The organism is Caballeronia arvi (assembly GCF_001544695.2).
Lineage (GTDB): Bacteria > Pseudomonadota > Gammaproteobacteria > Burkholderiales > Burkholderiaceae > Caballeronia > Caballeronia arvi.
In genome coordinates this window covers 1-55,611 of sequence record NZ_FCOM02000027.1, presented here as the reverse complement: position 1 = coordinate 55,611, position 55,611 = coordinate 1, and the positions used below count along the sequence as shown (strand labels likewise).

61 protein-coding genes and 4 tRNA genes (1 of these 65 only partly in view) are annotated in these 55,611 nt (G+C 61.2%); 5 read left to right on the top strand and 60 right to left on the bottom strand.

Annotated elements, in window-relative coordinates; translation table 11 throughout:
* From AWB74_RS25590 to pilM, 5 genes are all read right to left on the bottom strand, one after another.
* A protein-coding gene (locus AWB74_RS25590; RefSeq protein WP_061149472.1) for a shikimate kinase crosses the window boundary here: on the bottom strand, window positions 1-481 show its 5' portion. 65 nt of this gene lie to the left of the window's left edge; 481 of the gene's 546 nt are visible here — the first part of the coding sequence; the start codon lies at window positions 479-481; its stop codon lies off the left edge, out of view.
* Window positions 482-574: 93 nt separating this feature from the next.
* Window positions 575-2,083, bottom strand: a complete 1,509-nt coding sequence (locus AWB74_RS25585) for a type IV pilus secretin PilQ (RefSeq protein WP_061149471.1) — start codon at window positions 2,081-2,083, stop codon at window positions 575-577.
* On the bottom strand, window positions 2,080-2,949 hold the full coding sequence (gene pilO / locus AWB74_RS25580; RefSeq protein WP_061149470.1) for a type 4a pilus biogenesis protein PilO: 870 nt from the start codon (window positions 2,947-2,949) through the stop codon (window positions 2,080-2,082). The genes AWB74_RS25585 and pilO overlap by 4 nt, the downstream gene beginning before the upstream one ends.
* A gap of 2 nt (window positions 2,950-2,951) precedes the next feature.
* Window positions 2,952-3,617, bottom strand: coding sequence for a PilN domain-containing protein (locus AWB74_RS25575; RefSeq protein WP_061149469.1), 666 nt, complete (start codon window positions 3,615-3,617; stop codon window positions 2,952-2,954).
* Entirely contained in the window at window positions 3,614-4,615 is a 1,002-nt protein-coding gene (gene pilM / locus AWB74_RS25570) for a type IV pilus biogenesis protein PilM (RefSeq protein WP_061149468.1), read from the bottom strand. Before pilM ends, AWB74_RS25575 begins: the two co-directional genes overlap by 4 nt.
* Window positions 4,616-4,865: 250 nt before the next feature.
* Here pilM and AWB74_RS25565 point away from each other — a divergent pair, with 250 nt between their 5' ends.
* A complete protein-coding gene (locus AWB74_RS25565; protein WP_061149467.1) occupies window positions 4,866-7,274 on the top strand; it encodes a penicillin-binding protein 1A in 2,409 nt (802 codons plus the stop codon).
* 66 nt (window positions 7,275-7,340) lie between these two features.
* On the opposite strand, the gene cyaY is transcribed toward AWB74_RS25565, so the two are convergent.
* A complete protein-coding gene (gene cyaY, locus AWB74_RS25560; RefSeq protein WP_061149466.1) occupies window positions 7,341-7,658 on the bottom strand; it encodes an iron donor protein CyaY in 318 nt (105 codons plus the stop codon).
* 35 nt (window positions 7,659-7,693) lie between these two features.
* Here cyaY and AWB74_RS25555 point away from each other — a divergent pair, with 35 nt between their 5' ends.
* Together AWB74_RS25555 and lysA are read left to right on the top strand one after the other, a co-directional pair.
* Entirely contained in the window at window positions 7,694-8,002 is a 309-nt protein-coding gene (locus AWB74_RS25555) for an LPS-assembly lipoprotein LptM domain-containing protein (protein ID WP_061149465.1), read from the top strand.
* 44 nt (window positions 8,003-8,046) lie between these two features.
* Window positions 8,047-9,309 carry a diaminopimelate decarboxylase gene (lysA, locus tag AWB74_RS25550; protein ID WP_061149464.1) on the top strand — a complete coding sequence of 421 codons (1,263 nt, stop codon included), beginning with the start codon at window positions 8,047-8,049 and terminating at the stop codon, window positions 9,307-9,309.
* A 50-nt stretch (window positions 9,310-9,359) separates the two neighbouring features.
* Here lysA and msrQ read toward each other — a convergent pair whose 3' ends face one another.
* From msrQ to AWB74_RS25525, 5 genes are all read right to left on the bottom strand, one after another.
* Window positions 9,360-10,004 (bottom strand): protein-methionine-sulfoxide reductase heme-binding subunit MsrQ, encoded by a 645-nt coding sequence (gene msrQ, locus AWB74_RS25545; protein ID WP_061149463.1) that lies wholly within the window; start codon window positions 10,002-10,004, stop codon window positions 9,360-9,362.
* Between the two features lie 3 nt (window positions 10,005-10,007).
* Window positions 10,008-10,988 carry a protein-methionine-sulfoxide reductase catalytic subunit MsrP gene (gene msrP, locus AWB74_RS25540; protein WP_061149462.1) on the bottom strand — a complete coding sequence of 327 codons (981 nt, stop codon included), beginning with the start codon at window positions 10,986-10,988 and terminating at the stop codon, window positions 10,008-10,010.
* Between the two features lie 122 nt (window positions 10,989-11,110).
* Window positions 11,111-12,316: a c-type cytochrome biogenesis protein CcsB gene (gene ccsB, locus AWB74_RS25535; protein ID WP_061149461.1), complete on the bottom strand. Its 1,206-nt coding sequence runs from the start codon at window positions 12,314-12,316 to the stop codon at window positions 11,111-11,113.
* A 4-nt stretch (window positions 12,317-12,320) separates the two neighbouring features.
* The gene (locus AWB74_RS25530) at window positions 12,321-14,555 is read right to left on the bottom strand and encodes a cytochrome c biogenesis protein ResB (RefSeq protein ID WP_061149460.1); all 2,235 of its coding nucleotides are present in this window, start codon (window positions 14,553-14,555) and stop codon (window positions 12,321-12,323) included.
* A 178-nt stretch (window positions 14,556-14,733) separates the two neighbouring features.
* Complete coding sequence (locus AWB74_RS25525) at window positions 14,734-15,396, bottom strand: c-type cytochrome (protein ID WP_061149514.1); 663 nt, start codon at window positions 15,394-15,396, stop codon at window positions 14,734-14,736.
* 302 nt (window positions 15,397-15,698) lie between these two features.
* Here AWB74_RS25525 and yihA point away from each other — a divergent pair, with 302 nt between their 5' ends.
* Together yihA and hemB are read left to right on the top strand one after the other, a co-directional pair.
* Window positions 15,699-16,361, top strand: a complete 663-nt coding sequence (gene yihA, locus AWB74_RS25520; protein ID WP_061149459.1) for a ribosome biogenesis GTP-binding protein YihA/YsxC — start codon at window positions 15,699-15,701, stop codon at window positions 16,359-16,361.
* A gap of 257 nt (window positions 16,362-16,618) precedes the next feature.
* On the top strand, window positions 16,619-17,614 hold the full coding sequence (hemB, locus tag AWB74_RS25515; protein ID WP_061149458.1) for a porphobilinogen synthase: 996 nt from the start codon (window positions 16,619-16,621) through the stop codon (window positions 17,612-17,614).
* 37 nt (window positions 17,615-17,651) lie between these two features.
* Here hemB and dsbD read toward each other — a convergent pair whose 3' ends face one another.
* From dsbD to AWB74_RS25270, 49 genes are all read right to left on the bottom strand, one after another.
* The gene (gene dsbD, locus AWB74_RS25510; protein WP_061149457.1) at window positions 17,652-19,460 is read right to left on the bottom strand and encodes a protein-disulfide reductase DsbD; all 1,809 of its coding nucleotides are present in this window, start codon (window positions 19,458-19,460) and stop codon (window positions 17,652-17,654) included.
* Entirely contained in the window at window positions 19,453-19,785 is a 333-nt protein-coding gene (cutA, locus tag AWB74_RS25505; protein WP_061149456.1) for a divalent-cation tolerance protein CutA, read from the bottom strand. The genes dsbD and cutA overlap by 8 nt, the downstream gene beginning before the upstream one ends.
* 155 nt (window positions 19,786-19,940) lie before the next feature.
* Window positions 19,941-20,336, bottom strand: a complete 396-nt coding sequence (gene rplQ, locus AWB74_RS25500; RefSeq protein WP_008344047.1) for a 50S ribosomal protein L17 — start codon at window positions 20,334-20,336, stop codon at window positions 19,941-19,943.
* 141 nt (window positions 20,337-20,477) lie between these two features.
* On the bottom strand, window positions 20,478-21,455 hold the full coding sequence (locus tag AWB74_RS25495) for a DNA-directed RNA polymerase subunit alpha (protein WP_061126150.1): 978 nt from the start codon (window positions 21,453-21,455) through the stop codon (window positions 20,478-20,480).
* Window positions 21,456-21,589: 134 nt separating this feature from the next.
* Window positions 21,590-22,213, bottom strand: coding sequence for a 30S ribosomal protein S4 (rpsD, locus tag AWB74_RS25490; protein WP_061126151.1), 624 nt, complete (start codon window positions 22,211-22,213; stop codon window positions 21,590-21,592).
* Window positions 22,214-22,362: 149 nt separating this feature from the next.
* Window positions 22,363-22,767 carry a 30S ribosomal protein S11 gene (gene rpsK / locus AWB74_RS25485; RefSeq protein ID WP_035506748.1) on the bottom strand — a complete coding sequence of 135 codons (405 nt, stop codon included), beginning with the start codon at window positions 22,765-22,767 and terminating at the stop codon, window positions 22,363-22,365.
* A gap of 28 nt (window positions 22,768-22,795) precedes the next feature.
* Window positions 22,796-23,161, bottom strand: coding sequence for a 30S ribosomal protein S13 (rpsM, locus tag AWB74_RS25480; RefSeq protein ID WP_008344037.1), 366 nt, complete (start codon window positions 23,159-23,161; stop codon window positions 22,796-22,798).
* Window positions 23,162-23,202: 41 nt separating this feature from the next.
* Entirely contained in the window at window positions 23,203-23,319 is a 117-nt protein-coding gene (gene rpmJ / locus AWB74_RS25475) for a 50S ribosomal protein L36 (RefSeq protein ID WP_004199844.1), read from the bottom strand.
* A 20-nt stretch (window positions 23,320-23,339) separates the two neighbouring features.
* Window positions 23,340-23,558, bottom strand: a complete 219-nt coding sequence (gene infA, locus AWB74_RS25470) for a translation initiation factor IF-1 (protein ID WP_004521905.1) — start codon at window positions 23,556-23,558, stop codon at window positions 23,340-23,342.
* Window positions 23,559-23,563: 5 nt separating this feature from the next.
* Window positions 23,564-24,910: a preprotein translocase subunit SecY gene (secY, locus tag AWB74_RS25465; protein ID WP_008343935.1), complete on the bottom strand. Its 1,347-nt coding sequence runs from the start codon at window positions 24,908-24,910 to the stop codon at window positions 23,564-23,566.
* A gap of 42 nt (window positions 24,911-24,952) precedes the next feature.
* Window positions 24,953-25,387, bottom strand: coding sequence for a 50S ribosomal protein L15 (gene rplO, locus AWB74_RS25460; protein WP_008343934.1), 435 nt, complete (start codon window positions 25,385-25,387; stop codon window positions 24,953-24,955).
* A gap of 30 nt (window positions 25,388-25,417) precedes the next feature.
* Window positions 25,418-25,600 (bottom strand): 50S ribosomal protein L30, encoded by a 183-nt coding sequence (gene rpmD / locus AWB74_RS25455; RefSeq protein WP_006400644.1) that lies wholly within the window; start codon window positions 25,598-25,600, stop codon window positions 25,418-25,420.
* Window positions 25,601-25,610: 10 nt separating this feature from the next.
* Window positions 25,611-26,129, bottom strand: coding sequence for a 30S ribosomal protein S5 (rpsE, locus tag AWB74_RS25450; RefSeq protein WP_008343875.1), 519 nt, complete (start codon window positions 26,127-26,129; stop codon window positions 25,611-25,613).
* A gap of 14 nt (window positions 26,130-26,143) precedes the next feature.
* Window positions 26,144-26,509: a 50S ribosomal protein L18 gene (gene rplR / locus AWB74_RS25445; RefSeq protein ID WP_008343872.1), complete on the bottom strand. Its 366-nt coding sequence runs from the start codon at window positions 26,507-26,509 to the stop codon at window positions 26,144-26,146.
* A gap of 12 nt (window positions 26,510-26,521) precedes the next feature.
* Entirely contained in the window at window positions 26,522-27,055 is a 534-nt protein-coding gene (rplF, locus tag AWB74_RS25440; protein ID WP_061126154.1) for a 50S ribosomal protein L6, read from the bottom strand.
* A gap of 18 nt (window positions 27,056-27,073) precedes the next feature.
* On the bottom strand, window positions 27,074-27,469 hold the full coding sequence (gene rpsH / locus AWB74_RS25435; protein ID WP_061126155.1) for a 30S ribosomal protein S8: 396 nt from the start codon (window positions 27,467-27,469) through the stop codon (window positions 27,074-27,076).
* Between the two features lie 14 nt (window positions 27,470-27,483).
* A complete protein-coding gene (rpsN, locus tag AWB74_RS25430; RefSeq protein WP_061126156.1) occupies window positions 27,484-27,789 on the bottom strand; it encodes a 30S ribosomal protein S14 in 306 nt (101 codons plus the stop codon).
* Window positions 27,790-27,796: 7 nt separating this feature from the next.
* Window positions 27,797-28,336 carry a 50S ribosomal protein L5 gene (gene rplE, locus AWB74_RS25425; protein ID WP_014192474.1) on the bottom strand — a complete coding sequence of 180 codons (540 nt, stop codon included), beginning with the start codon at window positions 28,334-28,336 and terminating at the stop codon, window positions 27,797-27,799.
* A gap of 14 nt (window positions 28,337-28,350) precedes the next feature.
* On the bottom strand, window positions 28,351-28,659 hold the full coding sequence (gene rplX / locus AWB74_RS25420; protein WP_061149455.1) for a 50S ribosomal protein L24: 309 nt from the start codon (window positions 28,657-28,659) through the stop codon (window positions 28,351-28,353).
* 9 nt (window positions 28,660-28,668) lie between these two features.
* Window positions 28,669-29,037 (bottom strand): 50S ribosomal protein L14, encoded by a 369-nt coding sequence (rplN, locus tag AWB74_RS25415; RefSeq protein WP_006998478.1) that lies wholly within the window; start codon window positions 29,035-29,037, stop codon window positions 28,669-28,671.
* Between the two features lie 302 nt (window positions 29,038-29,339).
* Window positions 29,340-29,612, bottom strand: coding sequence for a 30S ribosomal protein S17 (gene rpsQ / locus AWB74_RS25410; RefSeq protein WP_008343854.1), 273 nt, complete (start codon window positions 29,610-29,612; stop codon window positions 29,340-29,342).
* Window positions 29,609-29,803 (bottom strand): 50S ribosomal protein L29, encoded by a 195-nt coding sequence (gene rpmC, locus AWB74_RS25405; protein WP_061126173.1) that lies wholly within the window; start codon window positions 29,801-29,803, stop codon window positions 29,609-29,611. Before rpmC ends, rpsQ begins: the two co-directional genes overlap by 4 nt.
* Before the next feature lie 10 nt (window positions 29,804-29,813).
* Window positions 29,814-30,230, bottom strand: coding sequence for a 50S ribosomal protein L16 (rplP, locus tag AWB74_RS25400; RefSeq protein ID WP_035967605.1), 417 nt, complete (start codon window positions 30,228-30,230; stop codon window positions 29,814-29,816).
* Between the two features lie 2 nt (window positions 30,231-30,232).
* Window positions 30,233-31,027 (bottom strand): 30S ribosomal protein S3, encoded by a 795-nt coding sequence (rpsC, locus tag AWB74_RS25395; RefSeq protein ID WP_014192478.1) that lies wholly within the window; start codon window positions 31,025-31,027, stop codon window positions 30,233-30,235.
* An 11-nt stretch (window positions 31,028-31,038) separates the two neighbouring features.
* A complete protein-coding gene (gene rplV / locus AWB74_RS25390) occupies window positions 31,039-31,368 on the bottom strand; it encodes a 50S ribosomal protein L22 (RefSeq protein WP_061149454.1) in 330 nt (109 codons plus the stop codon).
* Between the two features lie 12 nt (window positions 31,369-31,380).
* A complete protein-coding gene (rpsS, locus tag AWB74_RS25385; RefSeq protein WP_008343850.1) occupies window positions 31,381-31,656 on the bottom strand; it encodes a 30S ribosomal protein S19 in 276 nt (91 codons plus the stop codon).
* 10 nt (window positions 31,657-31,666) lie between these two features.
* Window positions 31,667-32,494 carry a 50S ribosomal protein L2 gene (gene rplB, locus AWB74_RS25380; protein WP_061126158.1) on the bottom strand — a complete coding sequence of 276 codons (828 nt, stop codon included), beginning with the start codon at window positions 32,492-32,494 and terminating at the stop codon, window positions 31,667-31,669.
* 2 nt (window positions 32,495-32,496) lie between these two features.
* Entirely contained in the window at window positions 32,497-32,811 is a 315-nt protein-coding gene (gene rplW, locus AWB74_RS25375; protein ID WP_035967599.1) for a 50S ribosomal protein L23, read from the bottom strand.
* Window positions 32,808-33,428, bottom strand: a complete 621-nt coding sequence (rplD, locus tag AWB74_RS25370) for a 50S ribosomal protein L4 (RefSeq protein ID WP_061126159.1) — start codon at window positions 33,426-33,428, stop codon at window positions 32,808-32,810. Before rplD ends, rplW begins: the two co-directional genes overlap by 4 nt.
* Window positions 33,428-34,087 (bottom strand): 50S ribosomal protein L3, encoded by a 660-nt coding sequence (gene rplC, locus AWB74_RS25365; RefSeq protein ID WP_061149513.1) that lies wholly within the window; start codon window positions 34,085-34,087, stop codon window positions 33,428-33,430. Before rplC ends, rplD begins: the two co-directional genes overlap by 1 nt.
* Before the next feature lie 208 nt (window positions 34,088-34,295).
* Window positions 34,296-34,607 (bottom strand): 30S ribosomal protein S10, encoded by a 312-nt coding sequence (gene rpsJ / locus AWB74_RS25360; protein WP_006998489.1) that lies wholly within the window; start codon window positions 34,605-34,607, stop codon window positions 34,296-34,298.
* A 141-nt stretch (window positions 34,608-34,748) separates the two neighbouring features.
* Window positions 34,749-35,939 (bottom strand): elongation factor Tu, encoded by a 1,191-nt coding sequence (tuf, locus tag AWB74_RS25355; RefSeq protein ID WP_061149453.1) that lies wholly within the window; start codon window positions 35,937-35,939, stop codon window positions 34,749-34,751.
* A 55-nt stretch (window positions 35,940-35,994) separates the two neighbouring features.
* Window positions 35,995-38,097 carry an elongation factor G gene (gene fusA, locus AWB74_RS25350; protein ID WP_061149512.1) on the bottom strand — a complete coding sequence of 701 codons (2,103 nt, stop codon included), beginning with the start codon at window positions 38,095-38,097 and terminating at the stop codon, window positions 35,995-35,997.
* 119 nt (window positions 38,098-38,216) lie between these two features.
* Window positions 38,217-38,687, bottom strand: a complete 471-nt coding sequence (rpsG, locus tag AWB74_RS25345) for a 30S ribosomal protein S7 (RefSeq protein ID WP_006053291.1) — start codon at window positions 38,685-38,687, stop codon at window positions 38,217-38,219.
* A 185-nt stretch (window positions 38,688-38,872) separates the two neighbouring features.
* On the bottom strand, window positions 38,873-39,253 hold the full coding sequence (gene rpsL / locus AWB74_RS25340; protein WP_006053290.1) for a 30S ribosomal protein S12: 381 nt from the start codon (window positions 39,251-39,253) through the stop codon (window positions 38,873-38,875).
* 217 nt (window positions 39,254-39,470) lie between these two features.
* Complete coding sequence (gene recQ, locus AWB74_RS25335) at window positions 39,471-41,318, bottom strand: DNA helicase RecQ (protein ID WP_061149452.1); 1,848 nt, start codon at window positions 41,316-41,318, stop codon at window positions 39,471-39,473.
* A 166-nt stretch (window positions 41,319-41,484) separates the two neighbouring features.
* The gene (rpoC, locus tag AWB74_RS25330; protein WP_061149451.1) at window positions 41,485-45,732 is read right to left on the bottom strand and encodes a DNA-directed RNA polymerase subunit beta'; all 4,248 of its coding nucleotides are present in this window, start codon (window positions 45,730-45,732) and stop codon (window positions 41,485-41,487) included.
* 21 nt (window positions 45,733-45,753) lie between these two features.
* Window positions 45,754-49,860 (bottom strand): DNA-directed RNA polymerase subunit beta, encoded by a 4,107-nt coding sequence (gene rpoB / locus AWB74_RS25325; protein ID WP_061149450.1) that lies wholly within the window; start codon window positions 49,858-49,860, stop codon window positions 45,754-45,756.
* A gap of 368 nt (window positions 49,861-50,228) precedes the next feature.
* Complete coding sequence (gene rplL / locus AWB74_RS25320) at window positions 50,229-50,603, bottom strand: 50S ribosomal protein L7/L12 (RefSeq protein WP_035511392.1); 375 nt, start codon at window positions 50,601-50,603, stop codon at window positions 50,229-50,231.
* 83 nt (window positions 50,604-50,686) lie between these two features.
* On the bottom strand, window positions 50,687-51,184 hold the full coding sequence (gene rplJ, locus AWB74_RS25315; RefSeq protein WP_061149449.1) for a 50S ribosomal protein L10: 498 nt from the start codon (window positions 51,182-51,184) through the stop codon (window positions 50,687-50,689).
* Window positions 51,185-51,487: 303 nt separating this feature from the next.
* A complete protein-coding gene (gene rplA, locus AWB74_RS25310) occupies window positions 51,488-52,186 on the bottom strand; it encodes a 50S ribosomal protein L1 (protein WP_061126166.1) in 699 nt (232 codons plus the stop codon).
* Window positions 52,187-52,618 (bottom strand): 50S ribosomal protein L11, encoded by a 432-nt coding sequence (gene rplK / locus AWB74_RS25305; RefSeq protein ID WP_008343796.1) that lies wholly within the window; start codon window positions 52,616-52,618, stop codon window positions 52,187-52,189.
* A gap of 147 nt (window positions 52,619-52,765) precedes the next feature.
* Window positions 52,766-53,323, bottom strand: coding sequence for a transcription termination/antitermination protein NusG (gene nusG, locus AWB74_RS25300; RefSeq protein WP_035970531.1), 558 nt, complete (start codon window positions 53,321-53,323; stop codon window positions 52,766-52,768).
* Between the two features lies 1 nt (window position 53,324).
* A complete protein-coding gene (secE, locus tag AWB74_RS25295) occupies window positions 53,325-53,705 on the bottom strand; it encodes a preprotein translocase subunit SecE (RefSeq protein WP_008343790.1) in 381 nt (126 codons plus the stop codon).
* 36 nt (window positions 53,706-53,741) lie between these two features.
* Window positions 53,742-53,817 (bottom strand) — tRNA-Trp (locus AWB74_RS25290).
* A 67-nt stretch (window positions 53,818-53,884) separates the two neighbouring features.
* Window positions 53,885-55,075: an elongation factor Tu gene (tuf, locus tag AWB74_RS25285; protein ID WP_061126160.1), complete on the bottom strand. Its 1,191-nt coding sequence runs from the start codon at window positions 55,073-55,075 to the stop codon at window positions 53,885-53,887.
* 62 nt (window positions 55,076-55,137) lie between these two features.
* Window positions 55,138-55,212 (bottom strand) — tRNA-Thr (locus AWB74_RS25280).
* A 16-nt stretch (window positions 55,213-55,228) separates the two neighbouring features.
* Window positions 55,229-55,302, bottom strand: a tRNA-Gly gene (locus AWB74_RS25275).
* A 30-nt stretch (window positions 55,303-55,332) separates the two neighbouring features.
* A tRNA-Tyr gene (locus AWB74_RS25270) sits at window positions 55,333-55,418 on the bottom strand.
* Window positions 55,419-55,611: the final 193 nt, after the last annotated feature.

The window sequence follows — 55,611 nt, the reverse complement described above, 5'->3', positions numbered from 1 at the left end:
CGGTCGGCCGCCCCGTTTCCACAACGAAGTGCGCGCATTCGTGATACAGCGGATCGCGCGTGTGGAAAAGCGCTTCGAGCTTGCCGCGCGGGTCTTCGGTCTGCAACAGCGGGCGATTCTTGTCGCGCCGCGTGCGCTGCCACAGATCGTGCGGATTCGCGCGCAGATAAATGACGATGCCGCGATTCTTCAGATGTTCGCGGTTCTCGGGACGCAGCACCGCGCCGCCGCCCGTTGCGAGCACGATGCCGTTGCGCTGCGACAGCTCATCGATGATATGTGCCTCACGCTGACGAAACCCGTCCTCGCCCTCGAGTTCCCAGATCACCGGAATCCGGGCGCCCGTGCGCGCTTCGATCTCCAGATCCGAATCGATGAACGAGCGCTGCAGACGGCGCGCAACCGCACGGCCCACGGTGGTCTTACCCGCCCCCATGAGTCCGACGAAAAAAATGTTCGCGTTCGCGTGCCCTTCCTGCAACTCGGTTCCCTTCCAGTTCGATGCAATTCGTTCGTGCGGCAGCTTAAGGGCAAACCGCCCGCTTTGTCGAGTCGCGCCCCTTTGTGGCTGCGCTCAGCCGCCGCTCGCTATCACATGTGGCGTAATCAATATGACCAGTTCGCTTTTCGAGCTGCGCCGCGCGTCGTGACGAAACAGCCAGCCGATCAGCGGCAGCTTCGACAAACCCGGCACGCCAGTCACGTCGTCGCGCTCGTCGTTGGAATAAATACCGCCGATCGCGACCGTTCCGCCGTTTTCCACTTCCACGCGCGTCTGGACGTGCTTGGTGTGGATGGCCGGGCCGTTCGCCGTCTGCTCGCCGAGACTGTCCTTCGTGATGTCGAGATCCAGAATGACGTGGCCATGCGGCGTGATCTGCGGCTCGACCTCCAGTTTGAGCGTTGCGCGCCGAAACTGCACGCCCGACATACCGTTGCCGACCTTCGCCTGATACGGCACTTCCATGCCCTGCTCGACGACCGACTTCACCCGGTCCGCCGTCACGACGCGCGGACGCGATACGATCTGTCCGCGCCCTTCCGCTTCCAGCGCGCTCACTTCGACGTTGAGCAGCCGCGTGGCCTGCGCGACGAACAGCGTCAGCCCGGCGGTCGCCGCGTCGAAACCGTTGATCGGCCCCGCCGACAGATCGTATACCACACCGTCCTTCCCGCCCGCGAGCCCGGTCGCCGGATCGCTTTGCGGCGCGACGCCCAGCTTGACGCCGAGATTGCGCGACAGCCCCGCCTCGCCCTCGACGATCTTCGCCTCGATCATCACCTGCGGCGTCGGCTTATCGATGAGCGCGATCAGTTCGCCGATCTGCTGGATGCGCGCGTCGAGATCGGTGACGAAGAGCAGGTTCGTGCGCGCATCCGCGATGACGGAGCCGCGCTTGGATAGCACGCGCTGATTGCCCGAACCCGTCAGCATCTTGCGCAGCTCTTCCGCACGCGAATAGCGCAGCACGAACGTACGACTCGCGAGCGGCTCGAGATCCGCGGCGCGCGCGTGGGCCTCGAAGCGCAGCTTCTCGCGCGCGGCGAGTTCCGCGATCGGCGCGACCCAGATCAGGTTGCCATGCTGTTCCATCGCGAGGCCGTTGACTTCCAGCAGCGTGTCGAATGCGCGCCGCCACGGCACGGCGACGAGATTCATCGACACCTGTCCGCGCACTTTCTCGCTCGCGACGATGTTCAGGCCCGTGAAGCGCGCAAACGCATGCAGCGCGGCGCTCAGATCCGCGTTTTTCAGGTCGAGCGTGATCGGCTTGCCGTCGTTGCCGCCGGATTGGGCGCTGCTCAGGCGTTCGGGCGCCGGCAGCGGGACCGGCGGTCCTTCGAGCGCTTCCACGGCTTCGGCTGCCGGCTTGGCGGCGTCCGCGCCTTGAACCGCTGGTTGCGGGGGAGCCGCGTCGATCGCGATCTGATCCGCAGGCTGCTCGTCGAGCGATGCGGGGAGCGGCGGCAGCGGCGCGATGACCGCATCCGCGCTTTCGGCGGCCAGCGACGCGTGTGCGAGCAACAGCGCCGCCACGCCCGGCGCGATATATCGGCGTGAAAGCTGCGCGAACCGGTTCACTTGCGATCCTCCGCGAACGTCAGCTTGCGCGCGACGCCGTCGTTGCCAGCGAGCTCGATCGCACGCGGCACGACGCGCCCGAGCCATTCGTCGCCAATCTTCTGCCCCGGCGCGAAGGCATCGATGTCGCGGCCGCTTTGCAGCAGCGCCATCGCGCGCCTGCGTCCGACGAACGTGCCGACGAGCAGGATGTCGCCGCCCTGCACGGCCGCATCCGCGTTGCCGAACGGATCGACGACGAACGCGTCCGCGCGCGCTGCCGCGACGGGCGACACCGACGGCAGCGTTTCGAAGATGCGCAGCGTCGCTTCGACGGCGAGCCCGCCCGCCTGCCGTCGAATCTGCACGTTTTCGGGCACGACGAGCCGCGGCAGGCCGGCGAGCGCATCGAGGAAACGTCGAACTTCCGCGAACGTGCCGTCGGCGCGCAGTTTGAGCGCGCGTTCCGGGATCGGCTCGCGCGCCTTCGGATCGCCGCCCTTGATCGCGACAGGTTCGATGCCCGAAACGCGCAGCCCGTTTTGCGCCGCGAGATCGGCAACGGCGCGCAACGCGTCGGCGGCGCTCCAGTGTTCCGGCTCCAGCCGGCCCGACGCTACCCGCGCACGCAGCGCCGGCAGCTCTGCCGCGATGCGCCCCGTGTCCTGCGCCTTCGCCTGCGCCGCCGCCCATGCGGCCCGGCTCGCTTCGAGCTGGCTCGCGTCGGACATCCGCAACGCTCGCAGCCCTGCGCCGAACACGAGCGCGCCCAACGCAAACGCGACACACGCGGTTCGAAGCCCCGACCATTCATCGACCGGCTGCATGATGGACTGCGCACCGCGAGATTGCTTCCTCAGCCGGAAGTTCATCGGAATCGTGCTCATGGTCAGTTCCCCCGCACGGCCGTCAATACAGGCCGCGCCTGACGCGACGCGGCCTGATCGCGCGAATGATCCGGCGCATAGCGCACTAGCGCGACGAATTCGAAATGCGCCGGACGGTTTTCGATCGCCGTCGATGCAGCGCGCTTGCCCGGCGCAGCCGAGTCCGCGCGCCGCTTCATCTCGATCACTTCCACCGACTGCACGCCGCGCAGCCGCTCCAGCCGCTTGAGCCAAAGCGCTGCCGCCTGCGAATCGGGCGCGAGCGCGGCAAGCTCGACCTCGTCCGTTCGCTGCGACACGCGTTGCAGCGCAATGCCACGCTGCGGCGGCGCCTCCGCCAGCGCTTCGAGCAGCGCCAGGAAGCGCTCGCGCGGCAAAGCCAGCGGCTGCGCGGCCTCGCGCGCGCGACGCCGTTCAGCTTCCGCGCGAAGGAGCCGCGCGTGTTCGTCGATCTGGGCGCCCGATGCGCGCAACGACGTCTCCAGCGCCACGCGCCGCTCATCCAGGCGGGCGCGCTCGAACGCGTCCCAGCCAGCCACGGCGCCGACGGCCGCGCAACCGGCCAGCGTCACGGCGCCAAGCAGCGCGAGCCGCTGACGCCGCATCTCACGGCGCCTGCGCGCGCGATACGGCAGCAAGTTGAATCCATCGAGCATGACTGCGTTCATTGCATCACCTCGCGCAGTGCGAGTCCGAACGCGACGGCGAAACGCGGCGAATGCTTATACGCGGACGAAACGCCCGATGCGCCGTTGCAATACGGCGCGGCCTCGAAGGGCAGCGCCGGACAGCCGAAGGTCTTGCCCAGCGCGGGAACCGGAACGCACGCATGCGCCAGCAATTCGATCTGCCCGCCGACGTATATGCAATCGAGCGGCGCGTCCTGCCCGACGAGATCGTGAAGCGCCTCGGCGATGCTCCGATGCTCCGGCGAGGGATAGCGCAGCTCGCTCTCGACGCCGCGCGAGCCGACGAGCCAGCCGTGCAAGCCGGTGCTTTCCAGCCAGCAGACGAGATAGCGCGCGTCGGCGTCCAGTTCGGTCGAGCCGGCATGGCGCATCGCGCGCAACGCGGCTGCCGGCTCTCCGTCGATGGCCGACAGCGCGATGCCCGCCTCCGCCGCCGTCTCGACGCGCGCCTCGACATGCCGCCGCGCCGTGGCCGCGATCGCGACCTGCGCCTCGCCGTCCTCGCGCGCCTGCACGGACCAGTCCACAGCCAGCGCGCCGCGCTCGATGCCCGCGGCGCGCTCGGCTTCGGCGAGCACCGCCGGTTCGAGAAAGCCGCGCGGGTCGCCGCCGATGTTGCCCGCGAAGTGATCGTGAACATCTATCAGACGAGCGAGCGGAACCTGCGTCGTGAGCGTCGCCGACGCGGGCAAACCCATCGCGCAGCGCAGCGCCCGCCATGCACCGGTTTCCGGCAGGCGCGCGAACGCTTCGCGCAACGCCCTCACGATGGCCGCACGATCGATGAAATCGCCATCGACCACCGCGCCCGAAGGCAACGCCACCGTCTCCAGATGCTCGACGCACACCGCCGCGTTCGCGCGCAATCGTCTACTGACGACCGCGAGCCGCACCGCGTCCTCACTTACGTCGATGCCCGCCGCATAGCGCCGCGTGACCGTCAGCATCGCGCCGCGCGGCGCTTTTTCCTTACTCATGACCGACTCCTTCCGTTCAATCGCGCGCCGAACCGTTCGGGCGCCTGATGGGGAAGAATTGTCGCGAGCGTCATCGGCGGCGAACACTCGGCCGAACGGCCAACGCGCGCGATATCCCGATGCTTCCGGACCGGATCGCGCGTATCTTGAAGACAGCGGCAGGCATACGTGACGGCCGCATGCGCCGCGACCGCTCAGAAATGTCCCAAATCCGGGCGGCTATAATCGCGGGACCGTTTTTGGTGGTGCTATGCAATCCTCTTCCCCGAACACCCCCCCGTCCACGCCGCCCGAAGGGCACAAGAAAGCCAGGCGCCCGTGGTGGGCGCGGCTTCTCCTCGGTTTTGGCGTCAGCGTATTTGCCCTCGTCGTCTGCGCGGGTCTCGTCCTCGGCTACGCGCTCGTCGTCGCAATGCCGAACCTGCCTTCGCTCGAGGCGCTCACGGACTACAAGCCGAAGGTGCCGCTGCGCATCTATACGGCCGATCACCTTCTGATCGGTGAATTCGGCGAGGAACGCCGCAGCGTCGTGCGCATTCAGGACGTGCCCGATCATCTGAAAAAAGCCGTGCTCGCGATCGAAGATGCGCGTTTCTACGATCATGGCGGCGTCGATCTCACCGGCATCCTGCGCGCGGGCACGGTCGCACTGACCAACGGCCACGCATCGCAGGGCGCGAGCACGATCACGATGCAGGTCGCGCGCAACTTCTTCCTGTCGAGCGAAAAGACCTACACGCGCAAGATCTACGAGATGCTGCTCGCCTACAAGATCGAGCGCGCGCTGACGAAAGATCAGATTCTCGAGGTCTATATGAATCAGATCTATCTCGGGCAGCGCGCGTACGGCTTCGCAAGCGCGGCGCGCGTCTATTTCGGCAAGGATCTGAAGGACATTTCGCTCGCAGAAGCCGCGATGCTCGCAGGTCTGCCGAAAGCGCCGTCGGCGTATAACCCGGTCGTCAATCCGAAACGCGCGAAGGTGCGGCAGGAGTACATCCTGCAACGCATGCACGAGCTGAACTTCATCACGCAGGACCAGTACGAGCAGGCCGTGAAGCAGGCGCTCGTCGTGAAGGGACAGGGCCGCGAGTTCAGCGTGCATGCCGAGTACGTCGCGGAAATGGTCCGTCAGATGATGTACGCGCAGTACCGCGAGGAAGCCTACACGCGCGGCCTGAACGTCGTGACGACGATCGATTCCGCCGATCAGGACGCCGCCTATCGCGCGGTGCGCAAGGGTCTGATGGACTACGAGCACCGCCACGGCTATCGCGGGCCGGAAGGCTATATCGATCTGCCGAAAGATGCCGACGACCGTGAGCAGGCCATCGACGACGCGCTCGCCGAGCATCCCGACAATGGCGAGATCGTCGCGGCGGTGGTGACGTCGGCGAATCCGAAGGAAGTGAAGGCGAGCTTCATCGACGGCAATACGGCGACGATCGCCGGCAACGATCTGCGCTTCGTGCAGTTCGCGCTCAGCCCGAAAGCGCAACCGAACGCGCGTATTCGTCCGGGCGCGATCGTGCGGCTCATGAAGGACGACGACGGCAACTGGGTCATCACGCAACTGCCGCAAGTGGAAGGCGCGTTCATCTCGATGGTCCCGCAGGACGGCGCGATCCGCGCGCTCGTCGGCGGCTTCGACTTCAACAAGAACAAGTTCAATCACGTCACGCAGGCGTGGCGCCAGCCGGGTTCGAGCTTCAAGCCGTTCATCTATTCGGCGTCGCTCGAAAAGGGTTTGTCGCCCGCGACCATCATCAACGACGGCCCGCTCTTCTTCAGCGCGGCCGAGACCGGCGGCCAGGCGTGGGAGCCGAAGAACTACGGCGGCGGCTTCGACGGCCCGATGAGCATGCGCTCCGCGCTGCAGAAATCGAAGAACATGGTGTCGATCCGCATCCTGAGTCATATCGGCACGAAATACGCGCAGCAGTACATCACGCGTTTCGGCTTCGACGCGGACCGTCATCCCGCCTATCTGCCGATGGCGCTCGGCGCGGGTCTCGTCACGCCGTTGCAGATGGCGGCGGGCTACGCGGTGTTCGCGAACGGTGGTTATCGCGTGAATCCGTATCTGATCGCCGACATCACCGATCCTTACGGCCGCGTCGTATCGCATCCGCAGCCGCTCGTCGCGCAGCAGAGCGCGCCGCTCGCCATCACGCCGCGCAACGCGTTCGTGATGAACAGTCTGTTGCAGAGCGTCGCGCAGCACGGCACGGGCGCGAAGACGAACCAGTTGAAGCGTGGCGATCTCGCCGGCAAGACCGGCACGACGAACGATTCGCGCGATGCATGGTTCGCCGGCTATCAGCGCACGCTCGTGGCGATCGCGTGGATCGGCTACGACAATCCGCGCAGCCTCGGCGACAAGGAAACGGGCGGCGGTCTCGCGCTGCCGGTGTGGATGGATTACATGGGCAAAGCGCTCAAGGGCGTACCCGAGTACAAGCCGCTGATGCCGCCCGATATCACGTCGCTCGGCAACGAACTGTACTTCGACGACATGACGCCGGGCCACGGCTTCGTCGCGACGATCGGTGTCAGTCAGGCGCCGCCGCAGGAAGGCGTATCCGGCGTGACGGCGCCCGCGCCGGAAGTCGGCGAACAGGAAAAGCAGGACATCATGAATCTGTTCAAGGGGCAGTAAGCGCGCCCTTGCGACGATCGAAGCGAGCGAGGTCGAAAGACCCGCTCGCTTTTTTTACGCCTTGAATTACGCCTTGAAGCGGACCGGCTCGCCGGCCTGCTCGGTCGAATACTTGGTCAGCGTGGCGAAGAATTCGCTGTTGTCGCGCGTATCGCGCCATGCGCCATCGACGTACTTGTAGTGGAATCCGCCCGCCTTCGCCGCGAGCCAGATCTCGTGCTTCGGCGGCTGCAGATTGACGATCACCTTCGTGCGATTTTCGAATTCCAGCGTGAGCACATTGCCGCTGCGCTCGAATTCGATATCGGCCTCGGCTGCGTCCACCGAGCGCTCGATGGCCGTCAGCGCGGCCTCCGCCAGCGTCAGGTATTCCTGGTCTGTCATGCTAAACTCCATCGATTAAACGTATAGGGACGGTCATGCGAGTCGTTTTCAGGATGAGCGCGATTGTAGCGGCTTTGGCCTTGAGCGCCGCAGCCACTCTCTCGCTCGGCGGTTGTGGGCAACGCGGCTCGCTTTATCTGCCGACAGTCCCGCCGCTACCGCAACGTCCCAACGATCTCCAGAATACGCCGCCTTCGAATGTCACTCCGGGCAGCGAGACGGCATCGCGCACGGGCAGCGTTCCGGATACGTCGGGCGAGCCGCTGACGCTCTCGCCGGAGACCGGTCTGAATGCCGCACCCAACGCTGCATCGGCGCCGAAAGCCGCATCGTCTGCTTACTGATCCGCAAGTCTTAACGCCTTCATTGGCGCAACCCGATTCCACGCATGAGTGATTCCGCATTCCATTACGTCGACGGCGTGCTGCACGCCGAAGGCGTCTCCGCCGTGTCGCTCGCGGAGCAGTTCGGCACGCCGCTCTACGTCTATTCGCGCGATGCGCTCTCACGCGCCTATCACGCTTACGCCGACGCCTGCGCGGGCCGCAAGGCAACCGTGCATGTCGCGGTGAAGGCGAACAGCAATCTCGCCGTGCTCAACGTGTTCGCGCGCATGGGCGCGGGCTTCGACATCGTGTCGTCGGGTGAGCTCGCGCGCGTGCTCGCGGCGGGCGGCAAAGCGGAGAACACCGTGTTTTCCGGCGTCGGCAAGACGGCCGCAGAAATGCGCGAGGCGCTCGAAGCGGGCGTGAAGTGCTTCAACGTCGAATCGATTCCCGAACTGCACGCGCTGAACGAAGTGGCGAAGTCGCTCGGCAAGAAAGCGCCCGTGTCGCTGCGTGTGAATCCCGACGTCGATGCGAAAACGCATCCTTATATTTCCACGGGCCTGAAGTCGAACAAGTTCGGCGTCGCGTTCAGCGATGCGCGCGCAACGTACCGTGAAGCGCATGCGATGCCGAATCTCGATGTCGTCGGCATCGATTGCCATATCGGCTCGCAGATCACCGAAATCAGTCCGTATCTCGATGCGGTCGACAAGCTGCTCGAACTCGTCGTGCAGATCGAAGCCGATGGCATGAGCATTCGTCACGTAGACGTTGGCGGCGGGCTCGGCATCACCTACGACGACGAAACGCCGCCCGATATCGGCGTGTTCGTGAAGACGCTGCTCGATCACATCGAGAAGCGCGGCCACGGCCAGCGCGAAGTGTATTTCGAGCCGGGACGCTCGCTCGTCGGCAATGCAGGCGTGCTGCTCACGCGCGTCGAGTTCCTGAAGCCGGGCGAGGAAAAGAACTTCGCCATCGTCGATGCCGCGATGAACGACCTCGCACGCCCCGCGATGTACGAGGCGTTTCATCGCATCGTGCCGGTCGAGAAGCGCAACGCGAACGCGCACAAGTACGACGTCGTCGGTCCGGTGTGCGAAAGCGGCGACTGGCTCGGACGCGATCGCGATCTGGCCATCGAGCCGGGCGACCTGCTCGCGATCTGCTCTGCCGGCGCATATGGTTTCGTGATGAGCTCGAACTACAACACGCGTCCGCGCGCCGCCGAGATCATGGTCGATGGCGAACGCGCGCGTCTCGTGCGCGAGCGCGAGACGGTCGCGCAGTTGTTCGCCGGAGAATCGATCCTGCCGGACTGAAGCTTCGCGCTTCGATGAAACAAGCGACGCTCGAATAGCGTCGCTTTTTTTTATGCACGTCTGGTTCGCGCTCGAAGCCACGCAATCACGCGCCAGCCGAGCAGCACGATCACGATCGAGCCATAAATCTTCGGCAGTTCGAAATCGTGCTTGCCCGCCTTCATCCACCAGAAATGCAGGATGGCGAGCGCGGCGATCAGGTAGATCGTGCGATGCAAGGTCTGCCAGCGGCGCCCGAGCTTGCGGACCATCGCCTTGGGTGACGTCACGGCGAGCGGAATCAGCAGCACGAACGCCGTGAAGCCGACCGTGATGAACGGCCGCTTGCCGATGTCCTTCACCATCTCGGCGACATCGAACCATTTATCGAACCAGATGTAGGTCGTGAAATGCAGCATGGCGAAGAAGAACGCGAAGAGTCCGATCATCCGGCGAAAACGCGCGAGCGCCGTCACGCCGGTCAGGCGTCGCACGGGCGTGATCGAGAGCGTGGTGCACAGATAGACGAGCGTCCAGAGTCCCGTCGAGCGCGTGATGAACTCGATCGGATTCGCGCCCAATCCGCCGTTCGCGCCGAGAAAGATCAGACGCGCGAGCGGATACAGCATCGCGATGAACACGGCGACTTTCACCGGAACGATCCATCGCGGTGCCGTCGCGACGCGCGTGCTCTTGATCTGAGAAGCGGAGGACATCGTTCAGAAATTCTTCTTCAGATCCATGCCCTGATACAGGGACGCGACCTGATCGCCGTAGCCATTGAACATGAGCGTCTTGCGCTTCGGCGCGAAGAAGCCGTCCTCGCCGATGCGGCGTTCCGTCGCCTGACTCCAGCGCGGATGATCGACGTTCGGATTCACGTTCGAATAGAAGCCGTATTCGCTCGGCGCGTACAGGTTCCAGCTCGTCGGCGGCTGCTTTTCGACGAAGCGGATTTTCACGAGCGACTTCGCGCTCTTGAAGCCGTACTTCCACGGCACGACGACGCGCACCGGCGCGCCGTTCTGATTCGGCAGCACTTCGCCATACAGGCCGACCGTCAGCAGCGTGAGCGGGTTCATCGCCTCGTCCATGCGCAGGCCTTCGGAATACGGCCATTCGAGGATCGGCGTCGAGAGTCCCGGCATCTGCGACGCATCTGCGAGCGTGATGAACTGCACGTACTTCGCGCTGCCCGTCGGCTCGGCGCGCTTGATGAGTTCGGACAAGGACACGCCGATCCACGGAATCACCATCGACCAGCCTTCGACGCAACGCAGCCGGTACACGCGTTCTTCGAGCGGCGCGAGCTTGAGGAGATCGCCGATGTCGTAGACCTTCGGATTCTTGATCGCGCCTTCGACAGAGACCTTCCACGGCCGCGGACGCAACGCGCCGGCATGTTCGGCGGGATCGCCCTTGTCGGTGCCGAATTCGTAGAAGTTGTTGTACGTCGTAATGTCTTTGAGCGACGTAGCCTTGTCGAGCGCGACGAACTTCGGATTGGTCGTCGCGGCCAGCTTCTGGCCTTTCGCATCGGGCGATGTCGTCGTCGCGTGCGCGAGGCCCGTCGCGCTCATCATGCCCATCGCACCGATCGAGCGCAGCACGCGGCGACGGCTCTCGAACACGTCGCGCGGCGTGATTTCATGACCCGGGATGTCATCGCCATAAAAATGACGATTTCGTCTGATCCACATGAGGCGTTGCTCCTTCGTTCATATACGGACAAACAGCAGATTGGATGCCCGTATTCCATCGCCTGACGAAAAAAAACCGCCAGCGCAACGCATAGCGGTTTTCTCTCGTTCGATGCGGCCGATCAAAGCTTGCCGTAACTATGCAAGCCCGACAGAAACATGTTCACGCCGAGGAACGCGAAGGTCGTCACGATCAGGCCGGTGAGCGCCCACCACGCCGCCGCCGCGCCGCGCAGCCCCTTCATCAGGCGCATGTGCAGCCACGCCGCGTAATTCAGCCACACGATCAGCGCCCACGTTTCCTTCGGGTCCCAGCTCCAGTAACCGCCCCACGCTTCTGCCGCCCACAGCGCGCCCAGGATCGTCGCGATGGTGAAGAACGCGAAACCGACCGCGATCGACTTGTACATGACGTCGTCGAGCACTTCGAGCGACGGCAGACGGTCCGCCATGAACCCACGCTGCTTCCCGAGATACGCGACGGAGACCATCGCCGAAAGCGCGAAGCTGCCGTAGCCGATGAAGTTCGCCGGCACGTGGATCTTCATCCACCAGCTTTGCAGCGCGGGCACGAGCGGCTGAATCTGCTGCGCGTCGCGGGCGATCGAGTACCACATCAGAAAGCCGACTGCCGCGCTGATGACGAGCAGCACGAACGCGCCCATCGCCCGCGTCGAGTAATGCTGCTCGTAGTAGAGATAGAACAGCGACGTGATCAGGCAGAACAGCACGAAGACTTCGTAGAGGTTTGAAATCGGAATATGGCCGACGTCCGTGCCGATCATGTACGACTCGTACCAGCGCACCATCAGGCCGGTGAAGCCCATCAGCACCGCGACCCACGTCATGCGCGAGCCGATCGCGCCGCCGGTCTGCGAACGCGTCACGAGGCCGATCCAGTAGAAGAGCGTCGCGAGGATGAAGAGCGCGCTCATCCAGAGAATCGCGGACTGGCTCGACAGGAAGTACTTGAGGAAGAAATTGGTGTCGGCGCGCGCGAGATCGTGCTGATAAAGCTGGATCGAAAACAGCGCGAGCACCGCGATCATCGCGATCAGAAGGCGCACCGGCTTCCAGCGCCAGCCGAGCACGACGAACGTCGGCACCGCGCCGATCAGCACGGCCATGTCGTACACGTCCATGTACGCGTGATAGCGATTGAGCGCGAAACCCGCGCCAGCGACCATCGCGAGGGCGAAGAGCCAGTCGACCGGCGTCAGGCGCCGCAGAAACGGACGGTCGTCGAACGCGGAGACATCGGGCAAGCCGCCCTGCGCAGGACGTTCCGTCTTGGCAGGTGCGTGAGAGGAGGTTTGAGAAAGGTCCATGATCTTACCGTGTCGAGACTTCCGAGCCCGTGGCTTCGGATTGCGTTTGCGCCGTGGATGCGCCTGAGGTCGGGGACGGATCAGCCGGTTCGACCGGCTTCACGCCGAGCGCCGCCGCGATCTGCGCGCGGGTGCGCACGAATTCCTTCTCGAAATCGAACGTGCGGCGCGCGGTGGACATCGCCATCAGCACGCTCGCGCCGCCCTGCCCCGAATCCTTGAGCCAGAACCAGAGCCGGCGTTCGCGCACGTAAAACATCGCGAAAATGCCGACCACCAGCAGAAGGCTGCCAAGATACACCAGATTTTTACCCGGCGCGCGCGTCAACTGGAATACCGAAGCTTGCACCTGCTTGAAGTTGTCCAGTTGCAGGAAGACCGGCGAACCGTACAGAAAGCTGTCGGACAGCGCGTTGATGGACGACTGCACGAACGCGGAGTTCTTTTCATCCACTTTAGCTTCCGGAAGGCCGTTTTGCTCTCGGGATATCTGCCATACGTCCCACATCGCGCCTTCGAGCATGCGCATCAGCAGACCCGCCGCCTTTTCCTGCTCGCCCTTCGGCACCGATTTGTCGATGAACATCGCAATGCCCTGGAAACCACCAATCATCTGAGCATTCGAGACCGGCTTGCCGGTTTCATCGACGCCCGCGAAGAGATTCAGCACACGGATCGCGCTTTCTTCGAGATGCTTTTGCAACTCGGCGTTTTCCGCCGGCACCGAGCGCAGCGCGAACCGATGCGCCGCTTCCGCGCGCGTCGCCGGCGTCGCGAGCGCGGCGCGCAAATCCATCCATTGCTTGACCGTGCCCTGTTCATCGGCGGGAATGCGCAGATAGCGGAACGGATCGTTCGGGCTCACGCGCATGCCCGCGAGAAACATGCGCTGACCGCTGACATCGACCGGCAGCATGTAGTTGCTGTATTCGCGTGCCTGGCCGTCCGTGCCGCGCACCTTGTACTGCACCGACGGGCCGATATTGCGCAGATCCGTCGGCTTCGATGTTTTCGCGCCGGAGCCGAGGCGCTCGTCGAAGGCGTCGCGCAGCGTTTCCTTCTTGCCGACGCCGCGCGCATCCGGCGCACCGCTGCCATCGGTCATGTTTTCGACGTTGATTGCGCGGAAATCGGTGAATTCGACGGTTTCGCCCTGCGCGCCCTTGAATTGCGTGCCGATGGGCGCCGTGCCGCCGATCGTGCCGCTGAACGGCGCGGTCTTCGCGCTGCCGCCGGTCATCGGCCAGGCGGTCATGTCGAGCTTCGAGCCGCCGTCCTGAAAACTCGATTGATAGATCGAGATGCCGTCATAGGTGAACGGCTTGTTCACCTCGACGCGCGCCGGAATGCGCTTGCCCGACTTGTGATCGATCACGACGATGTCGCTCGCGAAGAGCTTCGGCATGCCCGTCGAGTAGTAATCGACGATGAACTTGTTCAGTTGGATCGAAAACGGCAGGTCCTGGATGATCGAGCCGTCCTGCTGGTTCAGAATCGCGGTGCCGACGAACTGGCCTTCCGGCACCCACGCGTAGCCGCGGAACGTCGGGTTCGACGTCGAGAGCCGATGCTCCGGCGGAATGTCATTGATGACGGCATTGCTGCTGACCGGCGTCTTGTTGAACATCCACATCTGCAGTTTGATGGGCAGATTGCTGTCGAGCAGGCCGCCGATACAGATCACCACGATCGCGACGTGCGCTGAGATATAGCCGATCTTCGTCATCGCGCCGCGCTTGCCCGCGATGAGCGTCGCGCCGTTGTCGGTCTGCCGCGTGACGGTGCGATAACCCATCTTCACGGCAAGGCGCTCGAGCGTGGCGGCGGTTTGCGCGGGGTTCGTCGCAACCGTGAACTCGCCCTTGTGATGAAATGCGCGCAGGCCGCCTTCATGCACGCGATCCTTCCAGCTCTTGATGTCCGCGATCATCTTCGGGCTGTTGCGGATGACGCACAGCGACACCGAAATCACGAGGAAGATCAGGATCAGCATGAACCACCACGCGCTGTACACGTTGTAGAGGCTCACACCGCGGAAGATGTCCGCCCAGAACGGGCCGAACTGATTCACGTAATTGGGATACGGGTCCTCCTGCGTGAGCACCGTGCCGATGATGCTCGCGATCGCCAGAATGACCAGCAATGCGATGGCGAAGCGCATCGAACTGACGAGTTCGACGAAATGCCTGACGGCGCGACGGCTCGACTTCGACTGGATACCCGATGTGGTGACGCTCATTCAAACTCCGGCTGGACAGCAAAAAAGGGTGGAGACGCTGGCGGTCTGATCGACCGACGTCCCACCCTTTTTCTTGTTTTCGCGCCGGTCTTCTCGGATCTTCCCGGGACCGGCTTCGTAGTATGGGCGATTCCCGCTTTCGACGCCGGGAACCGCTGGACGCTGACTGCTGCGTTTATTAATGCAACCCGGCGATGTAATCCGCTACCGCCTTCATCTCCGCTTCGTTCATGCGGGAGGAGACGGCGTGCATCGGCTCGCTGTTGGCGCGTTGTCCCGATGCGAAGGCGTTCAACTGCGCCACCGTGTAATCGCCCCACTGCCACGACAGCCGTGGGTACTGCACGGGAATGCCCATGCCCGTTGCACCGTGACACGCGGCGCACGCCGGTACGCCCTTGTCCGCGATGCCGCCGCGATAAATCTTCTGGCCCAGCGCGACGTCATTCTTGTCACGCGCGTAGCCCTGTTTGGTTTTCTGCGACGCGAAGTATGCCGCGACGTTCACCATGTCCTGATCCGACAGCGCGCCCGCGATGCCCGCCATGATCGGATTGTTGCGCGCCGGCGCCTTCGCACCCGGCTGCGTCTTGTAATCCTTCAACTGCTTGACGATGTACTCGGCGTGCTGGCCCGCGAGTTTCGGGAAAGCCGCGCCGGCGCTGTTGCCGTCCGCCGCGTGACATGCCGCGCACACCTGAGTCGCGATGGCCTGCCCTCTAGCCACGTCCGGCTTGGCCGGTTGCGCGGGCTCCGCCGCGCTCACTGTTACTGATACCGCTGTTACACCGAAAGCCGCCGCTGCCCGAATCACCACCAGAGACCTGTACAGTCGGTTCATTCGCGTACCCTGTTTTTCGTCTTGTGAGAATGTGAGGTTCTGCAAAAAACGACGGCGATCGAACATCGCCGCAAGATACCCTGACCTTCTGAACGAAGAGGCCCAAAAGTATGCCTCTGAAAAACGTCTCGCTCCTTGTGGTGCCGCGCGCGGCTTGGGTCTTGCGTGCCCGTGCTGATCTTTAAAAATCCGTCGTATTGTACAATAACCCGCTACACGCAAAGACGCCAGTCGGGGCATGCCCAGTATTTGCCGGGTTCTCAAGGCTGCTGGTATTCACCGCTCTTTCGATTGGGCCGCCCATGTCATTCCTGCTTCATCAATCCCGCTTCTTCACCACCGTCAACCATCTACGCGATCTACCGCCCACGCCGCAGCCCGAAATCGCTTTTGGCGGGCGCTCGAACGCGGGTAAATCGACGGCAATCAACATCCTCTGCAATCAGAAACGGCTTGCGTTCGCGAGCAAGACGCCAGGCCGCACGCAGCACATCAATTACTTCTCGGTCGGGCCGCAGGACGAGCCAGTCGGCTATCTCGTCGATCTTCCGGGCTACGGTTACGCCGAAGTGCCGGGCGCCGCGAAAGAGCATTGGCAACGGCTGCTTTCCACCTACCTGCAAAGCCGCGCGCAACTGTGCGGCATGATCCTGATGATGGATTCACGCCGGCCTTTGACCGAACTCGATCGCATCATGATCGACTGGTTCGCGCCGACCGGTAAGCCGATCCACACGCTGCTCACCAAATGCGACAAATTGACGCGACAGGAGATGACCAACGCCCTGCGCGCGACGAAGAAATCCTTCGCGGAATACAAGGACGCGGGCTATCGCGGCGAGTTGACCGTTCAGCTCTTTTCAGCGCTCAAGCGCACGGGCATCGATGAAGCGCACGAGTTGATCGAAAGCTGGATGATGCCCGGAGAAGCGGGCGGGAACGCGCAGGAAGATGCTTCGAAGTGAAGCATTGACGCCGAGTCTCCGGCATAAAAAAACCCGCCGCATGACGGCGGGTTAACAGCCTAATCGAATATCGACAGGCACCCGCTCAGGGAGGAGAAGCGGGGAGTTCGGCGGCAAGCGCCTCGCTCGATCGGTATGATATACCATTGTCTCAAAGCAGTTTCATACGCGTCCAAGTGGTTGTTTGGCAAGGATTTGCGCGTTTTGAAAGCTGTTTTCGACGCCCCCCGGAAGACCACTCAAATTCGAGTCAAGACATGAGCTTCTATCCCCACAATCGCCCGCGCCGTATGCGCCGCGATGACTTCTCGCGCCGTCTGATGCGCGAAAACATTCTCACCACGAACGACCTGATTTATCCGGTGTTCATCGTCGAAGGGACGAATGTGCGCCAGAGCGTGCCGTCGATGCCCGGCGTCGAGCGCACATCGGTCGATCTGCTGATGAATGTCGCCGCGCAATGTGTCGAGCTCGGCGTGCCGGTGATTTCGCTGTTTCCGGCGGTCGAACCGTCGCTGAAAACGCCCGATGGCCGCGAGGCGACCAATCCCGAAGGTCTGATTCCGCGCGCCGTGCGCGAGCTGAAAAAGAACTTCCCGACGCTCGGCGTGCTCACCGACGTCGCGCTCGATCCGTACACGAGCCACGGCCAGGACGGCGTGCTCGACGAAGAAGGCTACGTGAAGAACGACGAAACGAGCGAGATCCTCGTCGAGCAGGCGCGCACGCAGGCCGAAGCGGGTGTGGATATCGTCGCGCCGTCGGACATGATGGACGGGCGCATCGGCGCGATCCGCGAGATGCTCGAGAGCGAAAGCCACATTCACACGCGCATCATGGCGTACGCGGCGAAGTACGCGTCGGCGTTCTATGGCCCGTTCCGCGATGCCGTCGGCTCGGCCGCTAATCTCGGCAAGAGCAACAAGATGACGTACCAGATGGACCCGGCAAACTCCGATGAAGCAATGCGCGAAGTGCGCATGGACATCGAGGAAGGCGCGGACATGGTGATGGTCAAGCCGGGCCTGCCGTATCTCGATATCGTTCGCCGCGTGAAAGACGAGTTCCGCTTTCCGACGTATGCGTATCAGGTGAGCGGCGAGTACGCGATGATCAAGGCCGCCGCGCAAAACGGCTGGATCGATCACGACAAGGTGATGATGGAAGCGCTGCTCGCGTTCAAACGCGCGGGCGCGGACGGCGTACTGACGTACTTCGCGCTAGATGCGGCGCGGATTCTGCGAGCTTCCTGAGTCGTTCAGAGAGCGATGCTTCGGAGCATCGCTCTTTTTATCCTTTCGAAGGGCCGACTTTGTCGAGGCTCTTCAGGAACCTATCGGCCGATTCATAGCCGACCACGCGCGCGACCTCGTTGCCCTGCGCATCGAAGAAGATGATGCCCGGCGGTCCGAACAGCCTGAAGCGCTTGAGAAGCGCCTGATCGTCGGCGTTGTTGGCGGTCACGTCGGCGCGTAGGAGATTGAGTTGCGCGAGGCGGGCCTGCACGCGGGCATCGGAGAACGTCAGCTTCTCCATCTCCTTGCAGGACACGCACCAGTCGGCGTAGAAGTCGAGCATCGCGGGGCGCGCGGCGGCTTTGACCGCCGAATCCAGTTCCGCCGATGAACGCACCGGCGCGAACGTCGGTCCTTCGTTCTGTGCAGTGGCCGCTTGCGATCCACCGCGCGCAGCCAATACCGCGAGCGGACGCAGCGGATCGGTCGAACCCGCAGCCAATCCGACGATCAGCGTCGCCGCCCAGATCGCAAACGCGGCGCCGATTCCGCGTGCGAGGCGCTTCCAGATGCCGATTGGCTGAGCCGCGCCCGAAGCGAACAAACCAAGCGATGCCGCCGCGATCAACAGCCACAACGCCGCGAGCAACATTTGCGCGACGCCGCCAATGACCGGCCACACGATCCACAGCGCCGCCGCGAGCAGGATCACACCGAAGAACACCTTCACGCCGTCCATCCACGCGCCCGCGCGCGGCAGTACCGAGCCCGCACCCAATCCGATGACGAGCAGCGGCACGCCGAGCCCGATGCCCATGGCAAAGAGCGCTGCGCCGCCGAGGATCGCGTTGCCGGTATGCGCGATAAACGCGAGCACCGCAAAAAGCGGCGCGGTCATGCACGCCCCGACGACGAGCGCGGAAAGCGCGCCCATCACCGCGACCGCCGCAAACTTGCCGCCACTGCGCTTTTGCGACGCCTCGTTGACGCCGCTTTGCCAGCGCTCGGGCAACGCGATATCGACACCCGAAATCAGCGCGATGGCGAACGCTGCCAGCAGAACGCCGAACGCGCCGAGCACCCACGGATTCTGCAGCCACGCGCCAAGGCTCTGACCGATCAGCGCGGCCGCGATTCCGAGCACGGTGTACACGAGCGCCATGCCGACCACGTAGGACACCGACAACGCGAACCCGCGCGTGCGCGTCACGCGTGCGCCCTCGCCGACGATGATCGCGGAAAGAATCGGGATCATCGGATAAGAACACGGCAAGAGGCTCAACACCATGCCCGCGAGGAAATACAGTCCGACGACGGTGAAGAATCCGCCGCCTTCGAGCATCGATTGTGCGTAATCCGCGCTCGTCACTCGTTCGAACCAGGAGGCTTGGGATTGATGCGTCGGCGCACTGGGTTCAGCTCCCCCCGATTGGAGCGCGTCGCCGCGCACGCGGTACGTTTTCTCCATCGGCGGATAGCAGATTCCGCCATCCGCACAGCCTTGCGACGTCACCGCGAGCTGAAACGGCCCATTGGCCTTTGTGACGGGAATGCGGATGAGCAACTCGCTCCGATAGGTTTCAACGTCCTTGTTGAACGTCTGATCGAAGTGCACTTTGCCGGCCGGCAACTGCGCGGCGCCGATGGTGGCGTCGCCGCTCTTCACCGCGAACGCAAAACGCTCGCGGTACATGTAATAACCGTCCGCTATCTTGTAGCGTACGTCCACTTCGCCGGGCTTTTCGGTGGCGCTGAATTTGAACGCGACGTCGGGATCGAGGAAATCGTCGGCTGCACGCGCGGCACCCGTCAACGCCGCTATGAAGAGGAAAAACGCTGCGAAGAATCGGGGAAAATCAAACATGAAGAGGGCGCTGCGTTTCTGCGTTGACCCACTGACCGTAGCCAGACGATGCGTCCACCTGCCAGACGAGCATTTCGGGGGTTTCATAGGGATGCCGAGCCTCGACGAAGCGCTGCAACTCCTCACAGCGCGCGACGCTCGTCTTGAACAGCAACTGCACTTCCTGCGACGACTCCAGAGCCCCTTTCCAGTGATACCGCGAGGACACCGCGCCGAGGTTCGTCACGCACGCGGCCAGTCGCGCTTCGAGCGCCGCTTGCGCGAGCGCATCGGCTGCGGCGGCGTCGGGCAGCGTGGAGAGCATCAAAACGACGGGAACGTTCACTCGGTACTCCGGAAAAGCGCGACAGGCTAGCTGTATATCGTAGCATCGGCGGCCGACACGCACTTTTACGCTTCCGCGCGCTGAAACGTCGCAGCCACAAAGCAAAAAGGCCAAGCTTCAAGCCTGGCCTTTTTGGTAACAACCGAATTCGGAATTTATTCCGCTTCCTGCACTTCTTCCGTCTCTTCGACTTCCGGGCGATCCATGAGCTGGACCAGCGCCATCGGAGCGTTGTCGCCGACGCGGAAGCCGAACTTCAGGATGCTGAGGTAGCCACCCGGACGGTTCGCGTAACGCGGGCCGAGGACGTCGAACAGCTTCGCGACGGAATCACGATCGCGCAGGCGGTTGAAGGCCAGACGACGGTTCGCCAGCGACGGCTTCTTGCCCAGCGTGATGAGGGGCTCGACAACCTTGCGCAGTTCCTTGGCCTTCGGCAGCGTCGTCTTGATGACTTCGTGCTCGATGAGCGAATTCGACATATTGCGGAGCATTGCCAGACGATGGCTGCTCGTGCGGTTCAGTTTCCGCAGACCATGCTTATGACGCATTTTTCAGCTTCCTATAACGAGTTTAGAGCCAGCTCTTCTATTGCACCCTGATTTGGGGCACGGGCCGGTCGGAGAAAAAGCAAGACGCGGATTTTAAAGGAAAATCCGCGTCTTTGCCAGTAACGCTTGTGACCTGTCGAATTACTTGTCGAGACCAGCCGGCGGCCAGTTTTCGAGCTTCATACCAAGCGTGAGACCGCGCGAAGCCAAGACTTCCTTGATTTCGTTCAGCGACTTGCGGCCCAGGTTCGGCGTCTTGAGCAGTTCGTTTTCCGTGCGCTGGATCAGATCGCCGATGTAGTAGATGTTCTCGGCCTTCAGGCAGTTCGCGGAACGAACCGTGAGTTCGAGGTCGTCCACCGGACGCAGCAGGATCGGATCGATCTGCGGCGCACGCGACGGCGCTTCCGCTGCCGCTTCCGTGCCTTCGAGCGCTGCGAACACCGACAACTGATCGACCAGAATGCGAGCCGACTGGCGGATCGCTTCTTCCGGCGAAATCACGCCGTTGGTTTCGATGTTCATCACGAGCTTGTCGAGGTCCGTACGCTGTTCGACACGCGCGCTTTCGACGGCGTAGCTCACGCGGCGAACCGGCGAGAACGAAGCGTCCAGCACGATGCGGCCGATGATCTTCGCCGAATCTTCGCCGTAACGACGCACGTTGCCCGGCACATAGCCGCGGCCTTTCTCGATCTTGATCTGAACGTCGAGTTTGCCGCCCTTCGACAGGTGAGCGATCACGTGTTCCGGATTGATGACCTCGCAGTCGTGCGCGAGTTCGATATCGCCGGCCGTGACGACGCCTTCGCCTTCCTTGCGCAGCGTCACCGTGACTTCGTCGCGGTTGTGCAACTTGAAGACGACACCCTTCAGGTTCAACAGCAGGTTGACCACATCCTCTTGCACACCGTCGAGCGTCGAGTATTCGTGCACGACGCCTGCGATCGTCACTTCGGTCGGCGCGTAGCCGATCATCGACGACAGCAGCACGCGCCGAAGCGCGTTACCCAAGGTGTGGCCATAGCCGCGTTCGAACGGCTCCATAACCACTTTCGCGTGGTTTTCACCAAGCGATTCAACTGCAATGATCTTGGGCTTCAACAAACTGGTTTGCATAGGTTTTCCTTTTCAATACCCTCGGCTCGTTACACCGATAAGGCTGACCGGTAACAACCTGAAAATAAACAGCCGAGGCCACCCCTTGCCACGAGCAATCAGGCTCCCCGGCTGTCCATCCATTACCGCCGCGATTAACGCGAATACAATTCGACGATCAGGCTTTCGTTGATGTCGCCGGCGATGTCGCTACGCTCGGGCATCGACTTGAACGTTCCTTCGAACTTCTTCGCGTCGACGGACACCCAGCTCGCCATGCCGCCTTGCTCGGCCAGCGACAGCGCTTCGACGATACGAGCCTGCTTGCGCGACTGTTCGCGCACGGACACGACGTCGCCCGACTTCACTTGCAGCGACGGGATGTTCGCGACCTGGCCGTTCACGAGGATCGACTTGTGGCTCACGAGCTGACGCGCTTCGGCGCGCGTCGAGCCGAAGCCCATGCGATACACGACGTTGTCGAGACGCGACTCGAGCAACTGCAGCAGGTTTTCACCCGTCGGGCCCTTGCGGCGGTCGGCTTCAGCGAAGTAGCGGCGGAACTGACGCTCCAGCACGCCATAGATACGCTTCACTTTCTGCTTTTCGCGCAACTGGGTACCGTAGTCGGACGTACGCGCGCCCGAGGTGCGGCCATGCTGGCCGGGCTTGCTGTCGAGCTTGCACTTGTCGGCGAGCGAGCGGCGTGCGCTCTTCAGGAAGAGATCGGTGCCTTCACGGCGGGACAGCTTTGCTTTGGGACCGGTATAGCGTGCCACTTTGCATCCTTAAATATTGATCACGCACACTTTCGTATGCGCTAGTTCGAACCCTTTGGGCCGAACGGTGGGCTTAGTCAAAACTTCACAACGCACGAAACCCGCCGATACTTGCGCATCGACAGGAAACATGCGGCAGCGTCGACGTATTAGATACGACGGCGCTTCGGCGGACGGCAGCCGTTGTGCGGGACCGGCGTCACGTCGGAGATCGCGGTGATCTTGATGCCAAGACCATGCAGCGCGCGCACCGCCGATTCACGGCCAGGGCCGGGGCCCTTGATCCGCACTTCGAGGTTCTTCACGCCGTATTCCAACGCCACGCGGCCAGCCGATTCGGCTGCGACCTGAGCTGCAAACGGCGTCGACTTACGCGAGCCCTTGAAGCCCTGACCGCCCGAGGTCGCCCATGCCAGCGCGTTGCCTTGACGATCGGTGATCGTGATGATGGTGTTGTTGAACGACGCGTGAACGTGAACCACGCCCTCGGCGACGTTCTTCTTGACCTTCTTGCGAACGCGTTGCGCCGCGGAGTTGTTCGAAGCCTTAGCCATTACGTTTTCCTGTAACTGTCAGTTCCGCTTACTTCTTCAGCGATTGCGCTGCACGACGCGGACCCTTGCGCGTACGGGCATTCGTGCGCGTACGCTGGCCGCGCAGGGGCAGACCCTTGCGATGGCGCATGCCGCGGTAGCAACCCAAGTCCATCAGGCGCTTGATGTTCATCGTGACTTCACGGCGCAGGTCGCCTTCGACGATGAACTTGCCCACTTCGTCACGCAGCTTTTCGAGGTCTGCGTCGGTGAGGTCCTTGACCTTCTTCGAAAATTCCACACCAGCAGCGGTGCAAATGCCGCGCGAGCGCGTGCGTCCGATGCCGAAGATTGCCGTCAGGCCGATCTCGGTATGCTGGTGATTCGGGATGTTAACCCCTGCGATACGAGCCATTGTTTTTCCTCAAACAAAAAGCGCAAGCAAAAGCGCGGCGTTCAGCCTTGACGCTGTTTGTGGCGCGGATCAGAGCTGCAAATCACGCGCACAACGCCCTTGCGCTTGATGATCTTGCAATTGCGGCAAATGCGCTTAACCGATGCCATCACTTTCATGATATTACCCTTTTTTCAAATCACTTCGCCCGGAACACGATCCGCGCACGAGACAGATCGTAAGGCGTCAATTCAACCGTAACCTTGTCGCCCGGCAGGATGCGGATGTAGTGCATCCGCATCTTTCCGGAGATATGTCCCAGGACGACATGGCCATTTTCCAATTTCACCCGGAAAGTAGCGTTGGGCAAGTTTTCGATGACCTCACCCTGCATCTGGATAACATCGTCTTTGGCCATAGTCCTTAACGCATCGGGACGTTGCCACCCTTGAAGTTTGCCTTCTTGAGCAGCGATTCATATTGTTGCGACATAACGTACGACTGCACCTGAGCCATGAAGTCCATCGTGACGACGACAATGATCAGCAGCGACGTTCCACCAAAATAAAACGGCACGTTCCAGCGCAACACCAGAAACTCAGGCAGCAGGCACACGAATACGATGTAGATCGCACCAGCCAGCGTAAGACGCGTGAGGATGCGGTCGATATACCGTGCAGTCTGATCGCCCGGACGGATACCCGGAACGAAAGCACCGCTCTTCTTCAAGTTGTCGGCTGTTTCCCGGCTGTTGAACACCAGTGCGGTGTAGAAGAAGCAGAAGAAAACAATCGCCAACGCATACAGCAACACGTACACGGGCTGGCCCGGCTTCAGCGCCTCGGCCACGTTGTGCAGCGTGTTCGCGAACCAGTTGGTGCGCGTACCCGAACTGAACCAGTTCAGGATGGTTGCCGGGAAGAGGATGATCGACGACGCGAAGATCGGCGGAATCACACCCGACATGTTCAACTTCAGCGGCAGATGAGACGACTGTCCACCGTAAATCTTGTTACCGACCTGGCGCTTCGCATAGTTCACGAGGATCTTGCGCTGACCGCGTTCGATGAACACGACCAGATACGTGACCGCCGCGATCAGCACGACGATGATGATCGCCGAGATGATGCTCATCGACCCGGTGCGAACCAGTTCGAACAGACCACCGATTGCGTTCGGGAAACCCGCCGCGATACCACCGAAGATGATGATCGAGATGCCGTTGCCGAGACCGCGCTCCGTGATCTGCTCACCGAGCCACATCAGGAACATCGTGCCCGTCACCAGCGTGACGACCGTCGTCAGGCGGAACACCATGCCGGGGTCCAGCACCAGAGCCGGCTGGTTCTCCAGTGCAACTGCGATACCGAACGCCTGGAAGGTCGCCAGAACCACCGTGAAGATACGCGTGTACTGCGTGATCTTCCGCTGGCCCGCCTGCCCTTCCTTCTTCAACGCTTCCATCTGCGGCGACACGATCGACAGCAACTGCATAATGATCGACGCCGAAATGTAGGGCATGATGCCCAGCGCGAAGATGGTGAACCGTGACAGCGCGCCACCCGAGAACATGTTGAACATGCCAAGGATGCCGCCCGACTGGCTTTGAAACAGCTTCGCCAGTTGATCCGGATCGATGCCGGGTACCGGAATATGCGCACCAATGCGGTAGACGATCAGCGCCAGCAGCAGAAACACTGCACGCCGACGCAGATCGCCGAATTTCGCCGCGCTTCGACCGGTTTTTGCGAGACTCGGGCTGTTAGCCAAGTACCTTCTCCGATGCTAGTGCTAGTAACGGCGATTAGCGCGTTACTCGGCGAACGAGCCGCCAGCGGCTTCGATTGCCTCGCGGGCGCCCTTCGTTGCCGTCAGGCCCTTCACCGTGACCTTGCGCGTGATCTCGCCGGTCTTGATGATCTTCGCGCTCTTGATGAGCTCGCCGACCAGACCCGCTTGCTTCAGCGCCAACAGATCGATTTCGTCGACCGGCAGCTTCTCGAGGTCAGCCAGGCGCACTTCACCGACGAATTCCTTCGTCAGCGAGGTAAAGCCGCGCTTCGGCAGACGACGCTGCAGAGGCATCTGACCGCCTTCGAAGCCGACCTTGTGAAAGCCGCCCGAACGCGATTTCTGACCCTTGTGGCCGCGGCCAGCGGTCTTGCCGAGGCCCGAACCGATACCGCGACCGACGCGACGCTTTGCGTGCTTCGCGCCTTCTGCCGGCTTCAGGTTATTCAATTCCATGTTCAACTCCTTGGATCCGTGGTCGGCCGCTTAGGCGATGACCTTAACGAGGTACGAGACCTTGTTGATCATCCCGCGCACTGCCGGCGTGTCCTGCAGCTCGGATACCGAGTTCAGGCGACGCAGGCCGAGGCCACGCACCGTTGCGCGGTGCGATTCGCGGGTCCCGATCAGGCTCTTGACGAGCTGAACCTTGACAGTTTTTTCAGACATGGTGACCACCTTAGCCCAGAATGTCTTCGACGGACTTCCCACGCTTCGCCGCGATGTCGGCCGGGGTCGACTGCTTGCGCAGGCCGTCCAGCGTCGCACGAACGAGGTTGTAGGGGTTCGTCGAACCGTGGCTCTTGGCCACGACGTTTTGCACGCCCATCACGTCGAACACTGCGCGCATCGGGCCGCCAGCGATCACGCCGGTACCGTCCTTCGCCGGAGCGAGGAGAACCGCCGATGCGCCGTGCTTGCCGTGCACTTCGTGTTGCAGCGTGCCGTTCTTCAGGGGCACCTTGAACATGTTGCGGCGGGCTTGTTCCATTGCCTTCTGAACGGCGACCGGAACTTCCTTCGCCTTGCCCTTGCCCATGCCGATTCGGCCATCACCGTCGCCAACCACGGTCAGTGCGGCGAAGCCGAGAATACGGCCACCCTTCACGACCTTGGTCACGCGGTTGACCGAAATCATCTTTTCGCGCAGGCCGTCGTCGCGTTCGTCAGCCTGAACTTTCGCTTGCATCTTTGCCATGACGAATTCTTCCCTTAGAACTTGAGCCCGGCTTCACGCGCCGCATCAGCCAGCGCCTTCACGCGGCCGTGGTAGCGGAAACCCGAGCGGTCAAAGGCGACGGATTCGATGCCGGCAGCCTTGGCCTTTTCGGCGATACGCTTGCCGATCAAGGTCGCGGCGTTGACGTTGCCGCCCTTGCCAGACTTGTCGGCCAGTTCAGCGCGCACTTCGGCTTCCAGCGTCGAGGCGCTTGCCACGACCTTCGTGCCACATGCCGAGAACACTTGCGCGTAGATATGCGTATTCGTGCGATGCACGGCGAGACGCGGAACCTGCAGCTCAGCGATCTTGATACGCGTCTGACGAGCGCGGCGCAGGCGAGATTGAGTCTTATCCATGATTGCGCACCCTTACTTCTTCTTCGTTTCTTTGAGGATCACGACCTCGTCGGAATAGCGCACGCCCTTGCCCTTGTACGGCTCAGGCGGACGATAGCCGCGCACTTCTGCTGCGGTCTGTCCGACTTTCTGCTTGTCGATCCCCTTGATCACGATTTCGGTCTGCGACGGAGTTTCAGCCTTGACGCCTTCCGGCATCTGGTGCACCACGGGGTGCGAGAAACCCAGCGACAGGTTCAGCTTGTCGCCTTGCGCTTGCGCACGATAACCGACGCCAACCAGCGTCAGCTTGCGCTCGAAACCCTTGGTGACGCCCTGCACCATGTTCGCCACCAGGGCGCGCATCGTGCCGGACATCGCGTTCGCTTCGCGGCTTTCATCGGTCGGAGCCAGCTTCAACGTGCCGTTCTCGTTCGTCACGGCGACCAGCTTGTTAGCCGGTTGCGAGATCGTGCCGAGCGGACCTTTCACGGTGATGACGTCGCCCTTGATGGCCACTTCCGCGCCTTGCGGCAGCGCGATCGGGCTTTTACCTACTCGAGACATGTATCTTCTCCTTAGGCGTTAAGCGACGTAGCAGATGACTTCACCGCCGACGCCGTTCTGGCGCGCCTTGCGGTCGGTCATCACACCCTTCGGCGTCGACACGATTGCAACGCCCAGGCCGTTCATGACCTGCGGGATGTCGTTGCGACCGCGGTACACGCGCAGACCGGGCTTCGAGACGCGCTCGAGGCGCTCGATGACCGGACGGCCGGCGTAGTACTTCAACGCGATGTTCAATTCCGTCTTCGCGCCTTCAGACTTGACCGCGAAGTCGTCGATATAACCTTCGTCCTTCAAAACCTGCGCAATCGCAACCTTGACTTTCGACGAGGGCATAGTCACCGAAACTTTCTCGACCATCTGCGCATTGCGGATGCGAGTCAGCATATCGGCGATAGGATCACTCATGCTCATTTATGTTTCTCCTATTACCAGCTCGCCTTGGTGAGGCCAGGGATTTCGCCGCGGAACGCGATTTCACGAATCTTGTTACGCGCGAGTCCGAACTTGCGGAACGTGCCACGCGGACGACCCGTGATCGCGCAGCGGTTACGCTTGCGAGTGGGGTTCGAGTTACGCGGCAGTTGTTGCAGCGCCAGACGTGCGAAGTAACGCTCTTCGTCGGACTTGCTTGCGTCGTCGATCACAGCCTTCAGCTCAGCACGCTTCGGAGCGTACTTGGCTGCCAGGCGCGCGCGCTTCTTTTCACGTTCGATCAGTGCCAGTTTAGCCACGGTAACCTCAGTTTCTGAACGGGAACTTGAAGCCGGCGAGCAGCGCCTTTGCTTCTTCGTCGGTCTTCGCAGTCGTCGTGATGCTGATGTTCAGCCCACGCAGCGCGTCGATCTTGTCGTAGTCGATTTCGGGGAAAATGATCTGCTCTTTCACACCGATGTTGTAGTTACCACGGCCGTCGAACGCCTTGCCCGACACGCCACGGAAGTCGCGCACGCGGGGCAGCGCAACCGTCACGAAACGGTCCAGGAATTCGTACATGGCATTGCCACGCAGGGTAACCATCGTGCCAATCGGGTAGCCTTCGCGGATCTTGAAACCAGCGATTGCCTTACGCGACTTGGTGATAACCGGCTTCTGGCCGGCGATCTTCGTGAGGTCGCCAACGGCGTGCTCAAGAACCTTTTTGTCAGCGACGGCTTCGCCAAGACCCATGTTCAGGGTGATCTTGGTGAGGCGCGGCACTTCCATGACCGACTTGTAACCGAACTTTTCGACCAGTTGCGGCACAACCTTTTCTTTGTAAATCTCTTGCAGACGAGCCATTTTTTAACTCCGCATCAGGCGTTAAGCGTGGCGCCGGTCGACTTCAGGAAACGAACCTTCTTTCCGTCTTCGACCTTGATGCCCACACGCGATGCCTTGCCACTCGCGTCGACGAGCGCGACGTTCGAAATATGCAGCGGCATCGTTTTGGCTTCCACACCGCCCGTCGTACCCTTCATCGGGTTCGGCTTCACGTGCTTCTTGACGAGGTTGATGCCCTCGACGGTGACACGCTCGCCATCAACGGCCAGCACGGTGCCGCGCTTGCCCTTGTCCTTGCCGGTGGTGACGATGACTTCGTCACCCTTGCGAATCTTGTTCATCGCGACTCCTTACAGCACTTCCGGCGCGAGCGAAACGATCTTCATGAATCGTTCGCTACGCAGTTCACGCGTCACCGGCCCGAAAATACGCGTGCCGATGGGCTCGAGCTTCGTATTGAGCAGAACGGCGGCATTGCCGTCGAACTTGATGAGCGAGCCATCTTGGCGACGCACGCCCTTGGCCGTACGAACGACCACGGCGTTATAGATTTCGCCCTTTTTCACGCGTCCGCGCGGCGTCGCTTCCTTGACGGTCACCTTGATGATGTCGCCAATGCTTGCGTAACGACGCTTCGAGCCGCCGAGCACCTTGATGCACATGACTTCACGCGCACCCGTGTTGTCGGCCACTTCAAGCCGAGTTTCGGTCTGGATCATGGTTTATCTTTCCCAACTTAATCCGATTGCACCACCATGGCACAACCGGTCAGTCTTGGTCCCGCCAGCCAAATGGCTGCTTGGGTTAGAACAGGCAGCAATGGCAGACGAAACCCGCCATCGCAATCCGGTGAATCTGTCGACTCAGGCTGGCGCCTGAGCCGGCTTCCCCCACCAGTTTCGCCCGCGACGGGGCTCCCACAAAGAGGGAAGACCGAGATTATAACAAATAATCTCGGTCTTGCAAGCGAAACTTACTGCGACACTCGATGCTAGCGCATCGCGGTACTGCTACTTCAGCTTCAGATCACGCGAGCCGCTTCAACCAGCTTCGACACAACCCAGGCCTTCGTCTTCGAAATCGGACGAGTTTCCTGGATTTCAACGAGGTCGCCCTCGTTGTACGTGTTCGCGTCGTCATGCGCGTGGTACTTCTTCGAGCGCACGACGTACTTGCCGTAGATCGGATGCTTCACGCGGTGCTCGACCAGCACGGTGACCGTCTTGTCCATCTTGTTGCTGACGACCTTGCCGACCAGCGTCCGCTTGAGCGAGGTTTTTACGCTATCGTTCATTTCTGGTTCGCCTTCTCGGTCATGACGGTGCGCACACGTGCGATGTCGCGACGGACCTTCTTCAGCTGGCTCGTGTTCGTGAGCTGCTGGGTCGCGAGTTGCATACGCAAGCCAAATTGCGCCTTGAGCAGGTCCGACAGCTCCTTGTTGAGCGCGGCCTGGTCTTGCTGGCGAAGTTCAGTTGCCTTCATCATTTACTCCTTAGGCGCCGAGCTGACGGATGACGAAGTTCGTCTTGAGCGGCAGCTTGGCTGCAGCCAGACGGAACGCTTCGCGCGCCAGTTCTTCGGAGACACCGTCCATTTCGTACAGCATCTTGCCCGGTTGAATTTCAGCGACGTAGTACTCAGGGTTACCCTTACCGTTACCCATACGCACTTCGGCCGGCTTTTGCGAAATCGGCTTGTCCGGGAAGATACGGATCCAGATACGGCCGCCACGCTTGATGTGACGCGTCATTGCACGACGCGCCGCTTCAATCTGACGCGCGGTCAAACGGCCGCGACCGATGGCCTTCAGACCGTATTCACCGAACGACACCGCGTTGCCGCGCGTCGCCTTGCCGGTGTTACGACCTTTCTGCTCTTTGCGATACTTTCTGCGTTTCGGTTGCAGCATCGTTATTCTCCAGTCTTCGCGTCACCGCCACGACGGGGGCCGCCACGGCGTGCACCTGCCGGACCGCCGCCTTCGCCATCGCGACGCGGACGGCGATCGCCACCCGGACGTGCGTTACGGCGCGGACGCTTTTCTTCCGCCACTTCTTCCACGACCGGCGCTTCGTTGCGGCCGAGGGTGTCGCCCTTGTAGACCCACACCTTCACGCCGATGATGCCGTACGTCGTCTTCGCTTCCGAGGTCGCATAGTCGATATCCGCGCGCAGCGTATGAAGGGGCACGCGACCTTCGCGATACCACTCGGTACGAGCGATTTCGATACCGTTCAGACGGCCCGCGCTCATGATCTTGATGCCTTGGGCGCCAAGACGCATCGCGTTCTGCATCGCGCGCTTCATCGCGCGACGGAACATGATCCGGCGCTCGAGCTGCTGCGTAATGGAGTCAGCGATCAGCTGAGCATCGGTTTCCGGCTTGCGGATTTCTTCGATGTTGACGTGAACCGGAACGCCCATGCGCTTTTGCAGCTCGGACTTCAGCAGTTCGATGTCTTCACCCTTCTTGCCGATGACGACGCCCGGACGCGAGCTGTAAATCGTGATGCGTGCGTTCTTTGCCGGACGCTCGATGACGACGCGGCCAACCGAAGCGTTCTTCAGCTTCTTCTTCAGGTATTCACGAACACCGATGTCTTCCTGCAACATCGCCGCGAAATTGTTGTTGTTCGCGTACCAACGCGAAGCCCAATTGCGGCTGACGGCCAAACGGAAGCCAGTCGGATGAATTTTCTGTCCCATCGTATGGCTCCTTAATTCCCGACCGTCACAGTGATGTGACAGGATTGCTTCTCGATGCGGTTACCGCGACCCTTCGCGCGTGCGGTGAAACGCTTCAGCGAAGCAGCCTTGTCGACGTAGATGCTCGTGATCTTGAGCTCGTCGATATCCGCGCCTTCGTTGTGTTCCGCATTCGCGATCGCAGACATCACGACCTTCTTGACGATACCCGCCGCCTTCTTCGGCGAGAACGTAAGGACGTTCAGCGCCTTGTCGACCGGCAGACCACGGATCTGGTCAGCCACAAGGCGCGTTTTCTGCGCCGAGATGCGGGCACCGCGATGAATTGCTTTCACTTCCATCTTGATTGCCCCTTATTTCTTGGCCTTCTTGTCGGCCGCGTGACCCTTGAACGTACGGGTCAGTGCGAACTCGCCAAGCTTGTGGCCGACCATGTTTTCCGTGACGTACACCGGAACGTGCTGACGGCCGTTGTGAACAGCGATCGTCAGACCGATGAAGTCCGGCAGAATCGTCGAACGACGCGACCAGGTCTTGATCGGCTTCTTGTCACGCGTCGATGCAGCCGCCTCAACCTTCTTCAGCAAATGAGCGTCGCAGAACGGACCTTTTTTAGCAGAACGTGTCATTGCCTACTCCTTAACGCTTGTGACGGCGCTGGACGATCATCGTCGTCGTGCGCTTATTGCTGCGGGTGCGATAGCCCTTCGTCGGCGTGCCCCACGGGCTCACCGGATCGCGACCTGCTGCCGTCTTACCTTCACCACCGCCGTGCGGGTGATCGACCGGGTTCATTGCAACGCCACGCACCGTCGGGCGGATACCGCGCCAGCGGTTCGCGCCAGCCTTACCGATTTGACGGAGGCTGTGCTCTTCGTTGCCCACTTCGCCGATCGTCGCGCGGCACTCGACGTGCACGCGGCGGATTTCGCCCGAACGCAGACGCACCTGAGCGTAGACGCCTTCGCGCGCCAGCAGCATCGCCGACGTGCCCGCCGAACGCGCCATTTGCGCGCCCTTGCCCGGCAGCATTTCGATGCAGTGGATCGTCGTACCGACCGGGATGTTGCGGATCGGCAGGGCGTTACCTGCGCGGATCGGCGCTTCCGAACCGGACATCAGCTGCGCGCCGACCGCCACGCCCTTCGGCGCGATGATGTAGCGACGCTCGCCGTCTGCGTACAGAACCAGCGCGATGTTCGCGCTACGGTTCGGGTCGTACTCGAGACGCTCGACCTTTGCCGGAATGCCGTCCTTGTTGCGACGGAAATCGACGATACGGTAGTGCTGCTTGTGACCACCACCCTGGTGACGCGTGGTGATACGGCCGTTGTTGTTACGGCCCGCCGACTTGGATTGCGAGTCGAGCAGCGCTGCGTGCGGCTTGCCCTTGTGCAGATCCTTGTTGACGATCTTGACCATCGCGCGGCGACCCGGCGAGGTCGGCTTAACTTTCACGATTGCCATGATTACTTGGCCTCCGCTTCAAAGTTGATTTCCTGGCCGGGCTTCAGGCAGACGTACGCCTTCTTCACGTCCTTGCGCTTGCCGTTGAAGCGGCCAAAGCGCTTGGCCTTGCCCTTCGTGACGAGCACGTTGACGGAATTGACTTCGACCTTGAACAGCAGCTCGACAGCAGCCTTCACTTCCTGCTTCGTGGCGTCCGGCGCGACTTCGAACACGACCTGTTCGTTCTTGTCGGCAACCAGCGTCGCCTTTTCGGAGATCACCGGCGCGAGCAGAACTTGCATCAAACGATGATCGTTTTTGCGAACTTCGCTCATGACAGCAACTCCTCGATCTGAGCGACCGCAGCCTTCGTGATCAGGATCTTCTTGAAGTAGATCAGCGAGAGCGGGTCGGCGTAACGCGGCTCGACAACCGCCACGTGGGCCAGGTTGCGCGACGCGAGGTACAGGTTTTCGTCGACCGTATCGGTGATGACCAACACGGAGTCGAGACCCATCGCCTTGAATTTATCGGCCAGCAGCTTGGTCTTCGGGGCTTCGAGCGCGAGGTCTTCGACCACGGCAATACGGCCTTCACGAGCCAGTTGCGAGAAGATCGAGCAGAGGCCTGCGCGATGCATCTTCTTGTTGACCTTGTGCGAGAAGTTTTCTTCCGGCGAATTCGGGAAGATGCGACCACCGCCGCGCCACAACGGGCTCGACGACATACCGGCACGAGCACGGCCCGTACCCTTCTGACGCCACGGCTTCTTGGTGGTGTGCTTGACCTGCTCGCGGTCCTTCTGCGCGCGGTTGCCGCTACGTGCGTTCGCCTGATAAGCGACGACGATCTGGTGAATCAGGGCTTCGTTGTAATCGCGACCGAACACGACGTCCGATGCGTTCACGCCAGCGCCTTCCTGACCATTGGCATTCAGGAGCTTAAGTTCCATTATTTCGCTCCTTTCACAGCACGCGTCTTGACGGCCGGGGTCACAAAGACCTTGCCACCCTTCGCACCCGGAACAGCACCGCGGACGAGCAGCAGACTGCGCTCAGCGTCGATGCGGGCGATTTCGAGGTTTTGAACCGTAACGGTTTCGTCGCCGAGGTGACCCGTCATGCGCTTACCCGGGAAAACACGACCCGGATCCTGCGCCATACCGATCGAACCCGGAACGTTGTGCGAACGCGAGTTACCGTGCGATGCGCGGCCCGAAGCGAAGTTGTAGCGCTTGATGGTACCGGCGTAGCCCTTACCGATCGACGTGCCTTGCACGTCAACTTTCTGGCCGACTTCGAAAATATCCGTAGCGATGACAGCGCCGTTCGACAGTTCACCTGCCTTGGCTGCATCGATATGGAATTCCTTGAGGATTTCACCGGCTTGAACACCGGCTTTGGCGAGGTGACCCGCCAGCGGCTTCGTCACGCGCGATGCGCGGCGAGCACCGAATGCAACCTGAACGGCGGTATAACCATCCGTTTCAACGGTCTTGATCTGCGTCACGCGGTTGTCCGACACGTCCAGCACGGTGACGGGGATCGAATCCCCTTCAGGCGTGAAGATACGGGTCATGCCAACCTTGCGACCTACGAGTCCAAGGCTCATCGTTTTCTCCATTCCCAACTGCGATTGGTCGGGGCTGATTTACAAATGCCGGCTTCGTTACGAAAAACTGGGCTGGCTTTCTTGCGTCTTTTTCGTGCACATAGGCGCGAAAAGCCTTGGAGTATAACAAGGCTTTTCGAATCATGCAAGCAATCAAAGACTTAGCTCCGTCGGACGGCTTTGCCACCGTCAGCGGAGCTTTTTAGACTTACTGCAGCTTGATCTCGACATCCACGCCCGCCGGCAGATCGAGCTTCATCAGCGCGTCGACGGTCTTGTCCGTCGGATCGACGATGTCCATCAGGCGTTGATGCGTGCGGATTTCGAGCTGGTCGCGCGACGTCTTGTTGACGTGCGGCGAACGCAGAATGTCAAAACGCTGAATACGCGTCGGCAGCGGCACCGGGCCACGGACGATCGCGCCAGTCCGCTTCGCGGTGTCGACGATTTCGGCCGCCGATTGATCGATCAGACGATAGTCGAAAGCCTTCAGGCGAATACGGATTTTCTGGTTCTGCATGACGATTCCTTAGAAAAGAGCGAGGCGGTGTTGCACCGCACATTTGGCAAAAGAGCGTGGGTTCAGGCGCTCGCGGAGAGCGAACGCCCGAACCCGATCAGGCACTACTTACTGCAACTTCAATCGAGCAAGGCCGATATCTTACTCGATAATCTTCGCAACGACACCGGCGCCGACGGTACGGCCGCCTTCGCGGATGGCGAAGCGCAGACCTTCTTCCATGGCGATCGGGGCGATCAGCTTCACCGTGATCGACACGTTGTCGCCCGGCATCACCATTTCCTTGTCCTTCGGCAGCTCGATCGAGCCCGTCACGTCCGTCGTACGGAAGTAGAACTGCGGACGGTAGTTGTTGAAGAACGGCGTGTGACGGCCGCCTTCGTCCTTGCTCAGCACGTACACCTCAGCGGTGAAGTGCGTGTGCGGCGTGATCGAACCCGGCTTGGCCAGAACCTGGCCGCGCTCCACGTCTTCACGCTTCGTGCCGCGCAGCAGGATACCAACGTTGTCGCCTGCCTGACCCTGGTCGAGCAGCTTGCGGAACATTTCCACGCCCGTGCAGGTCGTCTTCACCGTCGTCTTGATACCGACGATTTCGATTTCCTCGCCGACCTTCACGACGCCACGCTCGATACGACCCGTCACCACCGTGCCGCGACCCGAGATCGAGAACACGTCTTCCACCGGCATCAGGAACGAGCCGTCAACCGCGCGTTCCGGCGTCGGGATGTACGTGTCCAGCGCGTCGGCCAGGCTCATGATCGCCACTTCGCCCAGCTCGCCCGTGTCGCCTTCCAGCGCGAGCTTGGCCGAACCCTTGATGATCGGGGTGTCGTCGCCCGGGAAGTCGTACTTCGACAGAAGTTCGCGCACTTCNATTTCGACGAGCTCGAGCAGCTCGGCGTCGTCCACCATGTCGCACTTGTTCAGGAACACGATGATGTACGGCACGCCGACCTGGCGGGCCAGCAGGATGTGCTCACGCGTTTGCGGCATCGGGCCGTCAGCGGCCGAACACACCAGGATTGCGCCGTCCATCTGCGCGGCGCCCGTGATCATGTTCTTCACGTAGTCGGCGTGGCCCGGGCAATCGACGTGTGCGTAGTGGCGGTTTGCCGTTTCGTACTCGACGTGCGCGGTGTTGATCGTGATACCACGTGCCTTTTCTTCCGGCGCTGCGTCGATCTGGTCGTACGCCTTTGCTTCGCCGCCGAACTTCTTGGTCAGCACCGTCGTGATTGCTGCCGTCAGCGTGGTCTTGCCGTGGTCAACGTGACCGATCGTGCCCACGTTCACGTGCGGCTTGGTCCGCTCGAATTTACCTTTTGCCATGATTACCTTCGTTCAGAGATTGTTTATCGGTTAAAGACTTGTGGCCTGCGCCGAATTACTTGCCTTTTGCGTTGATGATCGCTTCGGCGACATTACGCGGAGCTTCGGAGTAGTGCTTGAACTCCATCGTGTACGTTGCACGGCCTTGCGTCAGCGAGCGCAGCGAGGTCGAGTAGCCGAACATTTCCGACAGCGGCACTTCGGCGCGAACGATCTTGCCGCCGCCAATCATGTCTTCCATGCCCTGGACGATGCCGCGACGGCCGGACAGATCGCCCATCACGTTGCCCATGTAGTCTTCAGGCGTTTCGACTTCCACGGCCATCATCGGTTCGAGGATGACCGGGCTTGCCTTGCGCATTGCTTCCTTGAACGCCATCGAACCGGCCATGCGGAACGCATTTTCGTTCGAGTCGACGTCGTGGTACGAACCGAAGGTCAGGTGAACCTTCACGTCCACGACCGGGAAGCCAGCCAGCACGCCCGACTTCAGCGTTTCCTGGATACCCTTGTCCACGGCCGGGATGTATTCGCGCGGAATCACGCCGCCCTTGATCTCGTCCAGGAACTCGTAGCCCTTGCCCTGCTCGTTCGGCTCGAGCGTGATGACCGCGTGACCGTACTGGCCGCGACCGCCCGACTGCTTGACGAACTTGCCGTCGACGTCTTCCGCCTTGCTGCGGATCGTCTCGCGGTAAGCAACCTGCGGCTTGCCGACAGTCGCTTCCACGCCGAATTCACGCCGCATCCGGTCAACCAGAATTTCGAGGTGGAGTTCACCCATGCCCGAAATGATGGTTTGGCCCGACTCTTCGTCCGTCTGAACGCGGAACGACGGATCTTCCTGCGCCAGACGATTCAGCGCCAGACCCATTTTTTCCTGGTCGGGCTTCGTCTTCGGCTCGACGGCCTGCGAAATCACCGGCTCCGGGAAAATCATGCGTTCGAGCACGATTGGGTGCTGCGGATCGCACAACGTGTCGCCCGTAGTCGCTTCTTTCAGACCGACTGCCGCCGCGATGTCGCCCGCGCGCACTTCCTTGATTTCTTCACGCTGGTTCGCGTGCATCTGCAGAATACGGCCAAGGCGTTCCTTCTTGTCCTTAGTCGCGTTCAGCACGGTGTCGCCCGAATTCACGACGCCCGAATACACGCGGAAGAAGATCAGCTGACCGACGAACGGGTCCGTCATGATCTTGAACGCCAGCGACGAGAACTTCTCGTCGTCCGATGCACGGCGCTCGCCCTTCTCGCCGCTTTCGAGTTCGCCCGTAACCGGCGGAATGTCGACCGGCGACGGCAGGAAGTCGATGACGGCGTCGAGCATGCGCTGCACGCCCTTGTTCTTGAACGCGGTGCCGCACAGCATCGGCTGGATTTCGCACGCGATGGTCCGGTCGCGGATCGCCTTGACGATTTCCGCTTCGGTCAGCTCTTCGCCGCCGAGGTACTTTTCCATCAGCTCTTCGCTGGCTTCAGCGGCCGATTCGATCATCTTCTCGCGCCACTCGTTGCAGGTGTCGACGAGTTCAGCGGGGATGTCGACGTAGTCGAACTTCGTACCTTGCGACGCTTCGTCCCAAATGATCGCTTTCATCTTCAGCAGATCGACGACGCCCTTGAAGTTCTCTTCCGCGCCGATCGGCACGACGACGGGAACCGGGTTCGCCTTGAGACGGTTCTTCAACTGGTCATAGACCTTGAAGAAGTTCGCGCCGGTACGGTCCATCTTGTTGACGAACGCGAGACGGGGAACCTTGTACTTGTTCGCCTGACGCCACACCGTTTCCGACTGCGGCTGCACGCCGCCCACTGCACAGTAGACCATGCACGCGCCGTCGAGGACGCGCATCGAGCGCTCCACTTCGATCGTGAAGTCCACGTGTCCCGGGGTGTCGATGATGTTGATGCGGTGCTCGGGATAGTTGCCGCCCATGCCCTTCCAGAAGGCAGTGGTAGCAGCCGACGTGATGGTGATGCCGCGCTCCTGCTCCTGCTCCATCCAGTCCATCGTTGCTGCGCCGTCGTGAACTTCACCGATCTTGTGGTTCACGCCCGTGTAGAACAGGATGCGCTCGGTCGTCGTCGTTTTGCCGGCGTCGATGTGAGCGCTGATACCGATATTGCGGTAGCGCTCGATAGGTGTCTTGCGAGCCACTTTGGATCCTTTTTCGGTCGACGCGCCGGCGGACTGCCGGCCGCGCCCTAACACAAACGGGCGAGGCGCCAATACTAGCGCACCCGCCCTGATTTTCCGTTTGCCCGGTGAGCGGGAGCTTAGAAACGGAAGTGCGAGAATGCCTTGTTGGCTTCCGCCATGCGGTGAACTTCGTCGCGCTTCTTCATTGCGCCACCACGGCCTTCGGCCGCTTCGGAGAGTTCACCTGCGAGACGCAGGGCCATCGACTTTTCGCTGCGCTTCTTCGCGGCTTCACGCAACCAACGCATCGCCAATGCCATACGACGCGAGGGACGCACTTCGACCGGAACCTGATAGTTGGCACCACCAACGCGACGGCTCTTCACTTCGACCACCGGCTTCACGTTGTTGAGCGCAACCGTGAACACTTCCAGCGGGTCCTTGCCACCCTTGGTCTGGATCTGTTCAAAAGCGCCGTACACGATACGCTCGGCAACCGACTTCTTGCCGGAGAGCATCAGCACGTTCATGAACTTGGCTACATCTACGTTGCCGAATTTCGGATCCGGCAACACTTCCCGCTTGGGGACTTCGCGACGACGCGGCATGTTTCTTCCTTTACTTTTTCAGTTGGAGCTTCGTTCAGCTCCGCGGCCACCAACTAACCCGATCCACATCTATTCGACTAAACCAGCTTGGCCGGGTGACCACTTACTCGACAGCACCGGCACTTCCGGCACCACCGCCTCAACCGCCTTGCGGCGACCTGTTTCTTTTACAGCAGACCGGCGACTTACTTGCCAGCCTTGGCACGCTTCGCACCGTACTTCGAGCGAGCTTGCTTACGGTCCTTGACGCCCTGCGTATCCAGCGAGCCGCGAACCATGTGGTAGCGCACACCCGGCAAGTCCTTCACACGGCCGCCGCGGATCAGCACGACCGAGTGCTCTTGCAGGTTGTGGCCTTCACCACCGATGTACGAAATGACTTCGAAGCCATTGGTCAGGCGAACCTTGGCGACCTTCCGGAGTGCCGAGTTCGGCTTCTTCGGCGTCGTCGTGTACACGCGGGTGCACACGCCGCGACGCTGCGGGCAGTCCTGCAGGGCCGGCGACTTGCTCTTCGTCGTTTCCGACGTGCGGCCTTTGCGAACCAGTTGATTGATGGTTGGCATCGTTTATTCCTGAAATTGAACAAATTCCGCGCAATTTTCTCGGGCAAAGCGAAAATAAGTGCGCGTTTGACGATCTCGCCGATGAATTCCACTCTCCGCGCCCGACACTAAGCCGGATCCGAAGGCGGACCAAGAACGAGAACCAAGCATGATATTCTGAAAATCGCAATCGGGTCAATACGTTGCGATGATTTCAGCGCCTTTTCCGCGTCTGATGTCAATCCGAACCGACGACATCGAGCAATTCATCGCCGAAGCGTTCGAGCTTACGCACGCCGATGCCTGGAATATGGCGCAGATCGTCGATGGTATCGGGATCGCTTCGCGCAATCTCCGCGAGGGTGGCGTCGTGGAAGATGACATACGCCGGCACGCCGTCGCTTTTCGCGGTCTCGGCGCGCCAGGCACGCAACCGTTCCCAGCGAGCCTTCTCGCGCGCTGACATGCCGGCGGTCGGATCGGCACGTTCGCCCGTGCGGCTCGAGGACTGGCGCGCCCGCGTGGGCTTCACGTACTTGCGCAGCGTGACGTGTTCTTCGCCTTTGAGCACGGGCTTGCTGGCGTCGGTGAGGACGAGCGCACCGAAGCCGTCGTGATCGACGGCGAGATAACCGAACGCGACGAGCTGCCGAAACACCGCACGCCATTCAGGTTCCGACAGCGCCGCGCCGACGCCGAAGGTGGAAATCTTCTCGTGGCCGCGTTGCAGCACTTTTTCGCTGCGCGTGCCGCGAAGGATATCGATGAGATGTCCCGCACCGAAATGGAATCCGCTCGCCCGCTGCGCGCGATACACACACGACAGCGCCATCTGCGCCTCGCGCGTGGCATCGAAGGAAGCGGGCGGCTCGATACAGGTATCGCAGTTGCCGCACGGCTTGCTCGTCTCGCCGAAATACGCGAGCAGGCGCACGCGGCGGCACGACGCCACTTCGCACAGGCCCAGTAGCGCATCGAGCTTGCCGGTCTGTACGCGCTTGTGCGCGTCGTCGGCTTCGGACTCGTCGATCATCTTGCGCTGCTGAACGACGTCGCCCAAGCCGTAAGCCATCCACGCGTTCGCTGGCAGACCATCACGGCCCGCGCGTCCGGTCTCCTGATAGTAGCCCTCGACGCTCTTCGGCAAATCCAGATGCGCGACGAAGCGCACGTCCGGCTTGTCGATGCCCATGCCAAAGGCGATCGTCGCGCACATGACGATGCCTTCGTCTCGTTGGAACATCTCCTGGTGCCTCTGGCGCGTCTCGAACTCCATGCCCGCGTGATAAGGCAGCGCGCGAACGCCCTGCCCCTTCAGCCAGTCCGCGGTCTCCTCGACCTTGCGGCGCGACAGACAATAGACCACGCCCGCATCGGTCGTGCCGTCCTTGTTCGTATGTTCCGCGCGGATGAAGTCGAGCAATTGCGAGCGCGCGTTGTCCTTCTCGACGATCCGATAGCGGATGTTCGGCCGGTCGAAGCTGGAGACGAAGATGCGCGCGTCGTCGAGCGCGAGGCGATGCACGATCTCATCGCGCGTGATTGCATCCGCGGTCGCGGTGAGCGCGATGCGCGGCACGTTCGGAAAGCGCTCGTGCAGCACCGAAAGCTGAATGTACTCCGGGCGGAAGTCGTGACCCCATTGAGACACGCAATGCGCTTCGTCGATCGCGAAGAGCCCGACCGGCGAGCTTTCGAGCAGATCAAGGAAGCGCGGCGTCATCAGGCGCTCCGGCGCGACGTACAACAAATCGATCTCGCCGTTGCGCAATGCGCGTTCGGTCGCGGCGGCTTCGGCGCCTGAAAGCGTCGAATTGAGATACGCGGCCCGCACGCCGACTTCCGTCATCGCCGCAACCTGATCCTGCATCAACGCGATCAGCGGCGACACGACGATGCCCGCGCCAAGCCCGGCCTCACGCCGCACGAGCGACGGTATCTGATAGCAGAGCGACTTGCCGCCACCCGTCGGCATCAAGACAAGCGAATCGCCGCCGTTCGCGACATGCTCGACGATCTCCGCCTGTTGTCCGCGAAATGCGGGATAGCCGAAGATTTCGTTGAGTATTTCGAGCGACCGGGACATGGAGGAAAGTGCGCACTGCGACGTGAGAGATAACGAATTCTACCAACGCATGCGCGGGCAAAAGCGCCGTTAGCCATTTGGACGAGGGTGACGCCCAAACGTACAGGCGAAAAAAAACCGCCCAGCCGAAGCTGAGCGGTTCGATGGTGCTACGAGCGAAGAACGCTTACTCGTTGGTGTGCGGCTGCTGCTGCGGCTCCGCTGCCGGGGCTTCCGGCGTACCAAAGTCGAATGCCTCTTCGGCAGCGATCTGGTCGAAGCGTTCGCGATCCGACGATTCCTTCGCCTTGCGCGCCTTATGGAACGCGAGACCCGTACCGGCCGGAATCAGACGGCCGACGATCACGTTTTCCTTCAGGCCACGCAGATCGTCGCGCTTGCCCATGATCGCCGCTTCGGTCAGCACGCGGGTCGTTTCCTGGAACGACGCCGCCGAGATAAACGAGTCGGTCGACAGCGATGCCTTCGTGATACCGAGCAGCACGTTTTCGTACGTCGCCGGCCGCTTGTCGTCCGCGGTCATGCTGTCGTTCTCGTCCAGCATGTCCGAACGCTCAACCTGCTCGCCCGGGATGAAGCGCGTATCGCCGTTGTCGACGATCTGCACACGACGCAGCATCTGACGCACGATCACTTCGATGTGCTTGTCGTTGATCTTCACGCCCTGCAGACGGTACACGTCCTGCACTTCGTCCACGATGTAGCGCGACAGCGCCTCGATACCCTGCAGACGCAGGATGTCGTGTGGATCGGCAGGGCCGTCGACGATCATTTCGCCCTTGTTGACGACCTGACCATCGTGCACCAGCACTTGCTTTTCCTTCGCGATCAGGAACTCGTGCTGATTGCCTTCGAGGTCCGTGATGACGAGACGCTGCTTGCCCTTCGTGTCCTTACCGAACGACGTCGTGCCCGTGACTTCCGCGAGAATACCCGCGTCCTTCGGCGAGCGCGCTTCGAACAGTTCGGCCACGCGCGGCAGACCACCGGTAATGTCACGCGTCTTCTGCGCTTCAACGGGGATACGCGCCAGCACTTCACCGACCTGCACTTGCTGACCATCCTTAACGGTGATCAGTGCGCCGACCTGGAAGCCGATCTGCACCGAATGCTCGGTGTTCGGGATCTTCACTTCCTCGCCGTTCGCGTCGAGCAGTTTCACCTGCGGACGCACGCTCTTGCCGGCCTGCGAGCCGCGGCGCTTTGCATCGATCACGACGAGGGTCGAAAGACCGGTCACGTCGTCGATCTGCTTCGCGACCGTCACGCCTTCCTCGACGTTTTCGAACTTCACCGTACCGCCCCACTCGGTGATGATCGGACGCGTCAGCGGATCCCATTGAGCCAGTTGCGCACCGGCCTTGATGGTTGCGCCATCGAGTTGCAGCAGCGTCGCGCCGTACGGCACTTTGTGACGCTCACGCTCGCGACCAAAGTCGTCCGCGATGATCGCTTCGCCCGAACGCGAGATGACGACCTGCTCGCCCTTCGCGTTCGTGACGTAACGCATCGTGGCCGTGAAGCGCACCGTACCGTTGCTCTTCGCTTCGACCGTCGATGCAACCGCCGCACGCGACGCCGCACCACCGATGTGGAACGTACGCATGGTCAGCTGCGTGCCCGGCTCACCGATCGACTGAGCAGCGATCACACCGACTGCCTCGCCGACGTTCACGCGCGAACCGCGGCCCAGGTCGCGGCCGTAACAGGCAGCGCACAGGCCATAGCGCGTTTCGCAGGTGAGCGGCGTGCGCACGCGCACTTCGTCGATGCCGAGGCTTTCGATCTTTTCCACTGCGTCTTCATCGAGCAAATCGCCCGACGCGTACAGCGTTTCCTGCGTTTCCGGATTGACGACGTCCGCCACCGCGACGCGGCCGAGAATGCGGTCACGCAGCGCTTCGACGACTTCACCGCCTTCGACCAACGCCTTCATCGCCACGCCGTTCGACGTGCCGCAATCATCTTCGACGACGACCAGATCCTGCGTCACGTCGACGAGACGACGGGTCAGGTAACCCGAGTTCGCGGTCTTCAACGCCGTATCCGCCAGACCCTTACGGGCACCGTGCGTCGAGATGAAGTACTGCAACACGTTCAGGCCTTCGCGGAAGTTCGCGGTAATCGGCGTCTCGATGATCGAGCCGTCCGGCTTCGCCATCAGGCCACGCATACCGGCGAGCTGACGAATCTGCACCGCGGAACCCCGCGCGCCCGAGTCGGCCATCATGTAGATGGAGTTGAACGACTCCTGCTTCGTCTCGTTGCCGTCACGGTCCGTGACCGGCTCCGTCGCGAGCTGCTCCATCATCGCCTTGCCGACCGCTTCCGACGTCGCCGACCAGATGTCGACCACGTTGTTGTAGCGTTCCTGCGCGGTGACGAGACCCGACATGTACTGACGGTCGTACTCCTTCACCTTCTTCGCGGCGTCGCCGACGATCGTCTCCTTCTGCGGCGGCACGAGCATGTCGTCCACGCAGATCGAGATGCCGGCGCGCGTCGCGAGACGGAAGCCCATCTGCATCAGCTGGTCGGCGAAGATCACCGTCTCGCGCAGACCGCACTTGCGGAACGCCGTGTTGATCAGGCGCGAGATTTCTTTCTTCTTCAGCGGCTTGTTCAGCACCGTGAACGGCAGGCCCGGCGGCAGAATCTCCGACAGGATCGAGCGGCCGACGGTCGTCGCGAACAGCGAGATCTTCGGCACGAACTTCGGCGCGCCTTCGCTCTGGTCTTCGTTCGCCACCATTTCGGTGATACGCACGTTGACGCGCGAAGCCAGCTCGACTTCCTTGTTCTCGTACGCGCGGATGACTTCCGACACGCCCGTGAACGTCATGCCTTCGCCCTTGCCGTTGATCGCTTCACGCGACGCGTAGTAAAGGCCCAGCACGATATCCTGCGACGGCACGATCGACGGATCGCCGTTGGCCGGGAACAGGACGTTGTTCGACGCCAGCATCAGCGTGCGCGCTTCCATCTGCGCTTCGAGCGACAGCGGCACGTGAACGGCCATCTGGTCACCGTCGAAGTCGGCGTTAAACGCCGCGCAGACGAGCGGATGCAGCTGAATCGCCTTGCCTTCGATCAGCACCGGCTCGAAAGCCTGAATGCCGAGTCGGTGCAGCGTAGGCGCACGGTTGAGCATGACCGGATGTTCGCGAATGACTTCTTCGAGAATGTCCCACACCACCGGCGTCTGGTTCTCGACTTCCTTCTTCGCGGCCTTGATGGTCGTCGCGACGCCCATCACTTCCAGCTTGTTGAAGATGAAAGGCTTGAACAGTTCGAGCGCCATCAGCTTCGGCAGACCGCACTGATGCAGCTTGAGCGTCGGGCCGACCACGATCACCGAACGGCCCGAGTAGTCGACGCGCTTACCGAGCAGGTTCTGACGGAAACGACCGCCCTTGCCCTTGATCATGTCAGCGAGCGACTTCAACGGACGCTTGTTCGCGCCGGTCATCGCCTTGCCGCGACGGCCGTTGTCGAGCAGCGAATCGACGGCTTCCTGCAGCATCCGCTTTTCGTTGCGGACGATGATTTCAGGCGCCTTCAGCTCGAGCAGACGCTTCAACCGGTTGTTACGGTTGATCACGCGGCGATACAGGTCGTTCAGGTCCGACGTCGCGAAACGGCCGCCATCGAGCGGCACGAGCGGCCGCAGTTCCGGCGGCAGCACCGGCAGCACTTCCAGCACCATCCAGTCGGGCTTGATGCCCGAACGCTGGAAAGCCTCGAGCACTTTCAGGCGCTTCGCGTACTTCTTGATCTTCGCTTCCGAACCCGTGTTCTTGAGTTCGGTGCGCAGCATCTCGACCTGTTCGTCGATGTTGATCGCGCGCAGCAGTTCGCGCACGCCTTCCGCGCCCATCTCGGCGCGGAACTCGTCACCGTACTCTTCGACCTTGTTGTAGTAATCCTCTTCGGTCATGATCTGCCGCGCTTTCAGCGGCGTCATGCCCGGATCGATGACCACATAGGCTTCGAAGTACAGCACGCGCTCGATGTCGCGCAGCGTCATGTCGAGCACCATGCCCAGACGCGACGGCAGCGACTTCAGGAACCAGATGTGTGCGACCGGCGACGCGAGCTCGATGTGACCCATCCGCTCACGACGCACCTTCGCCAGCGTCACTTCGACGCCGCACTTTTCACAAATGACGCCACGATGCTTGAGGCGCTTGTACTTGCCGCACAGGCATTCGTAGTCCTTGATCGGACCAAAAATCTTCGCGCAGAACAGACCATCCCGCTCCGGCTTGAAGGTGCGGTAGTTGATGGTCTCCGGCTTCTTCACTTCGCCGAACGACCAAGAACGAATCTTGTCGGGCGACGCGAGGCCGATCTTGATCGCATCAAAAACTTCTTCTTGTTGGACTTGCTTGAATAGATCGAGCAGAGCTTTCATTGCTTTCTCTCCGTAGTCCGATTAATTGCGGTCCAGATCGATATCAATACCGAGCGAGCGGATTTCCTTCACCAACACGTTGAAGGATTCCGGCATGCCCGCGTCGATCACGTGATCGCCCTTGACGAGGTTCTCATAAACCTTCGTCCGGCCCGTCACGTCGTCCGACTTGACCGTCAGCATTTCCTGCAGCACATACGACGCGCCATACGCCTCGAGCGCCCACACTTCCATCTCACCGAAGCGCTGACCACCGAACTGCGCCTTACCACCCAGCGGCTGCTGCGTGACGAGCGAGTACGGACCGGTCGAACGTGCGTGCATCTTGTCGTCGACCAAGTGGTGCAGCTTCAGGTAGTGCATGTAGCCGACCGTGACCGTGCGCTCGAATGCTTCGCCGGTGCGGCCGTCGTACAGCGTGACCTGGTTCTTCGACGGCGTCATGCCGAGGTTCGTCGCGATCTCGTCCGGGAATGCCAGATCCAGCGCACGCGTCATTTCGTGTTCCGTCGCGCCGTCGAACACCGGCGTCGCGAACGGCACGCCTTCGCGCAGGTTCTTCGCGAGTTCGAGGATCTCGTCGTCGGAGAACTTGTCCAGCTCTTCCTGACGGCCCGACTCGTTGTAGATCTGCGTGAGGAACTGACGCATCTCTTCGATCTTCGACTGACGCTGCATCATCTCGCCGATACGCCAGCCGAGACCCTTCGCAGCCCAGCCCAGGTGCACTTCGAGAATCTGACCCACGTTCATCCGCGACGGCACGCCGAGCGGATTCAGCACGACGTCGGCCGGACGGCCGTCGGCCATGTACGGCATGTCTTCGATCGGCACGATCTTCGACACGACACCCTTGTTGCCGTGGCGGCCCGCCATCTTGTCGCCAGGCTGCAGACGACGCTTGACGGCGAGGTACACCTTGACCATCTTCAGCACGCCCGGCGGCAGTTCGTCGCCTTGCGTGAGCTTCTTGCGCTTCTCTTCGAACGCGAGGTCGAACTGGTGACGCTTCTGCTCGATCGAATCCTTGATCGCTTCCAGCTGCGCCGCTGCTTCTTCGTCCGCGAGGCGGATATCGAACCAGTGGTAGTGGTCGAGATCTTCGAGGTACGCGAGGTCGATCGCCGTGCCCTTCGCGAGCTTCTTCGGACCACCGTTCGCGACCTTGCCGTTCAGCATGCGGGCGAGACGCGAGAACGCGTCGCCTTCCACGATGCGCAGCTGGTCGTTCAAATCGAGGCGATAGCGCTTCAGTTCGTCGTCGATGATCTGTTGCGCGCGCTTGTCACGCGTGATGCCTTCGCGCGTGAACACTTGCACGTCGATGACCGTACCGCTCATGCCCGACGGCACGCGCAGCGACGTGTCCTTCACGTCCGACGCCTTTTCACCGAAGATCGCGCGCAGCAGCTTTTCTTCCGGCGTCAGCTGGGTTTCGCCCTTGGGCGTGACCTTGCCGACGAGCACGTCGCCCGCTTCGACTTCCGCGCCGATGTACACGATGCCCGACTCGTCGAGACGGCCGAGCTGCACTTCCGCGAGGTTCGAAATATCGCGCGTGATTTCTTCCGGTCCGAGCTTCGTGTCACGAGCAACGACGTTCAGCTCTTCGATGTGGATCGACGTGTAGCGATCGTCGGCCACGACCTTTTCCGAGATCAGGATCGAGTCTTCGAAGTTGTAGCCGTTCCACGGCATGAACGCGACCAGCATGTTCTGACCGAGCGCGAGCTCGCCCAGATCGGTCGAGGCGCCATCAGCCAGCACGTCGCCACGCGCAACCTTGTCGCCGACCTTCGCGATCGGACGCTGGTTGATGTTCGTGTTCTGGTTCGAACGCGTGTACTTGATCAGGTTGTAGATGTCCACGCCGACATCGCCGGCGACGGCTTCATCGTCGTTCACGCGAATCACGATACGGCCCGCGTCGACATAGTCCACGACGCCGCCACGCAGCGCCTGAACCGTCGTACCCGAGTCGACCGCAACCGTGCGCTCGATGCCCGTACCGACGACCGGTTTTTCCGGACGCAGGCAAGGCACGGCCTGACGCTGCATGTTCGAGCCCATCAACGCGCGGTTCGCGTCGTCGTGCTCGAGGAACGGAATCAGCGATGCCGCCACCGACACGATCTGCGACGGCGCCACGTCCATGTACTGGATGCGGTCCGGCGTGACCATCAGCGTTTCGCCCGCTTCACGCGACGACACGAGTTCGTCGGTCAGCGTGCCGTCTTCGGCCACTGCCGCGTTCGCCTGAGCGATCACATAACGGCCTTCTTCGATCGCCGACAGATAGTCGATCTGATCGGTCACCTTGCTGTCCACGACCTTGCGATACGGCGTTTCGAGGAAGCCGTATTCGTTCAGGTGCGCGTACAGAGCCAGCGAGTTGATCAGACCGATGTTCGGACCTTCCGGCGTTTCGATCGGGCACACGCGGCCATAGTGCGTCGGATGCACGTCGCGGACTTCGAAGCCCGCGCGCTCGCGCGTCAGACCGCCCGGGCCCAGTGCGGAAACACGGCGCTTGTGCGTGATTTCCGACAGCGGGTTGGTCTGGTCCATGAACTGCGAGAGCTGCGACGAACCGAAGAACTCGCGAATCGCCGACGAAATCGGCTTCGAGTTGATCAGGTCGTGCGGCATCAGGTTTTCGCTTTCGGCTTGGCCGAGGCGTTCCTTCACAGCACGTTCGACACGCACGAGACCGGCGCGGAACTGGTTTTCCGCCAGTTCGCCGACGCAGCGCACACGACGATTGCCCAAGTGGTCGATGTCGTCCACTTCGCCCTTGCCGTTACGCAGCTCGACCAGGATCTTGATCGTGGCGAGGATGTCGTCGTCCTGCAGCGTCATCGGGCCGACGATTTCGTCGCGGCCGACGCGGCGGTTGAACTTCATACGGCCGACCTTCGAGAGGTCGTACGCGTCTTCGCTGTAGAACAGACGATTGAACAGCGCCTCGACCGCTTCTTCGGTCGGCGGCTCGCCCGGACGCATCATGCGATAGATCGCAATACGCGCGGCCATCTTGTCGGCGGTTTCATCGATACGCAGCGTCGACGAGATATACGGGCCTTGGTCCAGATCGTTCGTGTACAGCGTCTGGATGTCCTTGACCTTCGCTTCGCGCAGCTTTTCGAGAACCGTTTCCGTGATTTCTTCGTTGGCGTTCGCAATCACTTCACCCGTTTCCGGGTCGATCACGTTCTTCGCCAGCACGCGGCCGAGCAGATAGTCTTCCGGCACCGAGATGAACTTCGTCTTCGCGTTTTCGAGATCGCGAATGTGCTTGGCGTTGACGCGCTTGTCCTTCGCGACGACGAGGTTGCCGTCGCGGTCGTTGATGTCGAAGCGCGCGACTTCACCGCGCAGACGCTCCGGAACGAATTCCATCTGCGCGCCTTCGCTCATCAGGCCGAAGTTGTCGAACACGAAGAAGTTCGCGAGGATCTGCTCCGGCGACATACCGATTGCCTTCAGCAGGATCGTGACCGGCATCTTCCGGCGACGGTCGACGCGGAAGTACAGGACGTCCTTCGGGTCGAATTCGAAATCGAGCCACGAGCCGCGGTAGGGAATGATGCGCGCCGAGAACAGCAGCTTGCCGGAGCTGTGCGTCTTGCCCTTATCGTGCTCGAAAAACACGCCCGGCGAACGGTGGAGCTGCGACACGATCACGCGCTCCGTTCCGTTGATGACGAACGAACCCGTCGGCGTCATGAGCGGAATCTCGCCCATGTACACTTCCTGTTCCTTTACTTCCTTGACGACCGGCTTGCTCGGCGATTCCTTGTCGAGCAGAACGAGGCGTACTTTTGCGCGCAGGGCCGAGCAGTACGTCAGGCCGCGCTGTTGGCATTCCTTGATGTTGAATGCGGGCGACGACAGCATGTAGCTGACGAATTCGAGCCGCGCGAAACCGTTGTGCGAGACAATCGGGAAAACAGAGGTGAACGCAGCTTGCAGGCCTTCGGCCTTGCGCTGCGACGACGACGTGTCTGCTTGCAGAAACGTCTGGAATGATTCAAGCTGGGTTGCCAGCAAAAAGGGAACTTGGTGAACGATGGGGCGCTTCGCGAAACTCTTGCGAATACGCTTCTTCTCGGTGAAGGAATATTGCATACGATCTCCGAATCACGGCGGGCGTTACCGAGGCGGGATACCTCGATGTCACGACCCGGTGTTCACCGACTGAGACCCACGCACGTGTCCGGGGAGGACGCGCGAGTCTAGAAGCTTGGTGGTTGGCCGCTACCAACCGCTGGCTGACGGCAGCGGATGCCTGTGTTTCCCGCTACCCGACCAAACTTGCCTTCTGCAGTCGCTTCAGAAGACAAAGAGAACAGCCGGAAATTCATACCGATACGACCGTTCACTTTGACTTCTGCGGGGACGTTTATGCCTGCTTCCAAGCACCAAAACTACATCCCCACAAAGCACAAAAAGGCCGGCGGTGAAAAACCGCCAGCCTTCGCATAGCGCAACGGGACTTACTTGATTTCAGCCTTCGCGCCTGCTTCTTCCAGCTTCTTCTTCGCTTCTTCAGCAGCAGCCTTCGGCACCGCTTCCTTGACGGGCTTCGGTGCACCGTCGACCAGGTCCTTCGCTTCCTTCAGGCCGAGACCCGTCAGTTCGCGAACAGCCTTAATCACGGAAACCTTGTTTGCGCCCACTTCGAGCAGGTTAACCGTGAATTCGGTTTGCTCTTCGACGGCAGCAGCTGCGCCGCCACCTGCCGGGCCAGCGACTGCAACAGCAGCGGCCGACACGCCAAACTTCTCTTCGAACGCCTTGACCAGCTCGTTCAGTTCCAGAACGGACATCGAGCCAACGGCTTCCAGGATGTCTTCTTTTGCGATTGCCATTTGAAATACTCCTAATTTGAATTCGGATCGAGCTAGCGATCTAGCTTTGCCTACGTTAAGCGACTAGCGCCCAAGCGTGGTCGTTACGCAGCTTCGCTCTGCTTCTTTTCAGCCAGCGCGGCTAGAGCGCGCGCAAAGCCAGAAACAGGGGCCTGCATAACGAACAGCAGCTTGGAGAGCAGTTCTTCGCGGCTCGGGATGTTGGCCAGCGCTTGCACGCCTGCCTTGTCCATCACGTTGCCTTCGTAGGAACCAGCCTTGATGATCAACTTGTCATTGCTCTTACCGAAGTCATTGACGACCTTGGCAGCGGCAATGGCATCTTCCGAGATGCCGTAGATCAGAGGACCGGTCATCTGCTCAGCCAGCGGAGCGAACGGGGTACCTTCGACGGCGCGACGCGCCAGCGTGTTCTTCAGAACGCGCAGATACACCTGTTGCTCACGCGCTTTCGCGCGCAGCTTGGTCAGATCGCCAACCGTGATCCCACGATACTCAGCGAGCACCATCGTCTGAGCCTTCGCGACTTGCGCGGCGACTTCAGCGACGACTGCCTGCTTATCTTCTTTGTTCAGTGGCACGGTTAAACCTCCAGATTCGATGCACTCGGGCCACAAACCCTCATGCACCACGTTCAACAACGGCGTCCGACTGTTAGGAGTATCTCGATCGATTGGTGATCCGTCTCACGACGCTCGACAACCGACTTCAACCACTACAAAACTGTTTCGGGTTCGCCATCTGCGTTGGCTTGAATTAAGGCAATGCCCGCCTGCTGCACCACCACCAACGGTCTTTGACAACCGGTTGCTCGACCGAACTGCAATCTTGCAACCGCCCAAAGCCCTTTTAGAGACACGATCTTTCGATCACGCCCAGAATTTTTACTGCTGCGCGAGCGTGGCTTGATCCACGCGAACGCCGACACCCATCGTGCTCGACACGGCGATCTTGCGCAGGTACACGCCCTTGCTCGTCGCCGGCTTCGCCTTTTGCAGCGCTTCGATCAGCGCGGACAAGTTCTGGCGCAGCGACGCCGACTCGAACGACGCACGACCGATCGTACCGTGGATGATACCGGCTTTGTCGACGCGGAATTGCACCTGACCAGCCTTTGCGTTCTTGACCGCTTGCGCGACGTCCGGCGTCACGGTGCCGACCTTCGGGTTCGGCATCAGGCCGCGCGGGCCGAGGATCTGGCCCAGCGTACCGACGACACGCATCGTGTCCGGCGATGCGATCACGACGTCGAAGTTCAGGTTGCCGGCCTTGACTTGCTCGGCCAGATCTTCCATGCCGACTACGTCCGCACCTGCTGCGCGAGCTTGTTCAGCCTTGTCGCCTTGCGCGAACACCGCCACGCGAACCGACTTGCCGGTGCCAGCCGGGAGAACCACGGAACCGCGAACCACTTGGTCCGACTTCTTCGCATCGATCCCGAGTTGCACTGCCACGTCGATCGACTCGTCGAACTTGGCGCTGGCGCATTCCTTCACGAGGCTCAGTGCTTCGTCGATTGCGTACAGCTTCTGACGATCGACCTTGCTTGCGAATGCCTGGAGGCGCTTGGAAACCTTAGCCATTTACACGCCCTCCACAGTGATGCCCATCGAACGCGCGCTACCGGCGATCGTGCGCACGGCTGCGTCCAGATCAGCTGCCGTAAGATCCGGCATCTTGGTCTTCGCGATTTCTTCCGCTTGAGCGCGGGTGATGTTGCCGACCTTGTCGGTGTGCGGCTTGCTCGAACCCTTCTGCACAGCGGCTGCCTTCTTGATCAGAACGGTAGCCGGCGGCGTCTTCATGATGAACGTGAAGCTCTTGTCCGCGAATGCCGTAATGACGACCGGCACCGGCAGACCCGGCTCCATGCCCTGAGTCTGCGCGTTGAACGCCTTGCAGAACTCCATGATGTTCAGGCCGCGCTGGCCCAGTGCCGGACCGACCGGCGGCGACGGGTTGGCTTTACCTGCAGGAATCTGCAGCTTGATAAAGCCAATGATTTTCTTTGCCATGTTGAAAACCTCTGCTGAACGCGTGAGCGTTCGGTGAGTGATAGCGCGCGTTCGACGTTGCCGGCTACTGACGCTCCTCAACGGTCATGACGCGGACCGTAAGCGCGAATCGCGCGATAGCCACGAGGCTACGCGCGATGTATTCGACTAAGTCTTTTCAACTTGGCCGAATTCGAGTTCGACCGGTGTCGATCGGCCGAAGATCGTGACGGAAACACGAACCTTGGACTTCTCGTAGTTCACTTCTTCGACGTTACCGTTGAAGTCGGTGAAAGGACCTTCCTTCACGCGAACCATCTCGCCCACTTCGAAAAGCGTCTTCGGCCGCGGCTTCTCGACACCTTCCTGCATCTGCGACATGATTTTTTCGACTTCACGCGGCGAAATCGGGCTTGGTCGATTTCGCGTGCCGCCGATGAATCCCGTGACCTTGGCCGTGTTCTTGACCAAGTGCCACGTCTCGTCCGTCATTTCCATTTCAACCAGGACGTAACCCGGGAAGAAACGACGCTCGGTGACCGACTTGTGGCCACCTTTCACTTCAACGACTTCTTCGGTCGGAACGAGAATCTGGCCGAATTGATCCTGCATACCTGCGCGCTCGATGCGCTCCTGAAGCGCACGTTGCACGCTCTTCTCCATGCCGGAGTAGGCGTGCACCACATACCAACGCTTTCCACTCGGGGATGTCGGAGTATCGCTCATATCATTTCCACCCCAGAATCGCCGAGAAAATCACCCACTCGATTGACTTATCGCTAAGCCAAAGGAAAATGGCCATGATCAAAACAAACGCGAAGACCACCAGAGTCGTTTGCGTGGCCTCTTTGCGAGTCGGCCAGACAACCTTACGGACTTCTTTGTAGGAGTCTTTGGCGAAGGCGATGAAGCCCTTGCCCGGCGCAGAGAGAAGACCGACCGCGACACCCGCGATGACACCGACAGCAAGCGCTGCGCCGCGGACGTACCATTCTTGGCCAGAGAGCCAGAAGAATCCAACGAACCCGGCCAACACCAACAATACGCCCGCCACCAACATCAACTTGTCGCCGGAGGTATTTACAGTTTCGACGGAAGGATTCGCCATAACACCTTAAACACAGCGCCACGTGGCGCAAGAATTTGGCAGGGGCAGAGGGAATCGAACCCCCAACCTTCGGTTTTGGAGACCGACGCTCTGCCAGTTGAGCTATACCCCTAAACCATTTGGGGCCGGCGGACTTCGCCAACCCCGAAACCACTGACTACCGAGAAGATTTCTGGCTCTTACTCGATAATCTTCGCAACGACACCGGCGCCGACGGTACGGCCGCCTTCGCGGATGGCGAAGCGCAGACCTTCTTCCATGGCGATCGGGGCGATCAGCTTCACCGTGATCGACACGTTGTCGCCCGGCATCACCATTTCCTTGTCCTTCGGCAGCTCGATCGAGCCCGTCACGTCCGTCGTACGGAAGTAGAACTGCGGACGGTAGTTGTTGAAGAACGGCGTGTGACGGCCGCCTTCGTCCTTGCTCAGCACGTACACCTCAGCGGTGAAGTGCGTGTGCGGCGTGATCGAACCCGGCTTGGCCAGAACCTGGCCGCGCTCCACGTCTTCACGCTTCGTGCCGCGCAGCAGGATACCAACGTTGTCGCCTGCCTGACCCTGGTCGAGCAGCTTGCGGAACATTTCCACGCCCGTGCAGGTCGTCTTCACCGTCGTCTTGATACCGACGATTTCGATTTCCTCGCCGACCTTCACGACGCCACGCTCGATACGACCCGTCACCACCGTGCCGCGACCCGAGATCGAGAACACGTCTTCCACCGGCATCAGGAACGAGCCGTCAACCGCGCGTTCCGGCGTCGGGATGTACGTGTCCAGCGCGTCGGCCAGGCTCATGATCGCCACTTCGCCCAGCTCGCCCGTGTCGCCTTCCAGCGCGAGCTTGGCCGAACCCTTGATGATCGGGGTGTCGTCGCCCGGGAAGTCGTACTTCGACAGAAGTTCGCGCACTTCCATTTCGACGAGCTCGAGCAGCTCGGCGTCGTCCACCATGTCGCACTTGTTCAGGAACACGATGATGTACGGCACGCCGACCTGGCGGGCCAGCAGGATGTGCTCACGCGTTTGCGGCATCGGGCCGTCAGCGGCCGAACACACCAGGATTGCGCCGTCCATCTGCGCGGCGCCCGTGATCATGTTCTTCACGTAGTCGGCGTGGCCCGGGCAATCGACGTGTGCGTAGTGGCGGTTAGCCGTTTCGTACTCGACGTGCGCGGTGTTGATCGTGATACCACGTGCCTTTTCTTCCGGCGCTGCGTCGATCTGGTCGTACGCCTTTGCTTCGCCGCCGAACTTCTTGGTCAGCACCGTCGTGATTGCTGCCGTCAGCGTGGTCTTGCCGTGGTCAACGTGACCGATCGTGCCCACGTTCACGTGCGGCTTGGTCCGCTCGAATTTACCTTTGGCCATTTTCGACTCCTAACAGGATTTTCGCACCTTGCGCCGCGCGCAACTTACTAGACTGATACAGCTGGTGCCCATGGGCAGGATCGAACTGCCGACCTCTCCCTTACCAAGGGAGTGCTCTACCACTGAGCCACATGGGCACTACAAAACCGACACTGGAGCGGGTGAAGGGAATCGAACCCTCGTCATAAGCTTGGAAGGCTTCTGCTCTACCATTGAGCTACACCCGCGAGGGTTGGATTCCCTTACCGCTTAAATTCTGGTGGAGGAGGTTGGATTCGAACCAACGTAGGCGTAAGCCAACAGATTTACAGTCTGCCCCCTTTAGCCACTCGGGCACCCCTCCGCAGAGAACTATCGATTATGGGGTAACAACACGCCGTTGTCAAGCGTTTCTTACGACCCAAGACGATCGAGGCTCTCACTAATAGGTGAGTTGAAACGCAAAAACCCCACCTTTGTGGGGTGGGGTTTTTGTTTTGCTGCATGAGGAGCCTGACGATTACCTACTTTCACACGGGAATCCGCACTATCATCGG

What these genes read in the sequence shown, in the direction of transcription:
- pilO (WP_061149470.1), bottom strand. Translation starts at nt 2,949, where the DNA reads ATGAGCACGATTCCGATGAACTTCCGGCTGAGGAAGCAATCTCGCGGT.
- AWB74_RS25575 (WP_061149469.1), bottom strand. Translation starts at nt 3,617, where the DNA reads ATGAACGCAGTCATGCTCGATGGATTCAACTTGCTGCCGTATCGCGCG.
- pilM (WP_061149468.1), bottom strand. Translation starts at nt 4,615, where the DNA reads ATGAGTAAGGAAAAAGCGCCGCGCGGCGCGATGCTGACGGTCACGCGG.
- AWB74_RS25565 (WP_061149467.1), top strand. Translation starts at nt 4,866, where the DNA reads ATGCAATCCTCTTCCCCGAACACCCCCCCGTCCACGCCGCCCGAAGGG.
- cyaY (WP_061149466.1), bottom strand. Translation starts at nt 7,658, where the DNA reads ATGACAGACCAGGAATACCTGACGCTGGCGGAGGCCGCGCTGACGGCC.
- AWB74_RS25555 (WP_061149465.1), top strand. Translation starts at nt 7,694, where the DNA reads ATGCGAGTCGTTTTCAGGATGAGCGCGATTGTAGCGGCTTTGGCCTTG.
- lysA (WP_061149464.1), top strand. Translation starts at nt 8,047, where the DNA reads ATGAGTGATTCCGCATTCCATTACGTCGACGGCGTGCTGCACGCCGAA.
- msrQ (WP_061149463.1), bottom strand. Translation starts at nt 10,004, where the DNA reads ATGTCCTCCGCTTCTCAGATCAAGAGCACGCGCGTCGCGACGGCACCG.
- msrP (WP_061149462.1), bottom strand. Translation starts at nt 10,988, where the DNA reads ATGTGGATCAGACGAAATCGTCATTTTTATGGCGATGACATCCCGGGT.
- ccsB (WP_061149461.1), bottom strand. Translation starts at nt 12,316, where the DNA reads ATGGACCTTTCTCAAACCTCCTCTCACGCACCTGCCAAGACGGAACGT.
- AWB74_RS25530 (WP_061149460.1), bottom strand. Translation starts at nt 14,555, where the DNA reads ATGAGCGTCACCACATCGGGTATCCAGTCGAAGTCGAGCCGTCGCGCC.
- AWB74_RS25525 (WP_061149514.1), bottom strand. Translation starts at nt 15,396, where the DNA reads ATGAACCGACTGTACAGGTCTCTGGTGGTGATTCGGGCAGCGGCGGCT.
- yihA (WP_061149459.1), top strand. Translation starts at nt 15,699, where the DNA reads ATGTCATTCCTGCTTCATCAATCCCGCTTCTTCACCACCGTCAACCAT.
- hemB (WP_061149458.1), top strand. Translation starts at nt 16,619, where the DNA reads ATGAGCTTCTATCCCCACAATCGCCCGCGCCGTATGCGCCGCGATGAC.
- dsbD (WP_061149457.1), bottom strand. Translation starts at nt 19,460, where the DNA reads ATGTTTGATTTTCCCCGATTCTTCGCAGCGTTTTTCCTCTTCATAGCG.
- rplQ (WP_008344047.1), bottom strand. Translation starts at nt 20,336, where the DNA reads ATGCGTCATAAGCATGGTCTGCGGAAACTGAACCGCACGAGCAGCCAT.
- AWB74_RS25495 (WP_061126150.1), bottom strand. Translation starts at nt 21,455, where the DNA reads ATGCAAACCAGTTTGTTGAAGCCCAAGATCATTGCAGTTGAATCGCTT.
- rpsK (WP_035506748.1), bottom strand. Translation starts at nt 22,767, where the DNA reads ATGGCTAAGGCTTCGAACAACTCCGCGGCGCAACGCGTTCGCAAGAAG.
- rpsM (WP_008344037.1), bottom strand. Translation starts at nt 23,161, where the DNA reads ATGGCTCGTATCGCAGGGGTTAACATCCCGAATCACCAGCATACCGAG.
- rpmJ (WP_004199844.1), bottom strand. Translation starts at nt 23,319, where the DNA reads ATGAAAGTGATGGCATCGGTTAAGCGCATTTGCCGCAATTGCAAGATC.
- infA (WP_004521905.1), bottom strand. Translation starts at nt 23,558, where the DNA reads ATGGCCAAAGACGATGTTATCCAGATGCAGGGTGAGGTCATCGAAAAC.
- rplO (WP_008343934.1), bottom strand. Translation starts at nt 25,387, where the DNA reads ATGGAATTGAATAACCTGAAGCCGGCAGAAGGCGCGAAGCACGCAAAG.
- rpmD (WP_006400644.1), bottom strand. Translation starts at nt 25,600, where the DNA reads ATGTCTGAAAAAACTGTCAAGGTTCAGCTCGTCAAGAGCCTGATCGGG.
- rpsE (WP_008343875.1), bottom strand. Translation starts at nt 26,129, where the DNA reads ATGGCAAAGATGCAAGCGAAAGTTCAGGCTGACGAACGCGACGACGGC.
- rplR (WP_008343872.1), bottom strand. Translation starts at nt 26,509, where the DNA reads ATGGATAAGACTCAATCTCGCCTGCGCCGCGCTCGTCAGACGCGTATC.
- rplF (WP_061126154.1), bottom strand. Translation starts at nt 27,055, where the DNA reads ATGTCTCGAGTAGGTAAAAGCCCGATCGCGCTGCCGCAAGGCGCGGAA.
- rpsH (WP_061126155.1), bottom strand. Translation starts at nt 27,469, where the DNA reads ATGAGCATGAGTGATCCTATCGCCGATATGCTGACTCGCATCCGCAAT.
- rplE (WP_014192474.1), bottom strand. Translation starts at nt 28,336, where the DNA reads ATGGCTCGTCTGCAAGAGATTTACAAAGAAAAGGTTGTGCCGCAACTG.
- rplX (WP_061149455.1), bottom strand. Translation starts at nt 28,659, where the DNA reads ATGAACAAGATTCGCAAGGGTGACGAAGTCATCGTCACCACCGGCAAG.
- rplN (WP_006998478.1), bottom strand. Translation starts at nt 29,037, where the DNA reads ATGATCCAGACCGAAACTCGGCTTGAAGTGGCCGACAACACGGGTGCG.
- rpsQ (WP_008343854.1), bottom strand. Translation starts at nt 29,612, where the DNA reads ATGAACGATAGCGTAAAAACCTCGCTCAAGCGGACGCTGGTCGGCAAG.
- rpmC (WP_061126173.1), bottom strand. Translation starts at nt 29,803, where the DNA reads ATGAAGGCAACTGAACTTCGCCAGCAAGACCAGGCCGCGCTCAACAAG.
- rplP (WP_035967605.1), bottom strand. Translation starts at nt 30,230, where the DNA reads ATGCTGCAACCGAAACGCAGAAAGTATCGCAAAGAGCAGAAAGGTCGT.
- rpsC (WP_014192478.1), bottom strand. Translation starts at nt 31,027, where the DNA reads ATGGGACAGAAAATTCATCCGACTGGCTTCCGTTTGGCCGTCAGCCGC.
- rplV (WP_061149454.1), bottom strand. Translation starts at nt 31,368, where the DNA reads ATGGAAGTGAAAGCAATTCATCGCGGTGCCCGCATCTCGGCGCAGAAA.
- rpsS (WP_008343850.1), bottom strand. Translation starts at nt 31,656, where the DNA reads ATGACACGTTCTGCTAAAAAAGGTCCGTTCTGCGACGCTCATTTGCTG.
- rplB (WP_061126158.1), bottom strand. Translation starts at nt 32,494, where the DNA reads ATGGCAATCGTGAAAGTTAAGCCGACCTCGCCGGGTCGCCGCGCGATG.
- rplW (WP_035967599.1), bottom strand. Translation starts at nt 32,811, where the DNA reads ATGAGCGAAGTTCGCAAAAACGATCATCGTTTGATGCAAGTTCTGCTC.
- rplD (WP_061126159.1), bottom strand. Translation starts at nt 33,428, where the DNA reads ATGGAACTTAAGCTCCTGAATGCCAATGGTCAGGAAGGCGCTGGCGTG.
- rplC (WP_061149513.1), bottom strand. Translation starts at nt 34,087, where the DNA reads ATGAGCCTTGGACTCGTAGGTCGCAAGGTTGGCATGACCCGTATCTTC.
- rpsJ (WP_006998489.1), bottom strand. Translation starts at nt 34,607, where the DNA reads ATGCAGAACCAGAAAATCCGTATTCGCCTGAAGGCTTTCGACTATCGT.
- rpsG (WP_006053291.1), bottom strand. Translation starts at nt 38,687, where the DNA reads ATGCCGCGTCGTCGCGAAGTCCCCAAGCGGGAAGTGTTGCCGGATCCG.
- rpsL (WP_006053290.1), bottom strand. Translation starts at nt 39,253, where the DNA reads ATGCCAACCATCAATCAACTGGTTCGCAAAGGCCGCACGTCGGAAACG.
- recQ (WP_061149452.1), bottom strand. Translation starts at nt 41,318, where the DNA reads ATGTCCCGGTCGCTCGAAATACTCAACGAAATCTTCGGCTATCCCGCA.
- rpoC (WP_061149451.1), bottom strand. Translation starts at nt 45,732, where the DNA reads ATGAAAGCTCTGCTCGATCTATTCAAGCAAGTCCAACAAGAAGAAGTT.
- rpoB (WP_061149450.1), bottom strand. Translation starts at nt 49,860, where the DNA reads ATGCAATATTCCTTCACCGAGAAGAAGCGTATTCGCAAGAGTTTCGCG.
- rplL (WP_035511392.1), bottom strand. Translation starts at nt 50,603, where the DNA reads ATGGCAATCGCAAAAGAAGACATCCTGGAAGCCGTTGGCTCGATGTCC.
- rplA (WP_061126166.1), bottom strand. Translation starts at nt 52,186, where the DNA reads ATGGCTAAGGTTTCCAAGCGCCTCCAGGCATTCGCAAGCAAGGTCGAT.
- rplK (WP_008343796.1), bottom strand. Translation starts at nt 52,618, where the DNA reads ATGGCAAAGAAAATCATTGGCTTTATCAAGCTGCAGATTCCTGCAGGT.
- nusG (WP_035970531.1), bottom strand. Translation starts at nt 53,323, where the DNA reads ATGAGCGATACTCCGACATCCCCGAGTGGAAAGCGTTGGTATGTGGTG.
- secE (WP_008343790.1), bottom strand. Translation starts at nt 53,705, where the DNA reads ATGGCGAATCCTTCCGTCGAAACTGTAAATACCTCCGGCGACAAGTTG.
- tuf (WP_061126160.1), bottom strand. Translation starts at nt 55,075, where the DNA reads ATGGCCAAAGGTAAATTCGAGCGGACCAAGCCGCACGTGAACGTGGGC.